The 57671-nt window shown below is 34.0% G+C and carries 53 protein-coding genes, 1 pseudogene and 4 other annotated features (1 of these 58 running past the window's edge); of the genes and pseudogenes, 13 read left to right on the top strand and 41 right to left on the bottom strand.

The annotated features are described in order from the left end of the window. Nucleotides 1-47 precede the first annotated feature (47 nt). The 4 genes and pseudogenes from VK90_RS09830 to asnB all read right to left on the bottom strand — a co-directional run. Nucleotides 48-721: pseudogene (locus VK90_RS09830) on the bottom strand (N-acetylmuramoyl-L-alanine amidase); the annotation flags it as partial. Nucleotides 722-825: 104 nt separating this feature from the next. Continuing rightward, nucleotides 826-1161, bottom strand: coding sequence for a hypothetical protein (locus tag VK90_RS27610; RefSeq protein ID WP_082182996.1), 336 nt, complete (start codon nucleotides 1159-1161; stop codon nucleotides 826-828). 45 nt (nucleotides 1162-1206) lie between these two features. Then, nucleotides 1207-1566, bottom strand: a complete 360-nt coding sequence (locus VK90_RS09835) for a GNAT family N-acetyltransferase (protein ID WP_048372370.1) — start codon at nucleotides 1564-1566, stop codon at nucleotides 1207-1209. Between the two features lie 93 nt (nucleotides 1567-1659). Further along, complete coding sequence (asnB, locus tag VK90_RS09840; protein WP_002171774.1) at nucleotides 1660-3561, bottom strand: asparagine synthase (glutamine-hydrolyzing); 1902 nt, start codon at nucleotides 3559-3561, stop codon at nucleotides 1660-1662. A 217-nt stretch (nucleotides 3562-3778) separates the two neighbouring features. Here asnB and VK90_RS09845 point away from each other — a divergent pair, with 217 nt between their 5' ends. After that, the gene (locus VK90_RS09845) at nucleotides 3779-4243 is read left to right on the top strand and encodes an Hsp20/alpha crystallin family protein (protein WP_002171773.1); all 465 of its coding nucleotides are present in this window, start codon (nucleotides 3779-3781) and stop codon (nucleotides 4241-4243) included. 35 nt (nucleotides 4244-4278) lie between these two features. Here the strand turns inward: VK90_RS09845 and VK90_RS09850 are convergent, their stop codons facing one another. After that, nucleotides 4279-4866 (bottom strand): SCO family protein, encoded by a 588-nt coding sequence (locus tag VK90_RS09850; RefSeq protein ID WP_002171772.1) that lies wholly within the window; start codon nucleotides 4864-4866, stop codon nucleotides 4279-4281. A gap of 406 nt (nucleotides 4867-5272) precedes the next feature. Here VK90_RS09850 and VK90_RS09855 point away from each other — a divergent pair, with 406 nt between their 5' ends. Next, nucleotides 5273-6247 (top strand): MBL fold metallo-hydrolase, encoded by a 975-nt coding sequence (locus VK90_RS09855; RefSeq protein WP_048372372.1) that lies wholly within the window; start codon nucleotides 5273-5275, stop codon nucleotides 6245-6247. 183 nt (nucleotides 6248-6430) lie between these two features. Here the strand turns inward: VK90_RS09855 and VK90_RS09860 are convergent, their stop codons facing one another. From VK90_RS09860 to VK90_RS09875, 4 genes are all read right to left on the bottom strand, one after another. Further along, nucleotides 6431-7273, bottom strand: a complete 843-nt coding sequence (locus tag VK90_RS09860; RefSeq protein ID WP_048372377.1) for a DegV family protein — start codon at nucleotides 7271-7273, stop codon at nucleotides 6431-6433. Between the two features lie 155 nt (nucleotides 7274-7428). After that, nucleotides 7429-7680 (bottom strand): DUF2535 family protein, encoded by a 252-nt coding sequence (locus VK90_RS09865; RefSeq protein ID WP_002171769.1) that lies wholly within the window; start codon nucleotides 7678-7680, stop codon nucleotides 7429-7431. A 412-nt stretch (nucleotides 7681-8092) separates the two neighbouring features. Further along, nucleotides 8093-8836, bottom strand: coding sequence for a twin-arginine translocase subunit TatC (gene tatC / locus VK90_RS09870; protein WP_033718922.1), 744 nt, complete (start codon nucleotides 8834-8836; stop codon nucleotides 8093-8095). Nucleotides 8837-8892: 56 nt separating this feature from the next. After that, nucleotides 8893-9069 carry a twin-arginine translocase TatA/TatE family subunit gene (locus VK90_RS09875; RefSeq protein WP_002141629.1) on the bottom strand — a complete coding sequence of 59 codons (177 nt, stop codon included), beginning with the start codon at nucleotides 9067-9069 and terminating at the stop codon, nucleotides 8893-8895. Between the two features lie 213 nt (nucleotides 9070-9282). Between VK90_RS09875 and trhA the strand changes: the two genes are divergently transcribed. Next, on the top strand, nucleotides 9283-9939 hold the full coding sequence (gene trhA, locus VK90_RS09880; RefSeq protein WP_002171767.1) for a PAQR family membrane homeostasis protein TrhA: 657 nt from the start codon (nucleotides 9283-9285) through the stop codon (nucleotides 9937-9939). Nucleotides 9940-9976: 37 nt separating this feature from the next. Here the strand turns inward: trhA and VK90_RS09885 are convergent, their stop codons facing one another. The 5 genes from VK90_RS09885 to VK90_RS09905 form a co-directional block, all read right to left on the bottom strand. Next, a complete protein-coding gene (locus tag VK90_RS09885; RefSeq protein ID WP_048372380.1) occupies nucleotides 9977-10696 on the bottom strand; it encodes a lysophospholipid acyltransferase family protein in 720 nt (239 codons plus the stop codon). Between the two features lie 112 nt (nucleotides 10697-10808). Next, nucleotides 10809-11444: an FMN-dependent NADH-azoreductase gene (locus tag VK90_RS09890; protein WP_048372383.1), complete on the bottom strand. Its 636-nt coding sequence runs from the start codon at nucleotides 11442-11444 to the stop codon at nucleotides 10809-10811. A 240-nt stretch (nucleotides 11445-11684) separates the two neighbouring features. Beyond that, a complete protein-coding gene (pbpC, locus tag VK90_RS09895; RefSeq protein ID WP_048372385.1) occupies nucleotides 11685-13670 on the bottom strand; it encodes a penicillin-binding protein 3 in 1986 nt (661 codons plus the stop codon). Between the two features lie 155 nt (nucleotides 13671-13825). After that, nucleotides 13826-14314, bottom strand: coding sequence for a dihydrofolate reductase (locus tag VK90_RS09900; protein ID WP_048372387.1), 489 nt, complete (start codon nucleotides 14312-14314; stop codon nucleotides 13826-13828). 19 nt (nucleotides 14315-14333) lie between these two features. Continuing rightward, nucleotides 14334-15290 (bottom strand): thymidylate synthase, encoded by a 957-nt coding sequence (locus VK90_RS09905; protein ID WP_048372388.1) that lies wholly within the window; start codon nucleotides 15288-15290, stop codon nucleotides 14334-14336. A gap of 198 nt (nucleotides 15291-15488) precedes the next feature. On the opposite strand from VK90_RS09905, the gene VK90_RS09910 reads away from it, so the two are divergent. Beyond that, the gene (locus tag VK90_RS09910) at nucleotides 15489-16946 is read left to right on the top strand and encodes a serine hydrolase (RefSeq protein WP_048372391.1); all 1458 of its coding nucleotides are present in this window, start codon (nucleotides 15489-15491) and stop codon (nucleotides 16944-16946) included. 193 nt (nucleotides 16947-17139) lie between these two features. Here VK90_RS09910 and VK90_RS09915 read toward each other — a convergent pair whose 3' ends face one another. From VK90_RS09915 to VK90_RS09950, 8 genes are all read right to left on the bottom strand, one after another. Then, the gene (locus tag VK90_RS09915) at nucleotides 17140-18003 is read right to left on the bottom strand and encodes a phosphatase PAP2 family protein (protein WP_048372392.1); all 864 of its coding nucleotides are present in this window, start codon (nucleotides 18001-18003) and stop codon (nucleotides 17140-17142) included. 8 nt (nucleotides 18004-18011) lie between these two features. Further along, nucleotides 18012-19121: an alpha/beta hydrolase gene (locus VK90_RS09920; RefSeq protein ID WP_048372857.1), complete on the bottom strand. Its 1110-nt coding sequence runs from the start codon at nucleotides 19119-19121 to the stop codon at nucleotides 18012-18014. A gap of 153 nt (nucleotides 19122-19274) precedes the next feature. Next, entirely contained in the window at nucleotides 19275-20135 is an 861-nt protein-coding gene (locus tag VK90_RS09925) for an AraC family transcriptional regulator (RefSeq protein WP_048372395.1), read from the bottom strand. Nucleotides 20136-20181: 46 nt separating this feature from the next. Continuing rightward, nucleotides 20182-20568 carry a VOC family protein gene (locus VK90_RS09930; protein WP_048372398.1) on the bottom strand — a complete coding sequence of 129 codons (387 nt, stop codon included), beginning with the start codon at nucleotides 20566-20568 and terminating at the stop codon, nucleotides 20182-20184. 20 nt (nucleotides 20569-20588) lie between these two features. Continuing rightward, nucleotides 20589-21224, bottom strand: a complete 636-nt coding sequence (locus tag VK90_RS09935; protein ID WP_048372399.1) for an HAD family hydrolase — start codon at nucleotides 21222-21224, stop codon at nucleotides 20589-20591. 262 nt (nucleotides 21225-21486) lie between these two features. After that, nucleotides 21487-22068 carry a YpjP family protein gene (locus VK90_RS09940; protein WP_002171756.1) on the bottom strand — a complete coding sequence of 194 codons (582 nt, stop codon included), beginning with the start codon at nucleotides 22066-22068 and terminating at the stop codon, nucleotides 21487-21489. Between the two features lie 279 nt (nucleotides 22069-22347). Further along, the gene (locus tag VK90_RS09945) at nucleotides 22348-23547 is read right to left on the bottom strand and encodes an ABC transporter permease (RefSeq protein WP_048372402.1); all 1200 of its coding nucleotides are present in this window, start codon (nucleotides 23545-23547) and stop codon (nucleotides 22348-22350) included. Further along, the gene (locus VK90_RS09950) at nucleotides 23540-24250 is read right to left on the bottom strand and encodes an ABC transporter ATP-binding protein (RefSeq protein WP_048372404.1); all 711 of its coding nucleotides are present in this window, start codon (nucleotides 24248-24250) and stop codon (nucleotides 23540-23542) included. The genes VK90_RS09945 and VK90_RS09950 overlap by 8 nt, the downstream gene beginning before the upstream one ends. 166 nt (nucleotides 24251-24416) lie before the next feature. Between VK90_RS09950 and VK90_RS09955 the strand changes: the two genes are divergently transcribed. Next, entirely contained in the window at nucleotides 24417-24848 is a 432-nt protein-coding gene (locus VK90_RS09955; RefSeq protein WP_025149375.1) for a GNAT family N-acetyltransferase, read from the top strand. Nucleotides 24849-24877: 29 nt separating this feature from the next. After that, a complete protein-coding gene (locus VK90_RS09960; RefSeq protein WP_048372408.1) occupies nucleotides 24878-25405 on the top strand; it encodes an HAD-IIIA family hydrolase in 528 nt (175 codons plus the stop codon). A 124-nt stretch (nucleotides 25406-25529) separates the two neighbouring features. Here the strand turns inward: VK90_RS09960 and VK90_RS09965 are convergent, their stop codons facing one another. From VK90_RS09965 to VK90_RS09995, 7 genes are all read right to left on the bottom strand, one after another. After that, entirely contained in the window at nucleotides 25530-25970 is a 441-nt protein-coding gene (locus tag VK90_RS09965; protein ID WP_048372410.1) for a GNAT family N-acetyltransferase, read from the bottom strand. Then, the gene (locus VK90_RS09970; RefSeq protein ID WP_002171749.1) at nucleotides 25967-26440 is read right to left on the bottom strand and encodes an SAM-dependent methyltransferase; all 474 of its coding nucleotides are present in this window, start codon (nucleotides 26438-26440) and stop codon (nucleotides 25967-25969) included. Before VK90_RS09970 ends, VK90_RS09965 begins: the two co-directional genes overlap by 4 nt. Nucleotides 26441-26515: 75 nt before the next feature. Next, the gene (locus VK90_RS09975; protein WP_048372412.1) at nucleotides 26516-27226 is read right to left on the bottom strand and encodes an aspartate/glutamate racemase family protein; all 711 of its coding nucleotides are present in this window, start codon (nucleotides 27224-27226) and stop codon (nucleotides 26516-26518) included. 161 nt (nucleotides 27227-27387) lie between these two features. Continuing rightward, on the bottom strand, nucleotides 27388-28587 hold the full coding sequence (locus tag VK90_RS09980) for an iron-containing alcohol dehydrogenase (protein WP_048372414.1): 1200 nt from the start codon (nucleotides 28585-28587) through the stop codon (nucleotides 27388-27390). Between the two features lie 55 nt (nucleotides 28588-28642). Then, the gene (locus VK90_RS09985) at nucleotides 28643-30082 is read right to left on the bottom strand and encodes a GntP family permease (RefSeq protein WP_048372416.1); all 1440 of its coding nucleotides are present in this window, start codon (nucleotides 30080-30082) and stop codon (nucleotides 28643-28645) included. A gap of 217 nt (nucleotides 30083-30299) precedes the next feature. Then, nucleotides 30300-30965, bottom strand: a complete 666-nt coding sequence (locus VK90_RS09990; RefSeq protein ID WP_048372418.1) for an HAD family hydrolase — start codon at nucleotides 30963-30965, stop codon at nucleotides 30300-30302. 15 nt (nucleotides 30966-30980) lie between these two features. Beyond that, entirely contained in the window at nucleotides 30981-31622 is a 642-nt protein-coding gene (locus VK90_RS09995; RefSeq protein WP_048372420.1) for a class I SAM-dependent methyltransferase, read from the bottom strand. 166 nt (nucleotides 31623-31788) lie between these two features. Here VK90_RS09995 and VK90_RS10000 point away from each other — a divergent pair, with 166 nt between their 5' ends. Together VK90_RS10000 and VK90_RS10005 are read left to right on the top strand one after the other, a co-directional pair. Then, the gene (locus VK90_RS10000) at nucleotides 31789-32586 is read left to right on the top strand and encodes a lipid II flippase Amj family protein (RefSeq protein ID WP_048372421.1); all 798 of its coding nucleotides are present in this window, start codon (nucleotides 31789-31791) and stop codon (nucleotides 32584-32586) included. Nucleotides 32587-32620: 34 nt separating this feature from the next. Next, entirely contained in the window at nucleotides 32621-33196 is a 576-nt protein-coding gene (locus VK90_RS10005) for a nucleotidyltransferase family protein (RefSeq protein ID WP_048372422.1), read from the top strand. Between the two features lie 39 nt (nucleotides 33197-33235). On the opposite strand, the gene VK90_RS10010 is transcribed toward VK90_RS10005, so the two are convergent. After that, nucleotides 33236-34150, bottom strand: a complete 915-nt coding sequence (locus VK90_RS10010) for an alpha/beta fold hydrolase (RefSeq protein ID WP_048372423.1) — start codon at nucleotides 34148-34150, stop codon at nucleotides 33236-33238. A gap of 41 nt (nucleotides 34151-34191) precedes the next feature. After that, nucleotides 34192-35532 (bottom strand): sodium-dependent transporter, encoded by a 1341-nt coding sequence (locus tag VK90_RS10015; protein ID WP_025149363.1) that lies wholly within the window; start codon nucleotides 35530-35532, stop codon nucleotides 34192-34194. A gap of 117 nt (nucleotides 35533-35649) precedes the next feature. Beyond that, nucleotides 35650-35898: a binding site (T-box leader), on the bottom strand. A gap of 153 nt (nucleotides 35899-36051) precedes the next feature. Here VK90_RS10015 and VK90_RS10020 point away from each other — a divergent pair. Both VK90_RS10020 and VK90_RS10025 read left to right on the top strand, forming a co-directional pair. After that, nucleotides 36052-36927: an ABC transporter permease subunit gene (locus VK90_RS10020; protein ID WP_231595853.1), complete on the top strand. Its 876-nt coding sequence runs from the start codon at nucleotides 36052-36054 to the stop codon at nucleotides 36925-36927. Nucleotides 36928-36965: 38 nt separating this feature from the next. Then, nucleotides 36966-37937 carry a peptide ABC transporter permease gene (locus VK90_RS10025; protein ID WP_048372425.1) on the top strand — a complete coding sequence of 324 codons (972 nt, stop codon included), beginning with the start codon at nucleotides 36966-36968 and terminating at the stop codon, nucleotides 37935-37937. Between the two features lie 35 nt (nucleotides 37938-37972). Here VK90_RS10025 and aspS read toward each other — a convergent pair whose 3' ends face one another. After that, nucleotides 37973-39271, bottom strand: a complete 1299-nt coding sequence (aspS, locus tag VK90_RS10030) for an aspartate--tRNA(Asn) ligase (RefSeq protein ID WP_048372426.1) — start codon at nucleotides 39269-39271, stop codon at nucleotides 37973-37975. A gap of 105 nt (nucleotides 39272-39376) precedes the next feature. Further along, nucleotides 39377-39589: a binding site (T-box leader), on the bottom strand. Nucleotides 39590-39657: 68 nt separating this feature from the next. Beyond that, nucleotides 39658-41025 (bottom strand): UDP-N-acetylmuramoyl-tripeptide--D-alanyl-D-alanine ligase, encoded by a 1368-nt coding sequence (locus VK90_RS10035; RefSeq protein ID WP_048372428.1) that lies wholly within the window; start codon nucleotides 41023-41025, stop codon nucleotides 39658-39660. A gap of 80 nt (nucleotides 41026-41105) precedes the next feature. On the opposite strand from VK90_RS10035, the gene VK90_RS10040 reads away from it, so the two are divergent. After that, nucleotides 41106-41585, top strand: coding sequence for a hypothetical protein (locus tag VK90_RS10040; RefSeq protein WP_048372430.1), 480 nt, complete (start codon nucleotides 41106-41108; stop codon nucleotides 41583-41585). 105 nt (nucleotides 41586-41690) lie between these two features. Here the strand turns inward: VK90_RS10040 and VK90_RS10045 are convergent, their stop codons facing one another. Then, nucleotides 41691-43202, bottom strand: a complete 1512-nt coding sequence (locus VK90_RS10045; protein ID WP_048372431.1) for a M36 family metallopeptidase — start codon at nucleotides 43200-43202, stop codon at nucleotides 41691-41693. Nucleotides 43203-43531: 329 nt separating this feature from the next. Between VK90_RS10045 and VK90_RS10050 the strand changes: the two genes are divergently transcribed. After that, nucleotides 43532-44128, top strand: a complete 597-nt coding sequence (locus VK90_RS10050) for a TetR/AcrR family transcriptional regulator (protein ID WP_048372433.1) — start codon at nucleotides 43532-43534, stop codon at nucleotides 44126-44128. Continuing rightward, nucleotides 44118-45206, top strand: a complete 1089-nt coding sequence (locus VK90_RS10055) for a DUF418 domain-containing protein (protein WP_048372435.1) — start codon at nucleotides 44118-44120, stop codon at nucleotides 45204-45206. Before VK90_RS10050 ends, VK90_RS10055 begins: the two co-directional genes overlap by 11 nt. A 54-nt stretch (nucleotides 45207-45260) precedes the next feature. Here VK90_RS10055 and ileS read toward each other — a convergent pair whose 3' ends face one another. The 7 genes from ileS to VK90_RS10085 form a co-directional block, all read right to left on the bottom strand. Further along, nucleotides 45261-48362, bottom strand: a complete 3102-nt coding sequence (gene ileS / locus VK90_RS10060; RefSeq protein WP_048372437.1) for an isoleucine--tRNA ligase — start codon at nucleotides 48360-48362, stop codon at nucleotides 45261-45263. Between the two features lie 54 nt (nucleotides 48363-48416). Further along, nucleotides 48417-48655, bottom strand: a binding site (T-box leader). A 98-nt stretch (nucleotides 48656-48753) separates the two neighbouring features. Continuing rightward, complete coding sequence (locus VK90_RS10065) at nucleotides 48754-52956, bottom strand: bacteriocin-processing peptidase family protein (RefSeq protein WP_048372439.1); 4203 nt, start codon at nucleotides 52954-52956, stop codon at nucleotides 48754-48756. Between the two features lie 506 nt (nucleotides 52957-53462). After that, on the bottom strand, nucleotides 53463-54347 hold the full coding sequence (locus tag VK90_RS10070; RefSeq protein WP_048372441.1) for a class I SAM-dependent methyltransferase: 885 nt from the start codon (nucleotides 54345-54347) through the stop codon (nucleotides 53463-53465). Between the two features lie 225 nt (nucleotides 54348-54572). After that, complete coding sequence (locus VK90_RS10075; RefSeq protein ID WP_002171713.1) at nucleotides 54573-54791, bottom strand: hypothetical protein; 219 nt, start codon at nucleotides 54789-54791, stop codon at nucleotides 54573-54575. A 29-nt stretch (nucleotides 54792-54820) separates the two neighbouring features. Then, entirely contained in the window at nucleotides 54821-55150 is a 330-nt protein-coding gene (locus VK90_RS28395; protein ID WP_082147863.1) for a DUF2085 domain-containing protein, read from the bottom strand. A gap of 241 nt (nucleotides 55151-55391) precedes the next feature. Beyond that, complete coding sequence (argS, locus tag VK90_RS10080; RefSeq protein WP_048372443.1) at nucleotides 55392-57080, bottom strand: arginine--tRNA ligase; 1689 nt, start codon at nucleotides 57078-57080, stop codon at nucleotides 55392-55394. A 45-nt stretch (nucleotides 57081-57125) separates the two neighbouring features. Further along, nucleotides 57126-57339 (bottom strand) — a binding site (T-box leader). Between the two features lie 40 nt (nucleotides 57340-57379). Beyond that, nucleotides 57380-57671, bottom strand: partial view of a class I SAM-dependent methyltransferase gene (locus VK90_RS10085; RefSeq protein ID WP_048372445.1) — the 3' portion only. Its footprint extends 485 nt past the window's final position; 292 of the gene's 777 nt are visible here — the last part of the coding sequence; its start codon lies off the right edge, out of view; its stop codon occupies nucleotides 57380-57382.

Genomic DNA, 57671 nt, shown 5'->3' on the forward strand with positions numbered 1-57671 from the left:
AAACCGAAATTCATCTCCCACCTACCGTTGGACTATTGTCCTTCACAACGCTTGAGGAAGGAGACTTCTTTCGGATAATGCGTTAAATTTACATTTTTCCCAAGGATATAAGCAATCCCCTTCGTTTGTGGTGTCGGCTGTGGATTTGGGGTTGTGGATTTGGAGGATTCGGATTTGGAGCTACTCCCAAAACAGCTGCTATTCCGTTTGCATATGCTTGACTTAGATCTTCAATAAATTGTGAATTTTTCAATATATTCGCATCAAACGTTGTATCAATAAAAGCAGTTTCTGTTAATATTGCATCCATTGCAGTCTCTCTAAGTACTGCATAATTTACTTTTTTGGCTCCTCGATCACGAAGGCCGTATTTTGTTAATACAGGATTAACTGCCACATGAATTTTTTGTTGCTTGGCATATGCCGAACTACTATTAGATAACGCATTGTGTATATAACTTTCAAAACCAGTACCACCACCACTATTAATATGAAATGAGATAAAATAGTCTGCGCCAAAGGAATTAGCAATATTAGCACGTTCTGATAAAGAGATAAACACATCACTATCACGTGTCATTTTAATAGTAATTGGGTAATTTGCAGTTAAAATATCTCGAACACGTCTAGCAATTTGAAGTGTTAACTCTTTTTCCACTAAACCATTACCAACAGCCCCCGAATCATATCCACCGTGCCCTGCATCTATAACCAGCTTCATATAACTTTTTCGTTCCTTTCTTTAATGTAATAAGCTTATATTTCTACTCGTCCTATTTTATGTTACTTGTACAAGTTCCGTTACAAATACAAATAAAAACCGCCTTATGTAAGGCGGTTTTTATCGCTTTGCTTTAACCAATTTAAAATGAATATGTACGATTGATAGTGAATGTAACGTATGCAAAATAAAATAAATAAAAGAACTATCCCAACGCCGCTATATAGCAAACCAAACTTCAAAAAGATGTTCAAAAGAGGTGGAAAATGAGTTATGTTTTGTAATACAAATAGCATACAAAACAAAATTAAAAACACGGGGATAAATTGTAATTCATACGGTCTTCTCTTCTTATACATTCTTTTTCGAATAAACATCTGGCATAGTTCCGCTACTATAAAACACCCTCCAACTAATACAAGCCCAGAAGTCATTGTCATACGTTCACCTGCCTTTTATTCATTTCATCACGTAATAAATATTCGTTACATTTGCTTTATATATACTCCATTTTCCTCAATAAAACCAGATCCCTCTATGAAAGACTTAGCTCGTTCTGTTAATTTCTCTTGTAATACTTTTATCTCTTTCACATTTCTATGTTTCATCATTTCTTCAAATGTAAAATACGTATTCGTTCCATATCCATAACCTTGATAATCAAAATGGATAATTAGCTGAGATAAAATAGCACTCTCTTCTTGGACACTATAATCTATTACACCGATATATGTATCATCAACTTTTACACAGTACTGAACCTTTTCCACACTTAAACTGTGCGAGCGAAACATTTCTTTAACAACGCTTTCATTTTCTATATTTACTTTCTCAAACGTAATCATATGTTGTACATCCTTTTACTATTATTGTATCAATTAAAAGTGCTATTTATGAAAAAAACCTTAAGACCAAATGCGATCTTAAGGTTTTTCTAATTAAACTAAGCTATACGCACGTTTTGTTTCTTCATGGAATTTATTCGTATCGTATTTATGCTCAACATAAATTTGATGCCATACCATAAACGCAAGTACAGTCCAAATTTTACGGCTATAATCGCCTTTATCTGCACAATGTGCTTCCAGTAAGTTTAATACATACTGTTTGTCGATTAAATGCTCAGTTTTGCTTTCGTTAATAATATTTACAGCCCAATCGTGCATTTCATCTTTTAACCAGTGACGAATTGGTACTGGGAATCCAAGCTTTTTACGATCTAACACGTGATCTGGAACAATTCCACGTGCCGCTTCACGTAAAATAGCTTTCGTTGTTCCGTTTGCAATTTTAAATTCTGTCGGAATTTTAGATGCAACATCAAATACTTCTTTATCTAAGAACGGTACACGAAGTTCTAATGAATTTGCCATCGTCATTTTATCAGCTTTTAATAAAATATCGCCGCGTAACCATGTGAACATGTCAATGTACTGCATTTTACTTACATCATCATAATCTTTAATTTCGTTATACAATGGTTTCGTGATATCCATATAGTTAACACTTTCATCGTAATACTTCATTAATTCAGCTTTTTCTTCTTCACGGAAGATTTTCGCATTTCCATAGTAACGCTCTTCAATTGACGTACATCCACGCTCTAAGAAGCTTTTCCCTTTAAATCCTTCTTTAAGGGCACCACTTAGTGCCTTTAGAACGCTCTTTCCTGGACTAGGAATGTAAGAGAACATTTTTAAAGAGTTTGGCTCGCGATAAATGTTATAGCCACCAAACAGCTCGTCCGCACCTTCACCCGAAAGTACAACCGTTACATGTTTACGCGCTTCTTTAGCAACGAAATACAATGGTACAGCTGCTGGATCCGCTAAAGGATCATCCATATGCCAAATAATTTTTGGGAACTCATCCATAAATTCTTGCGCTGAAATGAATACGTTATGGTTTTTAACTCCTAATTTCTCAGCAGTTTCTTTCGCAACATCAACTTCACTGAAACCGCGTTGCTCAAAGCCAACAGAGAACGTTAAAAGATTTGGATTCATTTCTCTTGCGATAGAAGCAATAATCGATGAATCGATACCACCAGATAAGAAAGAACCTACTGGTACATCACTACGCATATGCACTTTTACAGAATCATATAATACATCACGAATCGCTTGGATATGCTCCTCTTTCGTTGCACTTGAAGCATTGAAATAAGGTTTCCAGTAGCGATGAATTTCCATCTCTTTTCCGATTTCTTTTACGAAGTAATGACCAGGCTCAATTTTATTAACATCAATTGTTAATGTTTCTGGCTCTGGACCATATTGGTACGTAAAGTAATGTTGTAATGAAGTTGGGTTTACCCCTTTATCTTCCATTACATGCATAATACTTTTCTTCTCAGATGCGAAGAATGTAGTATCACCTTGTTGTGCGATGTATAAAGGTTTAATACCAAAGTGGTCACGTGCACCGAAAAGTTTCTTTTCTTCACGATCCCAAATCATAAATGCAAACATACCACGAAGGTAGTCTACACATTTTTCTTTCATATGTGCATACAATGCAATGATAACCTCTGTATCAGATTGTGTTGCAAAAGTTGCACCTTTTTCAAGTAACATTTCACGTAATTCTACATAGTTATAAATTTCACCATTAAAAATAATTACATATCGATCATTTTCATAAGTTAGTGGCTGATGTCCTGCCTCTAAGTCAATGATACTTAAACGGCGGAAGCCAAATTGTACATGTTCATCACGAAAATATCCTTCGTCATCTGGACCACGGTGGAAAATCATCGTGTTCATATTTTCAAATTGATGTTTTTCTGTTTCTGAAAACTCTCTAGGGTTTTCACATAAACATCCTACAAAACCACACATACTTCTTACCCTCTTTCGGTTTTCATTCTGTCTCTATACTACTATATCAACCTTATTTATACTAGCATAATCAACTGAATATGGCGACCAAAAACTATAAAAAAATCACTCCATTTCACATTTTTAACAATTTTTTATGAAAACTTGAAAACTAGGCACACACCTTTCTCCGCTTTTGTCATATGATATTGCAAATTGATTTTTAGGAGGTAATACCATGAGTGAAGAAAAAAAAGATTCTTCTCGCCCACCGGTTCGTAATTATTTAAAGCAAATTGATGATTTTTTCGAACAGACACCTCTTCGTAATGTAATTGCTGATTTAAATCATTTTTTCCAAAAAGGAAACCGTTTATTAACATTCCCTGTAGATTTATACGAAGTTGGTGACGAACTCGTCGTTACAGCCGAACTACCAGGTATTCAAAAAGAACAAATTCAAATTGAAATACAAAGCGAATACTTAAAAGTCTCTGTGAAAGAAGATATACTTGAAGAGACAGAAGAACAAACATCTCATAACTATTATCGCCGAGAACGTTCCAGTTCAGAAGCGTCAAGAATTATTAAGTTACCATATTTAATTAATAAAAAAACAGCGAAAGCTTCTTATCAAAACGGTGTGTTAGAAATTCGTGCACCGAAACTTCCGCAACAACATGATATATTATCCATAGACTAAAAGACAAAAAAGAAGGGTGCTAAGCACCCTTCTTTTTAATCCACTAATCTCTTCATATCACGTATAATATCTTCGTATGGCGTATTACTAATACCACTATATTTTTTCATTACTTTTCCATTTTGATCGACTAAGAAAAATGATGTTCCATGAATAACTTGCCCATTCTCTGGTTTATCTACAAGCGATTGGAAATTATCTTTTGAAAACTTTGTAATATCCTCCAAAGAATATCCTGTTAATAAGTTCCAGTTACTTGTATCTTCTGTGAACTTTTGAATGAACGCTTTCAAATTTTCCGGTTTATCTAGGTCAGGATCTACGCTAAACGATACAAACTGAACGTCTAACTTCTCTTCCTTCGCCATCTTCTGTAATTTCGCCATATTAGCAGTCATTGGTGGGCAAACTGTTTGACAGCTTGTAAACATGAAATCTGCAACCCATACTTTTCCTTTTAAATCTTTTGTACCAAACTGCTTTCCTTCTTGGTTTGTGAATTGGAAAGTTTCTAAATCCCAGTTTAATGGTTTACGGAGTTTCGATCCTGAGCCACTGCATCCAGCTAGTACAAAAAGACAAAAAACAACCATAAGACCAATTAACTTTTGATAACGCTTCATTATTAAACCTCTTTTCTCTTTCCTTAATTTATGTAGGTTATGTATATCATAACCTAAGTAAACACTATGAGAAAATTGTTTACTTCATTTGTTCACGAAATCGTACGATTTTACATATGTTACTTCTCATTATTAAGCGAATTACTAGACAAAAGTTCTATTGTTAACTACTATTTTTTCTCTATACCTTATATACAAACAAGAATCCATTTTAAAGTGAAACTTTAATCAGTGGGGTTTTTTCATCCTCCGCTGATTATTAGCCCTCACCAATCGGGTTAAATTTTGTAAAGGTAATTATCAATTTTTTTACAATTCCTTAAACATTAATCCATTTTACACACTGTTTTCCTTTACAACATTTCGGTACAATACAACTACAACGATTTTAAATGAGGTGATGTTCATGGCAAAGCGCTATGAAAATATGGATAATGTGAGTACAAAAAAATCAATTCACTCCTTCTTACGCTGGCGTAAAGAGAGAAAACAAAACAAAAAAGATTTTTCTTTTCTAGTAGAACAATCACCTGTTAAACAAAGTAAATTTCTGCAAAATAACTTTAACAAAACGACTGTCACATGGATCGGTCACTCTACTTTTCTAATTCAAACGAACGGCTTAAACATTTTAACAGATCCAGTATGGGCAAATAAATTAAAGCTAGTTCCAAGACTTACACAGCCCGGTCTCGCTTTAGATGAACTACCTAAAATTGATATTGTGCTTATTTCACACGGCCATTATGACCATTTAGACTTTTCATCTCTTCGTCAACTGAATAATGATGTTTTATACCTTGTGCCAATTGGATTAAAAAAATTATTTACTCGTAAAAAATTCACCAATGTAAAAGAATACAGCTGGTGGGACAGTATAACAATTGATGAAGTCGCTTTTCACTTCGTACCTGCCCAGCACTGGACGAGAAGATCATTATTTGATATGAATACCTCTCACTGGGGGGGATGGATTATCAATAATAAGATTACTTCAGAAACCATTTATTTTTGCGGTGATAGCGGTTATTTCAAAGGTTTTAAAGAAATCGGCAAACGTTTTTCAATTGATATTGCACTCATGCCAATTGGTGCCTATGAACCAGAATGGTTTATGAAAGTATCCCATGTTTCACCGGAAGAAGCTGTGCAAGCCTATTTAGATATAAACGCTACGCATTTTATTCCAATGCATTACGGTACTTTTGCGCTAGCAGATGAAACTCCAAGGGAGGCTGTAACACGACTTCGTAATAACTGGAATTTACGAATGCTACCGTGGGAACAACTACATGTTCTTTTTTTGGGCCAAACTTTCACTTATAGCCCTACTATACTAGAGAAAGAGCCAGAAAAAATTACTGAAACCTCTCATGTATAACAGAACTACTTTTTCGAATAATTTATCATATACTATAGAAAATCGAAAAGGGTGTTTTCTATGAAAAATTATTTACAGACTCGCTATATCATTAGCGGAAGTGCCTGTATTGCCCTTCTCATTTCTTATTTCATATACACATAAAAAAACTACTTGAAAATATATTTCAAGTAGTTTTTTTTATTATTCTGCTAAATACATAAAACCAATTGCTCCTGGTCCTGTATGAGTACTAATGACTGGTGTTGTATAAAAAATCTCTGATTGAGTGAATCCATTTACTTTTTCAACAGTTGATTTTACACTTTCTGCTAAAGGAAGTGCTTTTGCATGTGGAATTGCAACAGCTTTTACAACTTTCCCAGCAGTATCTTGCTCAAATAATTTAGCTAAAGTTTTAACAACTTGCCCTTGACTACGAACTTTTGTCACTGGATTGTATGCTCCACCTTCAAGGTTTGCAATCGGTTTGATGTTCAGTAAAGAACCGATAAACGCTTTCCCTTTACCGATACGTCCACCTTTCACTAAATTCTCTAATGTATCTACGACTACATATAAACGAGTATTCTTCCTCACTTCATCAATACGTTTTAAAATATCTTCTAACGAGCGCTCTTCTTTTGCCATTTTTGCAGCTTCAATTACTTGATATGCTAACGCATGGCTAATGAACTGAGAATCAACGACTGTTACTTTAGTATCTGTCATTGATGCAGCACTATTTGCTGTTGAAACAGTACCACTCATTCCACCTGTCATATGGATGGAAAGTACTTCACTTCCATCTTCTCCTAACTTTTCATACATTTCTACAAATGTACCCATAGCTGGTTGTGATGTTTTTGGTAATTCTTCTGATTTCGCCATTTCCTCAATAAATTCATCTGGTTGTAAATCAACGCGATCTAAGTATGTTTGTCCATTTACAGAAATAGATAATGGTAAAACATGAATATCATACTTCTTAATCACTTCTTGAGATAAATCTGCAGTTGAATCTGTTACAATTTTAATTTTTTGCATATTATACTTCTTCCCTTTCCAATACGCTCTCCTTGTTATTATACTAGCATTCCCATTGCTTTCAACAATTTCAAACAATTTTCACCAAATTAATTATATTTTTATACCTAAAATAAAAAAAGACAGAGCTTACCTAACTCTGTCCCTGCTGTGTATTATGCATTCTTTTCAAGAGTATTTGTTTTATATACATTTGAATAATCATTCCACTTCAAACAACTTTGTAAATATTCACGGAAAGAGTACGAAAATCTTGGGTTTTTATGTTTTTGAATTTTCGCAATAAATAACTGAAGACGAGACTGAATTAGAAACGCTAATGGATGTTGTGCTTGTAGGACAGGGATTTCAAATATTTTAATACAATTCCCTGTTGAATGAGTGAAATAAAAACTTTTCGTAATCACAATATCAATCCTCTTTTTCGTTGGATTTTTGAACTTCCTCCACTTTTCGCCTTGACACGTTATTTAAAGTGAAGGTTTCCTACGAATACTAAAGTATCTATAGGCGAACCCCGTAGTCCCTACGGTTAGAAGCTTTAGGCTCCATTCATCTCCACCTAATCCGGACCCTGTCCTATATATCCCTTGAGACGGGAGTCTTATTATCCGTAAATAGCTAGATAACTCCAGTATAAACTTATAAAAGTGAAAAGTTTGTCTAAATTTTGGAGATTCTATAATTTTTTTCTTCTATATATTGTATACGATTATAGCTAGAGTATAACAAATAAAGTGAAATTTTAATCAATGGGGGTTTTGTCCATACCCTACTGATTTTTAGCCCACACCAATCGGGATAAATAAAAAAGTGCCTTTATAACGAGGCACTTTTCGACTGTATTTCTTCTTCTTTTTTCTGTTTTCGCTTACTAACAATCTTTGATAAAGCGATACTAATTTCATAAATACAAATAAGCGGTACCGCTACTAAACTATGTGATAAAAAATCAGGCGGCGATATACACGATGCAATTATAATCAACACTACATAAGCATATCTTCTTATTTTTTGAAGAAATTCTGCCGTTAGAAGACCTATGCTCGTTAAAAACATAACAACTACAGGTAATTCAAATATAACAGCAAACGGAACTGTTAAATTAAGTACAAAATGAAAATACTTTTCTGTCGTAAACATCGTATTAAACATTTCATTACCAATTGTCGTTAAAAAATGAAATAGAAATGGCATGACGATAAAATAACCGAAAGATAGGCCTGCTATAAATAATATAGACAATACCGGTATATACATTAATGTCATTTTTTGTTCATTTGGATGTAAACCTGGTTTTACAAATAACCAAATTTGTATCGCTGCAAAAGGAATTGTACAAACGATAGCAACTACTGTAGCAATCGAGAAAAAAATCCATAACACATCACTTGGACCGAGAACAGTTAATTTCATTGGTAAATCTTTTACAAGCCAAAAATAAATATCCTTCGTAAAAGTAAATCCGATAATTAAAAATAATACGAATGATATTACTGTATATATTACTCGTTTGCGAAGCTCAACAATATGTTCTACTACGCTCATTTCCCGATCTTCCATCTCGTTCACCACACTTTATTTGTCCATTCCAAGAAAATTTCATCATATTCTTTTATTTACTTCTTTTCCTTCTCTTGAAATGCCTCATCAGTCAATTCTTTTGTTGATTTTTTAAATTCTTTTAACGTTTCCCCTAAAGCTTTCCCAATTTCCGGTAACTTTTTAGGGCCGAATAAAATTAACACTGCTACTAAAATTAAAATTAACCCTGGAAAGCCAATATTTGAAAACATTTCCCCATCCCCTTCATAAGTAGATTCCTTGTCCTACTATTCCATAAGTTCATTTTGTCAAAAAATTTTGTAAACGTCAATGTATCCGCTATCTTTTGTCAAAAAAATTCAAAAATATAATCAATTATACAAATATCATTTTCTAATCCTTTTGTATATGATATGGTTAAGAAAAATATATCTTATCTCATTACAAGGAAAGGGATTTACATTATGACACAAAAAATCACAAGAATGACCCAATTTGTAAAAGAAGAGATTGCTAATGCAGTTACCCATGGTATCGGTGCCATTTTAAGCATCCCTGCCTTAATCATATTAATTATTCACGCTTCCAAACATGGTACAGCATCTGCTGTTGTTGGCTTTACCGTTTATGGCGTAAGCATGTTCCTGCTGTACTTATTTTCTACACTGTTACATAGTATTCATCATCCAAAAGTAGAAAAGTTATTTACCATTTTAGATCACTCCGCCATATATTTATTAATCGCAGGCACGTATACACCATTTCTACTCATTACACTGCGTGGCCCGCTCGGTTGGACGTTACTCGCAATTATTTGGACCCTTGCGATTGGTGGCATTATCTTCAAAATTTTCTTTGTTCGTCGCTTTATTAAAACATCAACATTATGTTATATCATTATGGGTTGGCTCATGATCGTTGCCATTAAACCCCTTTATGAAAATTTAACTGGTCACGGCTTCTCACTACTTTTAATAGGCGGTATTTTATATTCTGTCGGAGCTATATTCTTCCTTTGGGAAAAGCTTCCGTTCAATCATGCCATTTGGCATCTCTTCGTATTAGGTGGTAGTACAATGATGTTTTTCTGCGTACTCTTTTATGTCTTACCCGCAGCATAAAAAAAGTTTCAGCTTGTTTAAGCTGAAACTTTTTTTATTACTTATGTAATTGAGATGCAATTATATCTTTTGTATGCTCTGTTAACTCTTTAGCATCCATACTTGCATATTCTTCAGGTGTAATCGGCTTAGAAATTGTTAATGTCGCATGAGCTGGTTTCATACGGTTTCCATTTGCCTCAAACATCTTATATGTACCATCTAAAGTTACTGGTAAGATAGCTACGCCAGATTTTACAGCAAGGTGGAAACTCCCTGCTTTAAACTCACCGATTTCGCCGCCCTTACTTCTCGTTCCCTCTGGAAAAATCACGATAGAATGCCCGTTCTTTAATAGCTCAATTCCATCTTTAATTGCTTTAAGAGATTGACGACGATCGCTACGGTCCATGAATACACAATTCATTAGTTCCATCCAAGTTGGTACAACCGGAAATTTTTTAATTTCCGCTTTAGAAACGAATCCAATTGGCTTATTTAAGTAACCTAGTAAAACAGGAATATCCATATTACTTTGATGATTACTTACAACAAGTACAGGCTTGTCTTTCGGAACATTTTCAAGTCCCTTTACTTCTACAGTCGACCCAGCAACACGTACCATTTTCTTACCAAACCAGTTTGTTGTTTTATACACAACACTATCTTTTTCTTGCGGTGACATCGTATTTGCTTTTCTTTTAATACGCCACAATCTTGGTGTAATCGCAATTACGATTAAAATTAAATAAAAGATTTTAAAAAACGTTTGAATCATACAGAACCCCCACCTATTATCATTCCGACCTTCATTATACTAGACAAACGAAGGAAAAAGAAGAAAAAATGTCCAAACAGCAAGTGTTTGGACATTTTTGAAGTTTTCTATATTAGAAACGTTTTGCTAATTCACGTGCATTTGCAATCGCTGCTTCTTTAATATCTTGTGCTTTTTCAGGATTTGCATTCATACCTTCAACTGCAATATATTCAGTATCATTTACACCGATGAATCCTAATACTGTTTTCAAGTGATTGCGACCGAAGTCTACAGCTGCGTATGCTCCTTCAGAATACACGCCACCTGTAGCTTGAATGTGAAGCGCTTTTTTGCCTTCTAATAAGCCAACTGGACCATTTTCAGTATATTTGAATGTTTTACCTGCGATTGCTACGTTATCTAAGTACGCTTTTACTACTGGTGGATAGCTAAAGTTCCACATTGGAGTTACGAATACATAACGATCTGCATGCATAAATGTTTCTAAGTTTGTGTTCATTGCTGCAACTTTTTGTTGTTGAACTTCACTTAAAGTTTCGAATCCTTCACCTGCTGCGAATTTACCCCAAGCAGCAAATACGTCTGCATCAATAGCTGGTACTGTTGTATTGAATAAATCAATTGTTACAACTTCGTCTTGTGGATGTTCGTTTTTATATGCTTCGATGAAAGCTTCTCCTACTGCCATACCGAAAGAACCTTCTGCTGAATTTGGATTTGCTGTAATAAATAGTACTTTTGTCATTGTATTCTCTCCCTTTTTCTATTTTATCTTTAATTTGAGATTTATAATCGAAAAGTAAATAACTTACCTTACGTAAGTATAATACAAAAAGTTTTAACTAATGTCAATTAAAAATAGCAACTTTTTTTTCGTAAGTTAATAAGTTATATTGCTTCATATTGTTTTTGTATATAAATATTAAGATTCTGACCAAATAAAAAAACTACCTCCATATTTCATGGAGGTAGTTTTTTTCAAATTTTACTTTTGAAAAACATGTTTCACTTTTTCAGCTGGAATATTACTTCCACCTCTACCTTTTACATCTTCAATCATCATTGTAATGACCATATCAGGTGAATTTAAATCGAACGCAGCGAACCAACCTAGTTCTTTTCCTTCTGCCTCTTTTGAAACTTTTAATTCTGCTGTTCCTGTTTTACCAGCAAGAGTCATACCATCAATTTTCGCGATTTTCCCTGTACCATCTGGATCATTAATTACTTTCGTTAAAGCCGTTTTTAATATATCTTGATTTCCTTTAGAAATCACGTTCTCTTTCCAAGCTTTTGGTTGTTTATCTGTTTTAATAATATACGGTGACGGAATCGTTCCATCATTTACAATTGGCGCATACGTTAAAGCTAAATGAAGAGGAGTCATTAACACTTGTCCTTGTCCATATCCTGTATCTGCCATTTGAATATCATTTTTAATGCCATCATTTGCGATTTTAGAAGCAGGGAATCCGTATTCGATTGGTAATTTCTCATCGAATCCAAATTTTTTCGCTTCAGACATAAATTTATCTTTACCAATTTTCAAAGCTTCTTGTGCGAAATAAATATTATCCGAATACTTCATTGCCTTATCAAAATCAATCGGATTTGCGTCTTTTACACGTGTTACATAATAATTGCCCCAAGAAGAATCTTTCGTCCATTTCAATCCTTCAATTTTCAATTCTTCTTTCGGATCAATCGTTTTTGTTTCAAGACCAATCGCACCTGTAATAGGCTTAAATACAGAACCTGGAACTGATAATTGTGTAAATCGATTCGTCATCGGTTTTTTCGGGTCATTATTCCAAGCTTCACGTTGAGCTTTCGATGTCCCTCTCGCAATAAGGTTAGGATCGTAAGCTGGACTACTTACAAGTGCAATCGTTTCTCCGCTTTTCGGATTAATTGCTGCACTTGATCCAGCCTCTCCTTTCATTTCATTATAAATTTTTTCTTGAACAGCACTATCAATAGTTAAAGTTACATTTTCTCCATCAACAGCATCTGTTTTCGCTAAATTTTTAATTTCCTTACCTTGTGCATCTTCCATGAAGACGCGGCCACCTTTTTTACCACGTAACTTTTCTTCTAATACTTGTTCTAATCCTGCTTTACCCACTGGATCATCTGCTTGATACCCTTTCTTTTGAAGCGTTTTTAAATCTTCCGCATTAACTTTTCCGATATAACCAGTTAAATGCGCTGCCGCTTCTCCTAACGGATATGTACGAACATTTACCGGTCTTGTTGAAACACCTGGTAAATCAATGTACGTATTTTGCGTTGCCCCTTCAGGCAATATCCCAATTGGTACAAGATAATTTGGTTTTACCCATTTAGCAGCTAGCTTTTGATCAATTTCTTCTACAGACATATTTAACAACTTCGCTACTGTTTCTTTCGTTTGTGGAGCAGCATCTCCTAATTTTTCTGGAATCATTCCAATTTCAGAAGCTTTACCATTCGTCGCAAGACCTTTTCCATTACGATCGTAAACTTCACCACGTTTTGGCTGTGTTGTCTGCATACGCACTTTACTATCTTTTGTCATGCCTGGGAAAATAAAATCTGGAGTCCAATCTACTTTCCATGATTCTTTATCTCCATCTTTTTCTTTCACCATTTTTGCTTCATAACCAAAAGAGACATTACCGCCAACTGTATCCATACTTACTTTAAAAGGAACAGGGCCATTCTCTTTTTTATCCTCTTTTACTTCGCCTGTTTCTACTTTCAAGTTTTTCACTTCTATACCTGAATAAATTTTTTCATATTTCTCTATGAAATCTTTTTTCGAGATATTCTTTTTTGCATTTTCTGATAATTGACCGTACATATCTGCAAATTTTTGTTTATTCCACGCTTTTGCATATGTATCAAACGCTTCTTGTGGTTTTTCATCTTTGCCGCATCCGACTAGCATTAATGCTAAGCAAAGAAAAAGAATCCCCCATATTTTTCTCAACCGATTCTCCCCCTTTTATTACATGGCGTACTTCTAAAGATTTATAGCATTATATACATGCTAGCTCTCATTATAGCACTATTGAATCCCATCTATAAAGTTACATTTGATAATATAAATAAAAAGATTGATGTGAATACTCACATCAATCTTTTTTATTGTTGCTTCTCATAAATATGATAATAGTACGTGTATGGATTTTTTTCATCCGTTAAACCCTTCTCCACAAAAACTTCTTTCCAATCGGTCATATCTATTTCTGGGAAGAATGTATCTCCATCAAACGCATGATGAATCTTTGTAATATACAATTTCTCCACATACGGTAAGAATAAATCATAAATTTGCGCTCCTCCAAAAATAAAGATTTCTTCTTCATCCTTGCATAACGCAAACACTTCTTCCACAGAATGAGCAACTTCACACCCTTCAACATGATACTCTTCATTGCGAGTTACGATAATATTACGTCTTCCTGGGAGCGGTCTACCGATCGCTTCATAGTTCTTTCTTCCCATAATAAGCGGGTGACCCATCGTCGTTTTCTTCACGTACTGTAATTCACTTGGCAAATGCCATGGTAGTTTATTATCTTTACCAATCACTCTATTTTCGTCCATTGCCACCATAAATGAAACAATCATCTTTTCATCTCCTCTACAATTACACTGCAACTGGTGCTTTAATTGCTGGATGTGGATCATATCCTCCTAATGTTAAGTCATCCATTTCAAAATCAAACACAGATTTCACATCTGGATTTAATGTAAGTTTAGGGAACGGACGTGGTTCACGTGCCAACTGCTTTTCTACTTGTTCAAAATGATTTGTATAAATATGTGCATCACCAATAGTATGAACAAACTCTCCTACTTCAAGACCACATTCATGTGCAATTAAATGTGTTAGAAGAGAGTAGCTTGCAATGTTAAATGGAATTCCAAGGAAAATATCACCGCTTCTTTGATATAACTGACAAGAAAGCTTTCCATCTGCTACATAAAATTGGAATAGCGTATGACAAGGTGGCAATGCCATGCTTGGTACATCTTCGGGATTCCAAGCAGATACAATCAAACGACGTGAATCTGGTGTTTTCTTAATCATTTCAATTACATCTTTTAGTTGATCAAGTGTCTCACCAGCTGTCGTTTTCCAAGCACGCCACTGCTTTCCGTATACGTCTCCTAAATAACCATATTTCTTCGAAAAATCATCATCTTCTAGAACGTTCTTTTTAAACAATTCCATTTGGTCATCATATTGCTTCTTAAATTCCTCATCTTGTTGAGAGCGAAGACCGAAATCTGTCATATCTGGACCATTATACTCATCACTTTCTACCCAGCTCTTAAACGCCCATTCATTCCAAATATTATTATTATGTTGTAATAAATAACGAATGTTTGTATCACCTTTCATAAACCAAAGCAGTTCACTTGCTACAAGGCGAAATGGGACTCTCTTTGTCGTTAATAAAGGAAATCCTTCACTTAGATCGAAACGCATTTGATATCCAAATACAGATACAGTACCTGTCCCCGTACGATCTTCTTTCTTAGTGCCGTGCTCCATTACATGACGGCATAAATTTAAGTATTCATATTCAGCATGTTTCATATGTAGGAAAACCTTCTTTCAATCTTATATGAGATTTATCATAACATGAAAAACATCGGATTTAATAATCTAAATTAATAAAAATACTTTCAATAATTCTTACAAAATTATTAACTTTCAATATTTAAAAAGGTTTTCACTTTTCTATTACAGAAAGTATAGTGCGGAACATAAAAATTATATTTGGAGGTTAGAAGCATGTCTAAAATCAAAACCCCTGTTTTAAGTACGTTGCAACATACAATTGAGAAAATGATGAAAGATTTACACGTTCCAGGTACCGCTGTAGCTGTTATAAAAGATGGTGAAGTAATTATTTCAGAAGGTTTTGGCTATCGAAACATAGAGAAAAAAGAAGCTGTTACTCCGCAGACACGATTCGCAATTGGTTCTGCAACGAAAGCATTCGGTACATTTTCATTAAGCTTATTAGCACAGCAAAAAAAATTCAATTGGGATACTTCTGTCCAATCTTACGTACCTAACTTTTCTTTATCCGATATACTCGCTAACTCGCAAGCTACAGGACGAGATTTAGCTTCTCATCGTACTGGGGTAAGTCGTCACGATGCTCTTTGGTACAGTTCTTCCTTATCTCGTAAAGATATCGTAGAAAAAATTAAACATTTATCACTTGATGCACCGTTCCGCACTGCATTTTTATATAACAACTTAATGTATGCAACAATTAGTTATATTGTGGAAAACATTACGAATCAAACATGGGAGCAATACGTTACAGAACATATATTAGAACCTTTAAATATGAGGCATACAAACTTCTCTGTTACAGACTCGCAAAATACAGATGATTACGCATTACCTTACGCTGAAGATAATGGTGAAATGAAAGAAATTCCATTCCGAAATATCGATACAGTTGGAGCGGCTGGATGTATTAACTCTACCATTGAAGATATGGCAAAATGGGTTCTGCTTCATTTAAACGAAGGAAAAACAGAAAATCATGATTTGATTTCTACTGAACTACTCCAAGAAATGTATACACCACATACGCCAATCCCGGATCAGCCAATGTTATCAACAAGTGAATCACCATTAAATAGCTATGGACTCGGTTGGTTTATTAGCGCTTATCGCGGTTATAAAATGATTCATCACGGCGGTAATATTGATGGATTCTCTGCACTTGCATCATTCATGCCAAATGAAAACATCGGTATAGTCGTGCTAACAAATTCCGGACAAACTTTACTTCCTACTTATATTACAAAGCATATTTACGACGAACTTCTCGGACTAGAATTTATCGACTGGCATAACCGTTCTGTAGAAGATAGTGAAAAAATGAAAGAAATGATGAAAGAAGCAACTGAATCACTTCCTGAAGTAATAAAAGGAACTAGCCCTTCCCATGCATTAGATGCTTATACTGGAACTTTTGAGCACCCTGCTTATGGAATACTAAAAGTATTCCAACAAGATAATTCCTTACATGTACAATTTATGGATACGGAATTTCAGCTAAAGCACCATCATTACGACATCTTCTCTGCATCAATTAGTTTGTTCCAAATGAAGATGGGGCTTTTATTCGCTTATGAAATGAATGTAAAGGGTGAGTTTCCGACCCTTCAATTACATGTTCCTGCAACTTTAAGTACTCAGCCCCTTACATTCATTAAAATTGAATAGTAAATTTAATAGAGGGAAGCTTTCGCTTCCCTCTATTTTTTCTCAATTAGAAATACCATCTAAAATTATTCATTTTATTATCCGATTAAGTAAATGATTAAAAATAATTCGTATGCTAATTCATCAAATAACAACTTATTACTATTCAAACGATTAATCATTATATAATCCTTCATGGGACATGGCTTTCTCGTTAATATTTTACTGAATATGGAAGAACCTCATGATTATTGGTGCTTTTTATTTTCTTATCCTTCCAAATAAATTTTTTCAAACACATAAACACCGTTACTGAAATTGCAACTCCAACTGTAACATCTGAAGCAAAATGAGCCCCTACCATAATGCGACTAATTGGCACTACTATCATCCACAAAAGAATGAGAATCCAAACACCTATCTTTTTTCTTTTTAATGAAGCGAAATATTCTGGTAACAAGCTAAACCAAATGATTAACGCTGCATTGGCACTATGGCCTGAAGGGAACGACATAAACTCATCACTTTTGGCGATTCCTTGAGGTACAAACCATTTTGAAAATCCTTCAAACGATCCAATAGAAATCATATGACGATAACGTTCTCTACCCCACCCCAATTTTATTAGATTAAATGTAATTAATACAATAACTACACTTAGTAATCCAATTAATGCAATGTCTCTCAATCTTGCATCATCGTATTTACTCCATGATTTAGAAATCATATAACAAACTACAATAAAACAAATCATAAAAATTGGAATTAAAAATTTTGAAATGGTTAAATAGTGTACTAGCATAAATGACGCTATAAAAGCGAATAAAAGAATGATTACTCCATAGCCAGCTCCAGATAAATAATACCCTCTTGAACCTTTATTCTTTCTAGTTTTAAATAAATACATACTAGAAAATAAGGCAATAAGCATCGCTGGAATTTCTCCTATAGCTTGTAAAAAAAGAGCAATCTTATTAGTTGGTTCATATAGACTATTGGATATTTGTAAGTCTGTAAATGCAAAGATACATAGTAAAATAGCGAAGCTGGAAATTAATATCACTTTTCCATTTTTCATCATTTCTCCTACTTTCCACTATGTTTTAATATAAAATTCCCCATCTCAATTGCTAAATCTTCACTTTGAGGATAGACACCTACGTTATCTCCATAAGCGTGCCCCAACCCTCGATAAAGAACTGTTTCAGTATCAACTCCTTTTTTTGTTAATTTAGCTGCATACGCTAAACATTCAATCATTAAAAAGTCATGCTCTCCTACCGTAATAAATGTACTTGGATAGTCTGGGGATACATCAACATATGGACTTAAATACTTAGAATTAATTTCTTGCGTACCAAGTACTTCTGACATACCTCCGACCATTGAATGCATAATATTAAGCATTTTTTCTAATCCTTTTTTATACTTAGGAGCAATTTCATATTTATCTATACTCCAAGAGTAAAATTCATCTTTATAATCACACATATTAATTGTAGGATATAGAAGCAGTTGTCCCTTAACGAGATTTCTACCATCTTCCATGTCTCTAGTAGTACAATACTGTGTTAAGTTACCTCCTGCACTATCACCAGCAACAAAGATATTATTTTTATCACCGCCTAATGTGTCAGCATTATCATAAATCCACTTTAAAGTAGTGTAACAATCTGTATGCCCAGTTGGAAAAGGATTTTCCGGAGCTAATCGATAATCCACAGAAACGGCTAGTATATCTGTTTTCTCTACTATCAATTTCACAAGCTCTTCTACCACATCAGGTGATCCTGCCATGAATCCGCCACCATGAATGAAGTATAAAATTGGTGCATTCTCTCGTTTTGAACTACTGTTATAAATTCTTATCGGAATATCAAATCCATCTTCAGCTTTAACAGTTTTATGCATAATATTAATGTCTTTTGTTACAATAGGAACACTTTTAATACCATTAAATTGTTTTCGCATATTCTTTACTGATTTTTCAGAAGCATCCATTTTCATCATATTTTTAGGCATAAACCTCATTACATTCATTTGAACCTTTGTGTCCTTATAAAGACGTGGATCCATAGCCCCTTTTTCATCACAATCTGGTATGTTTTTTACTAAGACTTTTGCCCCCTGCACGTTAATAGTTTCTTGTTTTTCTTGAATTTTTTCTAAAAGGTCTAAGTCATATTTTCTAGTCATCCAGTATTCATCCTCTCTTGTTTTAAGCGCTTTCATTTATTTGGATTATATAAATCCCCTTTGAATCTTACTTCATCTGCTATAATTAAGTTAAAAACGTTCCATGTACCAAATGTAACATGGAACGTTTTTTTATTGTTGTTCATATTTGATTCAATTATTGTCATTTTTTGATATGATTTTCTTCCTATACTGTAATGGTGTATATCCATATTTGTCTTTAAACTGTGAAATAAACGATTTTACATTTGGAAATCCGTGTTTTACTGCTATATCTTGTATAGAATTTGTACTACTAATAATATCCTTATAAGCTTTATAAAGTCTGTATCTTGTTAAAAAAGAGGTAAAATTTGATCCAAAGGTTTTTTTGAACATACGGGAAAAATGTTCTTCACTTACAAAAAAGTGTTTTGCTACATCTTTCAGTTTAAGTTCTTCATCGTAATGTTCATAAATATATGTAATCATCTCTTTTTGTCTATTTCCAAGTTGAAAATCATTTTCTACATTCTCCACATCTTTACAGTAACGCAATAAAATATAAACAATTTCATACATCAAACTGTTAATTTTTATATAACTTAAATCATCAGATTTTGTGACTAACTCCTTTAATTCATAAAATATTTGTTGGAGTTTTGTTTTCTGAACGACTGATTCTTTTATATTGAATCTATATTTATCAAAATCTTCATTTACCTCTTTAAGAAATTCATAAGAAATAATTAACATTATTACTGCACAACTTGTATTTTCAACTTTTTCAAATTCGTGAACATCTCCACTATTTACAAAAATAAATTCGCCAGCGGATACTTTCTTTTTTTGCCCATTCACACACAAAATAATTTCTCCAAATACTACAAGGCTAATTTCAATACTTCTATGCCAGTGCGGTGGAATATAATAGTGAAAATCAGTTGGAAACATTGTATCCTCTATATATTCAACCATTCCTGGAATTCTATCACGTAACTTTATTTCTTCATATTTTCCTTGCCTGACTTTCAATAGTCCACCCCCTTATTTTATTATAAAATAGACGTCAAGTTTCTCATTACATTCTTGCATTCGGTGTATACGCAACTTCTACAATAAATCCATTCGGGTCGTAAAAATCGATCGTATAGTAACCATCCGAATAATGATTCATTTCAATAGGTCCACGTATAAGCTTCATCTTAGTACTAGCAAGAAACTCTGCTACGTCATCAACTACTCCTCTATTAATAGCTTGATAACAAATATGTCTCGGTCCTAACGATCTTACAATTTCCTCATCTACTTCTTTAAAATATATTTCACTTTCTCCTGTGCTATATGCCACTTCATTTAATTTCCCCCATCCAATTATCGATAACAAAACGTCATAAAAAGAAATAGACTCCTCTAAATTTGCTACCCAAAATTCAATATGATGAATACCTGGTCGAAGTTTATTCATAACTCCCTCACTTCCCCAAATTAAGTATGCGCTGCCTGTACTACTTGCACAATTTCTCCTGGCGTACTAACCATATAATCAGGCGCATCTCCTTTTACCGCTTCAATAACGTCATATCCCCACGAAACCCAAATTACATTCACACCAGCCTTTTTACATGCTGCTACATCTCTCTGTTCATCACCGACATATAACATATCTTGTTCTGCTAACTTTTTCGACTTTAAAAACCTTTTTATCATTTTATCTTTGCCGAACAAATTTTTAGAACAATACACTTCTTGAATCATTTCTATACCATTGTTGTGTAAAAATGCCCTAATATGCTCTTCTGAGTTCGAAGATATAACCGCAATTCCATAACCTTTTTTATATAATTCATCTAACACATCCTTCATCCCATGGAATAAAACGAGATCTTTTATAGCAGGTTGATATAATTTATAAAACTCTAACGCCAATATAGGAAGTTTATACAGTGGTACATCTAATTTTTTACATCTCTCTGACATAGTTAATTTTCGTAAAAGCTCAATTTCTTCCTCACTAATTGTCTTATATCCATGCTTTTCAGCAAGTTGATTATAAATTGGTACAAATATATTTTGTGAATCTACTAATGTGCCGTCAAAGTCAAAAACAATGTATTTTTGCATCCCCCATACTCCCTTTACTTCTTTTTTACTTAAACATATTTTATTCAACAACCTAGCTGTCTTAACCTTTCATAAAGTGAAACTTTAATCAGTGGAGTTTTGTCCATCCCTACTGATTATTAGCCCACACCAATCGGGCGTTTACGGGCAGCCCGACTCCACCTAACTTCCTTGCATTCGCCAAATTTTGAGGTGGGAGTCTTACTGCCCGCAAATAGCGGGATAAGCATAAAAAAAGAACAAGATTTTCTCTTGTTCTTCATTAAGACAGCCATTTCGGCGGCACATTCGTATTCCAATAAATATTTCCTAGTTCATGATGTCCTGAGTATCCATCATCAAAACGATGATAGTGGAAATTAAAATAATATCCATCTTGCGGTGGATGATCTCTCCTCACGTGAAATCGCAGTAAGTCATTTCCTGTTTTCGTATCATATACATGAAAAATCTTTTCATTATTTCCACCAGCTGGTCTTTGGGATATTGCTAATGATTGTAACGATTCTTCTGGCACATCATTTGCAAGTTCCGCGATTGCTTCTTCAATTTTAGGTAATACAACATCTTTAAATTCATCTTCAATTACAGGCCCAATTTTAGAGCCGAATTTTTGCATAGATTGCTTCTCAGCTTCTTGCATCGCATAGTTAACAAAAGTATCGGTGGTTAACCTTTCATTCGTTTCTTCATATGTATAGGACGTTTGCTCCAAATTTTGTTGCCTAGTTGTAGTAGGCTTGTCCGCTTTTGCATTATCAAGCAAAATGGAAGGAGGCGTCACTAAACCAAATGTAAATACGGTAATTAATGCGACTAAGGTTTTTCTAAACCAATTTGGCATTTATATTCCCTCCCCTTTCACTCATTATATCTTATATAACGGTTGTTTCTTCTATTATACAAAATGATTGTAATTTTTGCACTTTACAAATTTGTTAACGTTCACATATTTTTCACTTGAATATGACATTGTAAGATTTCATACACTATATATACAACAACAATGAGGAGGCGATCAGATGACTTTAGATGTCATGTACTCCGCCGTAAGTATTCTCGTTTTAGTATATTTTATTTACCAATGCATCACAGACTAAAAAAGAGCCTATTCGGCTCTTTTTTACGGTAAAAATACAATCCATCCAATTAATAATATGAAAATAACTCCAATGATTACTGCTGACAATAAATAAAACTGAGAAAGTATAACTGTCCCGTATATAATTATCGCTGGAAGTAATAAATAACGATTTATCTTCCATCTTAACAATAGTAATTTTCCTTCGTCACAATATAAATGAAGGAACATTTTCTTCGTGAATTCATTCCAATAATCACGTGCATAGTGAGCAATTGCAAGTAAAGCAAATACAAGAATAATAGCTGTTATCCACCTCGGAGTCACGATAATACTTACACTACTTATTAATACAATTTGAACATAAAACATTAAAGCACTACTTGTACGCAAAAATTCTTTTAAAAAAGATTCAATAATGCGTGAATCAGCTTTTTTACCTAATATTTTTTTAGAATGAGGGAACATCCACGGTTTTTTATTCGAACTACTCGGTTTCGCCGCATGTCCACCAACTTGCATAATCCCTCTCGTCCAGCGCATACTTTCTTCTTTTTCTTTCTCAACTTCTTTAAAAAAGTAATTTTTATAATTCATCTTTTCTTTTACTAAGACTACAGTAAGTAAAGCTGCTAGACCGATAAAGAGTATGGAAAACAGTGGATTTTTATAAATGAAAAATAAACTGATTCCAAAGAAAATTAATCCAAAAGAAAATAGAACATTTTTTATAATCCATAAAACCCATCGTTTCCCTACACGTACATTTATGAATCTCATCAACAACGATAACATAAATCGAAAAACAGTAAAGAAAATCCAAAATAGTACGATTTGTATAATTGTCGCTCCCATACTTTTCATCAATAGCGGTAGCATAATGAATACTACAATTACGTTCGTTATTGCAATCCGAATAAACGTATATATCATGCCGAACTTCATTAATCTTCGCATATGATTTGGGTACGAAATTAAAAATAAACTATCTGCTTGCTCAAAAAATGAGCGAACTCCTCTTGAAAATGTAACAAAGTAAAACGCGAGTAAACCTAATCCAAAATAAACGGTCTCTTCCATAGATAATTCCTTCATCCAAAGTGAACGATAATATATCCCCATAAATATAAGTGCTGGAATAATAATATATAATGCTACTGTCCAATCAGCTACAGAACGAATTGACTTCCATTTTCTTTGCAATTCATGACGTAGCCTTTTATTAAACTGTTGTTTAATCATGCTGCTCCCGCCTTACAATTGCATCGAAACAATCTAACAGTGTGCTTCCTGGCATCTCTGCTAACGATTGTATCGCCTCTAAATGCCCATCTGCTACTAACGTACCTTGCGAAATGAGTAAAAACCTTTCGCAAATTCGTTCAGCTGTATCTAGTACGTGTGTACAAAGTAAAATTCCTGCGCCCCGCTCTTTTTCTTTATATAAATAGTTTAAAAATTCTCGAGTTGCCACTGGATCTAAACCGATAAAAGGCTCATCAATAATATAAAAATCCGGTTCCGTTAAAAACGCGAGTATTAGCATCGATTTTTGTTTCATACCTTTTGAAAACTTCGATATGTATTCATGTATATGTTTTTCCATTCGGAACGTATGTAATAATCCCTTTGCCTTATCCTCCCAGCTTCCTACTTCATTTCCACGTGCAGCCATTAACAATTCAATATGCTCCCATAAAGTTAAATATTCATAATACGTCGGATGCTCTGGTACATATGCATATGGATTTTTCTTTTCACCAAACGAGATTTCACCATCCATATTGACAAGTAAACCGAGTATCGATTTAATTGTCGTACTCTTTCCTGCGCCATTTGCGCCAATAAGAGCAACTAACTCTCCTTTTTCAATTGCAAATGCAATATCATGAACTGTCTTTTCACCAATTTCATATCCGGCTGAGCGGATATTCACTTCTAGCATACATTTCCCTTCTTTCCATTTACAATACAATCAAGGAAAATGATAACATATCCCTCTTAATATAGTATTATAGCATTTCTAAAATATTTGTTTCGGTAGCAGGAAAAAACACATTTTAACAGAATATTTAATGTTTGAAGTTTTTAATTTAAATGGAGTTGATCATATGTCATTTCAAATTCGTGAAGCAGTCATAAATGATATAGATACATTATGTTCTCTTACAAAAGAGTTAAAAGGCTCTTTTATATCACATGAGGATATGAAAAATCGTTTGCAATTTGTGAGAATGAGTCCTTTTGATTTTTTATATGTTTACGAAGAAGACAATACTATTTTCGGATTACTAGGATTTCGTATACGCGAGAACTTAGAGGATGTAACGCGTTATGGCGAGATTTCAATTATTAGCGTAGATTCTACAATACGCCGAAAAGGTATCGGACAAGTTTTAATGGATTATGCAGAACAATTAGCAAAGAAGCATAATTGCATTGGGACGTGGCTAGTTAGTGGTACAAATAGATTAGAAGCTCATCCTTTTTATAAAAAATTAGGATATGAAGTAAATGGATATCGATTTGTAAAACATTTTTAAACTACATACACATAGAAAGGGCTGTAACTATGAAAAACATCGAAGCAATTTTCATTGATCGTGACGGAACAATTGGAGGTGATACTATAATACATTATCCAGGCTCTTTCACATTATTTCCTTTTACTAAGGAATCTTTACAAAAATTAAAAGCTCAAAATATAAAACTTTTCTCTTTTACGAATCAACCGGGTATCGCAGATGGAAAAGCGACTGTAAATGATTTTACGAAAGAGTTAATAGAGTTTGGTTTTGATGATATTTACCTTTGTCCTCATAAACATGATGAAGGATGTGAATGCCGCAAACCAAGCATAGGCATGCTCCTGCAAGCAGCGGAAAAACATGGGCTTAATTTAACAAAATGCGCTATAATTGGTGATCGCTGGACTGATATTGTTGCTGGTGCAAAAGTAAATGCAACGACAATATTAGTTCAAACTGGCGCTGGATATGACGCCTTACATACGTACCGAGATAAATGGGCACATATTGAGCCGAATTACATTGCAGAAAACTTTGAAGATGCTACGAATTGGATATTAAATCAACGATAAGACAAGTTAAATTCTTCCTCATAACTTCCTCCTTTTGACTATTCTTTTCCTATATGTCAAAAGGTATGAAAAATAATAAAAGCCCAGCCTACAAAAAGAGTAGGCCGAGCTTTTATTGCTTAGTTTAAAAAGTTAATTCATAATGGAAATAACGATTATCTCTCAAATATCCATTTTCAGCATATAATCGCTGTGCTGATAAATTATCAATTTCTGTTTGTAGTTTTAAACCTTTTGCACCATTTGCTAATGCGAATGTTTTAGCAGCTTCCAGCAACTTTTTACCCGTTCCTGCCCCGCGTTTCTTCGCTTGTACAAATAAGTCATTTAATATCCATAATTCTTTCATCGAAATAGATGAGAATGATGGATATAATTGTGTGAAACCAATATATTCCCCGCCTTCTACCGCTACAAAAATGACTGATTCTTTTCGCTCAATTCGATTTCGTAAAAATGCTTTTGTTCCTTCAATATCGGAATCTTGTCGATAAAATACGCGATAGTTATTAAAAACAGATGCTAGTCCATCTAAATCTGCAATTGTTGCTTCATATATTCTCATTTTACTCCATTCCCCTTCCAATACTGCTTCATAATATCTGTTGCCCATTCGGGCTGTTTTATTTCTTCTCTCGGTATAAACTCTTTCATAACAGGCTTTATATCCAAAATAGGTGTGCCATCGATTGCGTCTAATCCTTCAACAACAATTGTTTTTCCATCTCTTCTTATCACTTTAACAATTGTCGCTCCTAGTCGATTCGGACGATTTTTTCCACGTTGTGCAAAAATCCCTACCTTTGGAAAATTACTATTATTTCTAGGGTGTCTAGCAGAATACTGAATTTGTTCATCTGTTACTTTATGAAAATAGAAAATAACTTCAATATGAGAAAAATCTTCGATCCCTTGTATACTTTCCTCTGTATACGAATCACTTAAAGTAATAAGTGATCTTATTTCTCCCCACTCATCATCTACTATTTCCTTTCTTTCATTATGTACAAATGCGATTGGTTGAACTGAGAACATCCGCATTCCCCCTTGAATGTAACCACTTACATTATAAAATATTTTCTGAATGTTTTCCACTTACACGGTCATTGTTTACATAATAAAATTATCTTCATCTTCTAAAGACATATTCACAGCTTCAACTGCATGTATGCGGGCTGTGTCAAATAAAGGAACTAATGCATCTTCCTGTTTTACTAATAGTCCTATTTCTGTACACCCTAATATAATGCCTTTTGCTCCTCTTTGCGCCAAATCTTCCATTACATTTTTAAAATACTCCCTTGATTGTGGGGTTATTTTTCCTAGGCATAATTCGTTATATATTATTTTATTTACTCTCTCTCTATCCTCTTCTTTTGGTACAATTACTTTTAAATCATTTTCTTCTATACGTAATTTATAGAAATCCTGCTCCATCGTGTATTTTGTCCCAAGTAGACCAACTGATTGAATTCTATGTTGTTTTATTTCCTTCGCTGTTGCATCAGCAATATGTAATATTGGAATACTGATTCTATTTTTTATATGCTTAATAACTTTATGCATCGTGTTTGTACAAATTACTATAAAAGCAGCGCCACCCTTCTCCAAAGAAGATGCTGCATTTCCTAATACCTCTCCCGCTTTATCCCAATCTCCTTCAGATTGGTATCGTTCAATTTCTTCAAAGTCAACGCTGTAAAGAAGACATTTTGCTGAATGTAATCCACCTAATCTCATTTTTATTTCTTCATTTATCATTTTGTAATACTCAGTAGTTGATTCCCAGCTCATTCCGCCAATAAGACCTATTAACTTCATATATCCTCCTTCAAAATAGCATTTTAAAAACGTGATTTATCATATAATTTATACATAATTAATCACGTTTAAATCCTATAAAAATAATAACCTTCCTCCAATTATACCTATTACATTTATAGTAGTTCTTTTTCATTTCCGCGGAAATAATTATAGAATATTCAGAAAATAATCTTTGTGGTTATCTTATATTGATAATCAAAGCATTTTCGATATAGCTCTTTTATTTCATCATAAGATGGAACTCGTGGATTGTTACTTGGACTACCACTTGCAATAGCATCTTTCGCCATTTTAGAAATAGCATTTTCAAATTCACCTTCATCAATTCCGTATTCTCTTAAATTAGGAATACGAAGATCAAAGCAAAGTTTCTGAATTTCAGCAATCGTGTAGTTCGCCACTTCTTCATCAGAATACGAATACAAATCTTTGTTTAAGCTACGTCCTACTTCAGCTAACCTTTTTACTGCATTCATTTTTGTAAACTCTAGAACTGTAGGTAATAGTATTGCATTCGATATTCCATGTGGCACATGGAATAATGCTCCTACAGGACGAGACATACCATGGACTAATGTAACAGAAGCATTTGAAAAAGCAATTCCAGCTTGCAATGAAGCAATCATCAGTGCTTCTCTTGCTTCCATATTATCCCCATCCTCATATGCAAAACGTAAATATTTCATTATACTTTCAATAGCTGAAAGCGCGAGAACATCTGTTAGTGGTTGTGAAACTTTAGAAATATAAGCTTCAATCGCATGGCATAATGCATCTATTCCTGTTGCTGCAGTAATATGAGGTGGTACTGAACTTGTCAAAATAGGGTCTATTATCGCCAATTGCGGGGTAAAGCTCGGATGCTTTATCATCATTTTCACATCCGTTTTTTTATTCGTAATTACAGCTACACTCGTTACTTCCGATCCAGTACCAGAAGTTGTTGGGATTGCAATAAGAGGTAATGGATCATTTTTTATTTCGATATCCTTTTGGACATATTCTTCAATTTCTCCACCATTTGTGTATAACACTGCTACTGCTTTCGCAGCATCAATACAACTTCCCCCGCCAATACCGATAATAAAATCACATTTTCCTTCTTTACAAATAGATAACGCTTCTAATACGTGTATATTTGTAGGCTCAGCGTTCACTTTATTATACGTAATAACTGTAACCCCTTTCGCATTTAATTGCTTCACACATCTTTCAACATACCCTAATTTCTCCATAATTGTATCACTAACTATAAAAGCCCTTTTCCCTAACTTCTTTGATTGCTCCCCTAGTTTTTCAAGCGAATTTCTCCCATATAATACAGACTTCGGCATACGAAATTCAGCAACTTCTTGCAAGTCCTCCACCCCTTCTATTTCTAATAAATATTTTCTTTTCGTATATTAACTATTATTAATAGATTCCTGTTAAAGTATAGAACGCGATGACTAAAAATACAGCAACCGTTTTCAAAATTGTAATAGCAAATATGTCTTTATATGACTGCTTATGTGTTAATCCTGTTACCGTTAGAATAGTAATAATCGCCCCATTATGTGGTAATGTATCCATTCCACCTGATGCCATTGATACAATGCGATGCATAACTTCTAACGGAATGTTATATTGCGTTGCTGCAGCAATAAATTTATCTCCCATCGCACTTAAAACTATTCCCATTCCTCCTGATGCTGACCCAGTAATCCCAGACAAAATATTAGTTGTTACTGCTCCATTTACTAATGGATTCGTGAACGTTGCAGAGATGCTATCTCTCATAATCGCAAAGCCTGGAAGTGCTGCAATAACACCACCAAATCCAAACTCAGCTCCTGTATTCATTGTTGCAAGTAGTGCTCCCCCAATACTTGTATTCAATCCAGCTTGGAGTTCAGTTACTACTCGTTTCCAATATAATAAAAGCGTTGATAAAATCCCTATAATAAGTGCCAATTCTACAGACCAAATTCCAACTACCGCACTTAATTCAACTTTTCCAAATGCTTTCATACCAATAGCTGAGAAATCAAAGCCATTTGGATACCACTTTGGTATCATGATTGTGAAAACCTTATTCATTACACCTACTAAAATAAGTGGTATAAACGCAATTACTTGCTGTACTCTTGTGATTTCCATACCACTTAGTATCGGCATATCTTTTTGTTCTAATTGCAAAGATGCTGCCATTTCAGATTTTCCATCGTTAAAGCCGAAGTATCCTTCTCCTGCAGCTTTTGCCTTCTTTCGCCTACTCTCTAAATATAGTAAACCTAACGTGAGAACAAAAATTGCTCCTACAATACCAAGTATCGGAGCTGCATAAATATCAGTTCTAAAAAAGGTTGTAGGTATTACATTTTGAATTTGTGGTGATCCAGGTAGTGCATCCATTGTAAAAGTTACTGCTCCAAGAACGATTGTACCGGGAATTAACCGTTTTGGGATATCAGCTTGTCGAAACAATTTTGCTGCAAACGGATATACAGCGAATACAACTACATAAACACTTACACCGCTATATGTTAAAATAGCCCCCATTAAAACAATGGCTAAAATTGTACGCTTTTCCCCAACTAACTCTATAATTGTCTTTGCAATAGAATCAGCAATACCTGACATTTCTACTACTTTACCAAAAATGGCTCCAAGCAAGAAAACAGGAAAATATAGTTTAATAAACCCTACCATTTTCTCCATAAAAATATTAGAAAAGAAAGGTAAAACATAACTAGGCTCTGTCAAAAATACCGCAAATAATGCAAAAATCGGTGCGAATAATATTACAGAAAATCCTCTATATGCTACAAACATGAGTAAACTAAGTGCTAATAAAATAATAACTAGCTCCAATTATACCCCTCCTTTTAAACTGAAAATTCAATCTTTTGATACTAAACTTCTGCTAACATCTCGTATCCTTTTATTTCATGACATTCCTCCTCTTTTTATAACAAATTTTTCATGCTAAAAATGTCTAATTATAACTATTCGATTACATACGAAAAATCCCTTTAAACAAAAACGATTTCATCGTCATACGTTATAAAGGGATTGTTAGTTTCTCTTTTTATAGGTTTACCATACTTTTCTCTAAATAAAAGCTTTGCAACTCTTCGACATCTTTCACTATATAAGTCGCCCTAGCTTCACTCAGTTCTTTCTCACTTCCATAACCGTACAATACACCAATAGAAGCGATTTCATTATTATTAGCCCCTATTATATCGTGCTTTCTATCTCCAATCATTACAATTTCTTCTTTTTTGAGTTCTTCATTTGTTTGTAATATATGATCAATTATTTCTTCCTTTTTTATTCTTGTCCCATCTAAATTGCTCCCGACAATCTCTTCAAAAAATGATGTTAACTGAAAGTGCTCTATTACTTGCTTTGCAAATATAGTAGGCTTTGAAGTTGCTACATACAAACGATTACCTGCATCTTTTAATTCTTGCAATAGAGTCGGAATCCCATCATATATTTTATTTTCTAATAGACCGCTTTTCTTTAAATATTCCCGGAAATAAACGACAGCTTCCTCAACTTCTATTTCACTCATATTATATCTTTCTGCAAACGATTGTTGAATCGGTGGACCAATAAATGAATCTAACTCACTTATTTTCCCTTCTTCTATTCCCATCTTTTCTAACGCATATAGAACAGAGTTTATTATCCCTTCTTTCGGATCCGTTAATGTTCCATCTAAATCAAATAGAAATGTTTTATACATGTTTCATTCCTCCACTTACTTTACTTTATATGTAACCCACCAAAAACACTCACCTATATGAAAATTTAAATCTAATGCAAATGGTTCAAGAATAGATTGCAATTCTTCTTGCGTATAATAGTTTTTAATAATCTCATACCTCTCACCAGTCGAGAGTGTACGAATTTTATATGTATTTATATCTCCATCTTTACGAATAAGCTCTCCGCCAATTCCTTCGTTATACAAATTATCTGCAAAACAAACTATCGCTCCTTTTTCTAATACATGATGAAACTGTATTAAAAAACTAGTAATCTCTTCTTTTTTAATGTGTGAAAACCAAAAGTTTGCATATGCCCCTTGAAAGATGTCTTTCATTTGTTCTAGTTTAAAAGCGTCACCTTTCTGAAAGGTAACCTTTTCCTTAGAAAGCTCTTTCTCCTTTGCTATCGCTAGTACTTCATCAGAATAATCAATCGCTGTTATATGTGCAGCTACATCTGTTACATACTTCGTCCAATACCCTGTTCCGCAAGCAACTTCAAGAACTTTTCTTCCTATACATATATCTTTTAATTTTTGTTCAAGCATCTTTTGTTCCGCTTGCCTTACTGGATCATTCCGATTGTACACCGCTTCATATTCACTCGCACGATTACTATAATATGTATACATAAAAAAGCTCCCCCTCTATTAAACAGATCACATCTTTTCCATAATACCATTTTTATTTTTTTCAGAAAATTACTTTTTCTATTCCTCATACTTTCAGTTACAAAAATACAAAAGATATGATAAAGTGAAAAAGTTACAATTAATTTCATAGAAACTGGTGAAACACATGTCAATTACGTTAATTTTTATTATGGCTTTCACAATTGTTATCCACGCAGTTGAAACAAGCTCTTATAGTATTCGATTAGCTGGTGTACGTTTAAAAAAGATTGCCGTTGCCTTATCTGTCGTAGGAATGGTACTGCTTATTTCAAGAACATCTAACTTACTACAAGCCTTTTTAATTGGTGGTATTGTCGATGAAGCAAAACTAGATTCTTCTATTAATTTAGAGCATATTATACGGCTCGTTCTATTATCTGCCTCTATCGGTACATTGTTGGCAATTATACTCTATCCAACTTTGACAAAGCTATTTGGATATGTCATTCAAAACTTTGAAACAGACGGTTCTTTCATACGAATGATGAAAACAAATAACATTCAAAAATTAAAGCGCACAAAAAAATATGTACGCTTTCCAAAGTTAGAAATGATTCATCGACTAAGGATCGGTGGTATCCCAAAGCGTATTATGCTTATTAACATGTTCGCAACTGCAATTTATACAGCGGGTGTCCTTTCAGCTCTTTACGCTTCTTTTTTAAATCCAGATTACGCAACAAATGCAAGTACAGCATCTGGTCTCGTGAATGGTTTTGCTACTATTTTATTAACAGTATTACTCGATCCACGTATCGCCCTTTTAACAGAGCGCGCTCTTCAATCAGAGGACGGTGCTGAGTCAATGAGTAAAATGTATGGTTGGCTAATGATTTCTAGACTTCTCGGCACCTTATTAGCACAATTTTTATTTGTACCAGGTGCTTACTGGATTTTATGGATTATTGAACTAATGCATTAATCCACTAACTCTATAAATAGAGGGGAATTTATCAATGACTATAAAAACCGAGCAAGATATTATCCATTTCATACAAAATGATCCGTGGATGATGAACGTATTACAAATGGCAAAATCACTACAACTACCTGATTGGTGGGTTTGCGCCGGATTTGTTCGTTCTAAAATTTGGGATACTTTACATAACTACGAAGTACGAACGGCTACACCAGACGTTGATGTTATTTATTATGATTCAATGCAGAAAGATGAGGCATATGAACAATTATTAGAAACGAAGCTGACAAATATGGATGCCACTATCCCTTGGTCAGTAAAAAATCAAGCTCGCATGCATGTAGTGAATAAAATGCTACCTTACTCTTCTTCTGTTGATGCTATTTCTAAATTTCCTGAAACAGCAACTGCTCTTGGGGTTACATTAGACGAGAAAAACAATGTCATATTAACATCGCCTTGCGGAATAGAAGATGTACTTTCGTTACAAGTGAAACCCACACCTCATTTTCTTGAAACGAAAGAACGTATACATTTGTACAAGAAAAGAGTTATTAAAAAGAATTGGCAAAGCAAATGGCCTAACATTACGATCACTTATCCAGAAATTTAAAAAGGGTACTTCTCATTATTAGAAGCACCCTTTCTTTTTTTATTTCAAAAAATGAATGACTGTTTCAGCGAATCGGTCTGCTTCCTCATAATGTGGTGTATGACCACTCTCTTCAAACACGATATACTTACCATTTTGAGTATCTTGATTAAATGTTAGAATTTGCTTTTCACAAGTTACTGCATCATGTTGCCCTACAAGTAAAAGCATTGGACTCTTTACCTCTTTTAGTTTTGATAACAATGACTTATAAATTTCTCCCTCTTCTTTTAATCTTACAAAATGGATCTGCGAACGACTAGAAAATTCTTCCCACTCTTCGTAACTATATAAACTATCGTCTGTTTTATCTTCCTTATAACTGTAAATTTCCATTCTATTTTCCGCTAGCTCACCACTTAATCTTATATAAGCTTCTAACAACTCTTCTGAACTAGCATTACTAGCTACTAAATCAAGGCACTCTTTTGCATGTTCTTCTTTTCCATACTTTATTAATAAAGTTCCTGTCTTTTGTAACAAAGCTCTACTTGTTAGAGCAAAATCGAAAGTCGGCCCTTCAAATATTATTTTCGCTATTGAATTTGGATACGTCACCGCATATAACAACGCTAAAAAGCCACCGAAAGAATGCCCAATTACAGACCATTTTTCAATTTGTAATACTTTTCTTAGTTCCTCACAGTCTTCAATTAAATCACTTAATCTAAACGGTTCTTCTTCAGTAATTACTTCTGAACGACAAACTCCTCTTTGATCTAACGAAATTAAATACAATGAATCTTTTAATCTTTCCGCTTGATGAAATGAAAAATCATAACAGCTTTCACCCGGTCCCCCGTGTAAGTATAAAATCGGTTTATTTTCAGGAGATCCATGTGTTTCGACATATAGTTTTTTCCCTCTAATATTTATTAATTTTCCTTTTGCAGCAAAATCATATTTTAATTTCATCCTCGCCCTCCTTTTTTCACTGAATATTATAACATTTAAGCTTAAATAATCCCTATTACATTTAAAAATACGATGACTATCGCAAGGGGAGCTACAAATCGAAGTAAAAATACCCAACAAGTAAATACTTTCTTTCCATAATTTCCACCTACATAAAATTCTGCTTCTAATACCTTTTTCTCCATTTTAAACGATACGAAAATACTGATAAACAATGCTCCAAGTGGCATTAATATATTACTAGATAAGAAGTCTACTGCATCAAAAATATTCTTACCAAAAATCGTAATATCACTCCATACTCCAAATGATAACGCGGATGGTATACCTACTAGGAAAATGCAGAAACCGATGATCCATGATAGTTTATTTCTTCTTTCTTGCTCACCATTTGCTAATGCTGAAACGACCGTTTCTAGTAGAGAAAATGCCGATGTTAATGTCGCAAATGTAAACAACGCAAGAAATACTGTTAAGAATACTCCACCGAATGGAATTTGACTAAATACAGATGGTAATACGATAAATAGTAATCCAGGTCCTTCTGTTGGCTCCATTCCTAATGAAAATACTGCTGGGAAAATAGCAAGTCCTGCAAATAAAGAAACGAATAAATTCAATCCAACAATTGTAATTGCCGATTTTGGTAAACTTTCTTTTTTATTTAAATACGAACTATACGTAACCATAATCGAAATCCCTATACTAATCGCAAAGAATGATTGTCCCATTGCGAACAAAATACTTTCTGAAGTAATCTTTGAGAAATCTGGTTGTAAGAAAAACTTCACACCTTTCATCGCATCATCAAGTGTTAATGAACGAATAATAAGAGCTACAAATAAAACGAACAACGCTGGTAACATGTATTTACTTGCTTTTTCAATCCCATTTTGTACACCTTTTGATACAACCCATATCGTAATAAACATAAAAGCAAAATGACCAAGAATAGCCCAAATTGGATTTCCAATTGTTTCAGTGAATAATGTACTGTAATTTTGTCCCGGAGTAATAAGCTGTCCTGTTACTCCCCTGAATAAATAGATTAATACCCAGCCACCTACAACACTATAAAACGAAAGTAATATAAAACAAGTTCCAACGCCAAGACGTCCAATCCAGTGCCATCCTGTATTTGGTGCAATACTTTTAAATGCTCCAACTGCTTGTTTCTGTGTACTGCGTCCAATCATAAATTCAGCTATAAGTAGCGGTAGTCCAATTAATACAGTAAATAATATAAAAATTAAAAAGAATGCTCCTCCCCCGCTCTTCCCAGCGATATAAGGAAACTTCCATATTGCGCCAAGTCCAATTGCTGATCCTGCTGCTGCCATTATAAAACCTAATTTCGAAGTCCATTGCTCCGTCTGTTTCATCCCATTTTCCTCCTAATTAAATCTTTTTATATAAATAATTAAATTTAATATACCAATCCAAATAAACCCTCCATTTCTTCCTCTATATAATAAAAAATGGCTTAGCATCTCTTTATATAAAGAGACGCTAAGCCATTTACTTAACGCGGTACCACCCTTATTGATTCCATTATGAATCCACCTTAGTAGTAATCGTTTGATTACAAACCTAATATCGAAGGTTAACCGTTAAGATTTACTAAGAATGTGATTCCGTTCCACCTTATTGCTCCTAGGCGAGTTCAGGATGTCATTTGACTATGTCGCACCAACCCATAGCTCTCTGCACAAATACATGACCTTACTACTCCTATTCAACACATTTTAATATTTAGAATATATTTTCTTTTGAAATTAATATGAAGTATATCGTTTATATTTGTTACTGTCAAGATATATATTACTTTTTTGTCGAAAAGGATTTTTATAAATTCTTATAGAAAATATTTACAAATATAAATTGTAAGGAGAAAATACATTATGTCATATTTAAAGAATGGATGTTTTTTTATTATCCGCTCATTTTTCATCATCTTTGGTATTATTGCGATTTGTTCTTTGCCACAATTGTTTTTTGGTAAATCTCCAAATTCAGCAAATTCACTAGCAATGCAACCAACACCAACTTTACAATTTAATTTGAGTAACTATTTAGATTCGATATTAAATGTAATCTCTTCTTTATTTCACCCTACAACAATTACTTACAAAATCAGCAATGCAGGGATTCAATCACCGGATCGAGACCTATTTCCATACTTACTAGAATCATATAACCATACATTAATTATTATGATTTGCGCTTTTCTTATTGCCGTACTCCTCTCTACTACTTTTACAATTCTTACATTTTACTTTCCAATACACATTCAAACTATTATTCTTAAAATTTTGCATGTACTAGAGGCGTTGCCAGACTTATTTTTCGTCGCTTGTGTACAGCTATTTGTCATTTGGATTTATAAAAATACAAATTTTCTCGTTACGGTACCTTTTTCTACAATGCAAGAAAAAACATATTTGTTACCCATATTAACATTAAGCATTTTACCGATTATTTTCTTATACAAAATCAGTCTACTAAATCATAAAGATGAGCTACAAAAGGATTATGTTAATGTTGCAGTCGCAAAAGGATTAAAACCGTTTTACATTTTATATAAACACGTACTCATCAACGCTCTATTATCTATTTTTTATAATGCTAAATCTATTTTTTTATTTATGATTTCCAATATGATTGTACTTGAGTATTTATTTAACTCATATGGATTGTTTAAATTTTTAATTATGCATCAAATACCGGAAATTGTTACAATCAGCATTTTAAACGATTCCATTTTATCTCTCCTTTGAACTATTAAAACGCATTTTACCAGGAAGAAGGAATTTACATGTTTAAAAAGGTAGTTTTTAATATACGATTTTTAATCGGTCTTCTTATTTTAGTAACTATTATTGTTGCAAGTTATATTACTAAAGAAAAAATGGACTCAGGAAAAATCCAACCTGTTCCTGCTTTTCAATACATTGACGATAAACTAGTTAGTACTGCTCCAGCACCGCCCTCTTTTTCTCATCCTCTCGGTGTTGATAAAGAGGGGAATGACGTTTTAATCTGGACTCTTTATGATGCAAAAACGCCCATATTTTATGCAGTGATTATTAGTCTTTTCCGGATCGTCTTTTCACTTATATTCGGTGTTCTTCATGCATACTTTTATCGATACGTACGCTTTTTGGATATTCTATTTGAAACATTCCAATACGTCCCTACTACCTTATTAGCAATTTTTTTATTATCACCTGTAATGTTTGTATCTCCAGATGAAGAACACCTTTGGCTTTCTTATATGATTTCAGTTTTGATTTTTATTAGTGTACCTAATTTAGTACAACTTTTCAGTAATGAAATTCGTTTATTGCTACAAAATGAATTTGTGACAAGTTCTAAAACATTAGGAGGTGGGGTTTTTCACATTTGTAAGATCCGTTTAAAACCCTTTCTTACGCCAAAAATTTTCATTTGGATTAATCAACAAATGCTGCAAACTTTAGTTTTATTACTGCATTTAGCACTATTTCAAACCATTTCATTTAACGTTGCTGGTACACTTGTTTTACTTGGTCACAATCATCAGTTTTTAAATGTTTTACCTTGGGTAGCATTCGGTCCCATTTTATTTTTCACTATCGTTATTTTAGCTGTATACATGATGTTATCCGGAATGCAAAATGCACTAAAAAATGAAATGGTTCATATCGATAACTCACTTTTATTAAGTGTATTATCAAAAGACAAAAGAGAAAGAAAGAGAAAATATCTTTCCATCTTCAAACAAAATGTAAAAATGAAAGAACAGTAAAAAAGAATCTTCGCGATAATCGCGAAGATTCTTTTTTATGGTGTAAGGCGCGTACAATCTCTCGGAAAAGCGCTCGCCTCTCGTACGTTTGTTAATTCTAAAAATTTATACACAACTCTTTCTAATCCAATTCCGAATCCGCCATGCGGTGGACATCCGTATCGAAACGTATTTAAATAAGATTGGAATTGCTCTGGATGCAATCCTTTTTCTTTAAAAGAAGCAAGTAACATATCATAATGATGAATTCTCTGTGCCCCTGATGTTATTTCTAATCCTTTATATAATAAGTCAAATGAATCAGTAATAGATGGATTCTCTTTATTCGGCATCGTATACATTGGTCTCGCTTCTTTCGGATAATGCGTAATGAAAACAAATTCACTATTATATGTTTCCTTTACATATTTCCCTAGTAACTTTTCACCTTCTGTATCTAAATCCCCTACAGGAGATTCTTTTCGATACTTCCTTTTCAAAATTTCTTGTGCTTCTGATAATGTGATTTTAGGAATTTCTGCAATGACAGGTACTGTTATTTGTAATAGTTGTAATTCCTTCTCACATGTTTCTCCTACTTGTTGAAACATGTATCGTAAAACATCTGTTTCTAATTGCATCACTTCATGAAAATCATTTATAAACCCAACCTCTACGTCTAACGATATATATTCATTTAAATGTCGTGAAGAGTTATGATGTTCAGCCCGGTACACAGGAGCAATTTCAAAAACACGTTCGAGTCCTCCCGCTACCATCATTTGTTTATAAAACTGTGGTGATTGAGCTAAATACGCTTCTCTTTGGAAATATGGAAGCTTAAAAACATTCGCTCCTCCTTCTGCCCCTTGTGAGACAATTTTCGGAGTAAATATACGTGTGAAATCGTTCTCTACTAGAAATTCACTAAAGCTTTGGACGAGTGTAGATTTCACTTTAAAAATCGCCGCGATTCGTTCATGTCTTAATGATAATACCCGCTCATTCAACAGTTGATCTAAGCCGACTTGTAGCTTCTTTTTATTTATTTCAAATGGAAGTGATTCTGCACCATTTAATACTTTTACTTCATGTGCAAGTAGTTCAACACCTAATTCTGTTTTCGTTGTCTCTACTATTTCACCAACAACTTGGACGACACTTTCAACATCAACTTTATATCCAGCTAACTCGTTTTCTAATACACATTGAATAACTCCCGTACGGTCCCTTAATAATAAAAAACTAACATTCCCTAAATGACGAATCTTTTTTACCCATCCTTGTAGTAATACAACCTTCCCGCTACGCTCTGTACATTCTCGCGTGAGTGAACGCTTCATTATTTGATCCATTATATTTCCCTCCAATAGTTTTATGTTTATTTACATTATTGTTGTCATCGTCATCATCCACGGTCACTCACCCCCTTTCAAAGAATACAAAAATCCGCCCCTATAAATAGGGACGGATTTTTTCCGCGGTACCACCCAAATTGTCATACTGACCATCTTAGTCCTGATAACGGTAGGTACCGTTTGCTTTTACTAATTATCACGTTCAAAGCAACACTCACAAGTGTCTTTCCATCATGCGGTATCGCAATCTTCCCAGCAACCGATTGCTCTCTGTAGACCCTTGCATCATGTACTTTTCCTGATCATCACTTTTTATATTTACAGAGTATTCTATCTCTTTGTTTTATAAAACACAAGCCTTTTTTTCAATATGTTCTGATTTTTCACATCCATTTTTGCACAATCTCCTCTAAAGCCATTCCTCGAGAGCCTTTCAATAATACAATATCCTTTTCATTTATTATTTCTAAAATCTTCGCTACTACTTCATCTTTATTTTGAAATGATTGCACTTGATTTTTAGGATAGTTCTTCTTTGCTTCTTCCGCTATCATCATTGAAAGCTTACCATACGTAAAAACGTATTGAATTTTCTCTGGACTTAACATTCTTCCGATTTCTCTATGATATACCTCAGCTTCATTTCCTAACTCCAACATATCCCCAATTACAATGATTTTTTTCTCATAAGTATTTAACTTCTCTAATGTTTCAATTGCTGCTGTCATTGAAGATGGACTCGCATTCCATGCATCATTAATAATCGTAAAGCCTGATTTTGCAGATAAAAATTGAAAGCGCATATCTGTAATGTTTATTTGTCTTAAAGCCCGCTTTATTTTCTCTGTGGGCACATTATAAAATTGACCTATAGCTATTCCGATGATTGCATTTAATATATTATGCTTCCCATGCAAAGAGACGTCATACTGTACTTTTTTTGATTCATTTAATTTGAAATGACTACCATATTCATTTAATCGTACATTCGTAGGATAAAGATCATTTGTATCCTTTTCACCAAATGACTTATATTCTATACCTAGCATTTTATTATTTTGAGAAAGTAATGGCTCATCACCATTATATAAAAATAAACATTTTTCTTTGAATCCGTCTATAATTTCTAATTTAGCATTCGCAATTCCTTCTCTTGATCCAAGCGTTTCTAAGTGAGACTGTCCAATCATTGTAATTATCGCTACATCCGGCTGCGCTATATTTGATAACTTTCGAATTTGCCCTTCTTCACTCATTCCCATTTCTAGTATTAAAAACTCCGTATCTCGTTTCATTTCTAAAATCGTTAACGGCAATCCAATTTGACTATTTAAATTACCTTTCGTTTTATGTACGTTATAAGTTGTACTTAAAATCGTCCCTATTATATCTTTTACTGTTGTCTTTCCATTACTACCAGTAATTCCGATTACTTTCACATTAAGTTCATTTCGGTAAAATCGTGCTAATTGTTGTAGCGCGAATAGCGTGTCATCTACAAATATAATCGGTATTCCTTTTGGTGGATCACCGTGAGATTTTTTCCATAAGCACGCAACTGCTCCATTCCTCATTGCCTCTTGTACGTAATCATGCCCATCTTTTACACGTATAATTGGTACAAACAAATTTTCCTCTTGAGTTTTTTTAGAATCAATTGACACTCCCACTGCAACTAATTTATAAAACAACTCATGTAGCCCTTCACCATCTACTACTTCTTCAAGTTCTTTCAAACTAATTTGAATCATACTATCACCTTTTCCATTTTATTACATAAATTTAAGTTTTTTACACATATTAATATAAATTTTATAGCGGAGGTGTGCATATGAGAAAAACGATTAGTTTCTTTTTCCTATTGTTATGCATAGTTGCAGTTAATGAAACGTATGCTTATTCCCCAAACTCTTTACCAGTCTCTCAAAACTCTAATCAATGGCAAGTGAATATTGATGAAGTGAAAAAAACGGGTGAAAAATTGTTGCAACCTAAAAAAGGTGTATTTCAAACATATCATTTCTCTGTAAAAAATCTTGGGAAAAGCGAAGTATATAACGTACAAGTTGAAGTCTTCCGCAATGAACCAAATACGAAAACAAAATATGAACTCTTTTCCCTAAAAGAAAGTCGTCTAGCAAGCGGAAAAACTGGATTTGAACACGCTAATTTCCCTGTTGCTACAAAAGCCTATAAAGTTGACGTTATCATTACGTGGCAAGAACATCCTTTCCGCTCTATGAGAAACGGTCAAAAAGTTGAAGCTAGAAAGTTTAAAGAGCATTTTGTTTTTAAAGAAGCGACAAAGTAAACTTGTTGATATATTTACATTATCGCCGATATAAATAAATTTTCTAGTACCGGTCCTTAAACAAATCAAAAACGTCGTGGCTTATAAATGCCACGACGTTTTATATTAATTCGTACTAATTCCTCTCGCAGTCCAAATACGATCAATTTCAGCTGCGTGTTGTCCGCCGTATAAAAGAGCATCTGCTTGCTTAATCGCTTTTGCTCCATCACGGAATTTCGCATTTGGTGTTAATGACCAATGTGATTGTAAAATAATTTTTGTTGCTACATCACGTCCAAAAGCTTGTGCCATTTCGTATTGACCTTGAGCCCAAATTTCCCCATCATCGTGTACTTCATTTGTTATATCTTTTGGATATACTTTATTATTATCTAATCGGCGTAAGCACGTTGGATCTGAACTAGAGTAAGCAGTCGCATCCCATTCTCCAATGCATGCTTTTCCGTAACCCGTCGTTGATACCGCATCTTCATACGTTGCGCCTAAGAAATCACCAAATCCTTCTCCCATCGCTCCGCCTTCTGCTGAACTTCCGAATCCAGGTACTTGGTTATCTTGAATCGAATGCCCGTATTCATGTGCGATAATGCCAGCATCTTCTGCATCATCTACTCCGCCAGTACCGAAAGTTAAAGCTTTCGTTGATGGAGAATAGAATGAATTATCATCAGTTGTACCATTTACATTCACTTTAATGGAACGATTATTAATATTTTTAAAGCCTAATCCTTGAATGTAACGCTGTAATGTATCGATATGATAATATGACATAACATCTTCAAAACTATCATTTGCACGTGTATAGTTAAATTGTAGATTTGTAGATTTCGTCTTCGCTTTTGAAGAAATCGTGACATACTCCCCAATTAAAAATCCTGTACCATCTAGACCTTTTAAAGTAACTGTTTTTAGTTGATTATTTAACGCTGTAGAATCTGCATCATTATTATCCTTTAACCCTGCTAAACTACCACTTGATACGACAGGGTTAGGTAAAAATACTTTCCCAGTTCCTTCTGCTTTTCGGTTTATATCAACCTTTTTAATTAACTTTCCGTTTTCCGCATCAATAAATGTTTCCCATGCACCAAATGGATTATTAGAATGGACTACAACTTTGTATACTGGGATAGCGATTCCATCTTCAATAATATATCCGAAGTCTTTCTCTGTAGGAGCCCATAGATTTTGCTCACTTTCTCCTCCAACATACGCCATTGATTTTTGTTCCGCATCTTTTTCACTAATCTTGTTCGTTACTTCCTTCACACCTTTAACAGACTGATAATCAGAAACTGCCAGCACTCCTTTTCCCTCTCCATTAAGGGTAACTGTTATTTGTTTTGAAAATACAGGAGCACCATTGACTACTTGCTGAAACCTAACGTATGAAGCTACTGACGTTTCTGTTGTAGAAATATATTGTAAGTCTGAAAGGTCTGGCTTTAATCCATACTGATCAGCATTCCCTTTTAAATATTCAATCGCTTTTTTCTGTGGTGAATAAGCTTCTAACTTTACTTGCTGTTGTTTTTCAAGTGCTGAAACAGTAGAAATTGTCCCCATTACTAATGGCACAGTCATTGCCATTGCCACCATTTTTTTGTTTAACATAAAACCACTCCCCCTAATAAATTGAAACCTTTACCCCATTCCTATAAGGCTATTACTGTCCACAAGTAACGAAATAAAGTGAATCTACGAGTAATTCTATATGAGCAAATATATTACCTTTACATTTAGGGTGAGTGAAATTTTCTCAATATTTATGTGTAAAACGAGAAAAATAATGTAGAAATATATTTCTTTATTATTTCCCTTAACCATATAATTTTTAAATTAATGTATTAAAAAACAGGCTATTTTTTTACCTAACGGTAGGTTGAAAATATTATTAATGAATGATACGATTTATGTAACCTTTTTTATTAGGAGGATTTATTATGAGCAAAAGTGAAGAAACACTCTCTTCGATAATTGGGGCGAGTTACCGCTTATTCGCTGAGAATGGTATCGCTAAAACAACTTACACGATGATTGCTGAAGAAGTTGGTATCGCCAAACCATCTATTTATTACTACTTTAAATCTAAAGATGCATTAATCGAAGGTATTTTTAATGAATTATGCAAAGCAATGCAATTCTCTTCTTTTTTCCATACAGAAGAGTTTGCGCATGAAAATTTTATTGAGAAATGTATTGAAATTGGATTCAAAATGATTGATGAACAACGTAACGATCCTTATTTTAATCGTGTGTTGCAAGAATATGTTTTACTTTCTTCTAGAAACGATATGTACAAAAATCGATTACTAACTGTGCAAACAGAATATTTAAACGGATTTGAATCACTCCTCATAAAAGCAAATGAACTTCAACTCATTCAAAATAAAAATCTAGTTTCAAAAGCTCATATGTTAGCGTTAGTACTTGATAATATCGGAAGTTATATGATGTTTGATATAAATATGAATTATAAACAAATATGGATTGAAGCTGTTAACAGCATATTTGAAAGAAGTGATTCTTATGAAAAGTAAAAAACAAATTATCGGCTTAGATTTTGCTAGAGCTTGGGCGATGTTTGGAATGTTGCTAGTTAATTTCATGGTGATAACAGGGGCGGAAGGAAATGGCCCTCCTCTGTTAAAAACCTTTATGTCACTTTTTGAAGGTAGAGCTTCTGCCTTGTTTGTTATACTTGCTGGGATTGGCATAACTTTAATGACTAAGTCATCTGTTGCTAGCCACGAGAAAATAAAAGTTAGTAATAGCCGAAAAATGATATGGAAACGATCACTATTCTTATTTATTTTAGGACTATTATTGTACGTAATGGAATGGACGGGGGATATATTACACTACTATGGCGTTTATCTTTTCATTGCTGCATTACTAATTACTGTACGAAGAACTATATTAATATGGCTTTCTATCATTATTCTACTCACTGCACAATATCTCCAACTTACTTTCAATGCCTTCGAAGGATGGGGAGGCTCTACTCCATTTATAAACTATATAGACTTTTGGACAGTAAAAGGATTCCTTCGCAACTTATTCTTTAATGGCTATCACCCTATTTCCCCATGGTTTTCATTCTTCTTAATCGGTATGATAATTGGCAGGTTAGATCTTCATAATAGAAAACTTAGACATTGGTTGTTCTTACTCGGTATAACAACAACAACCGTAATTATAGAGCTATTATCAAAAGTATTAACACAGCTATTTATCCCATACATTGGTGAAAAAGCATCTACATTTTTGTTTAACACAGGACCCATTTTACCCAATATATTATACGTCGCATCAGCTACAGGATCTGCTATTGCTATATTAATAATTTGCCTCCATCTTGCTGAAAAATATGAAAAGAATTGGTTTATTACGGCCATTGTACAAACAGGCCAACTCACATTAACTCATTATGTAAGCCATGTATTTATCGGTATTGGGACATTGATTCTATTAAATAAGATGGAACATCAAACACTACTTTTCGTTTTATTATTTGCTACTGGATTTTTCATTTTCAGTGTATTATTTAGCACTTTATGGAGAAAGAAATTTTCTAGAGGCCCTATCGAATGGATTATGAGAAAATTAGCCGGATAATTTCTCTTCATACAAAAAGGAAGTTGGAATCGTTCATTCCAACTTCCTTTTTATTTAATTAGCTGGGCTCAGTTTGATTCGAACTTTTGTCTCACCTAATGAAAGTTCATCATCTTCTTTCGTTAATGCACGAAACGTAAATTGTTTTACGAGTAAATTTTCTTCTAATAGCCCTTTATGGTTCGTTAATGTATGCTCCAATTCATCTTCTGTATCAAGAACAACATCAACTCGTAAGTTAACCGGTAAATTCAATTGTTTACGATATTCTTGCACTGCTCGAATGAATTCACGAGCCACTCCTTCTTGTAACAATTCCTCCGTTACATTCGTGTCTAACATAACTGTATACTGTCCATTAGTCGTATTTGAGAATCCTGATTTCGCTACTTTTTCTACTAATACATCTTCAGACGTTACAACTACTTCTTCCCCTGATGCTGCTTGATATGCTGCTCTTTCAGTTGAAACAAAGTTCTGTACTTCTTCTTGCGATAATTGTTTTAGCCACCCGTTTACTGCATTCACATTCTTACCGAACTTCGGTCCCGCTGTTTTAAAATTCAACTTTAATTGATATGATGTGTATTTCGTTTCATCCAGTTCAACATGGAACGCTTTAACATTTAGCTCATCCATTACGATATCACGATAAGATTCCCAATCGATATCATTTTCCTTATGCTCAAGTAATACAAGCTCTGCTAACGGCTGTTTTACTTTCAATGAATGTTGATTGCGATTACTTCTCCCAAGTTCAACAACTTGTAAAACAGCGTCCATTTCTGCTTCTAACTTTGACTGAATAAGTGATTCGTTTACAACCGGATAATCTGCTAAATGAATACTGCTTCCTTCTAAATTTAGATGAATATCCTCAGCTACAAACGGTGTAAATGGTGCGATTAGTTTACTAATTGTAACAAGTACTTCATGTAGAGTTGCATAAGCAGCTGCTTTTTCAGGATTCATTCCTGACTCCCAAAAACGATTGCGTGAACGTCTTACATACCAGTTACTCACTTCATCTACGAGCGCAGCAATTTCACGAGCTGCATTCGTAAATTGATAATCATCTAGTGCAGTTCTTACCTTTCTCGTTGTGCTATGCAATCTTGATAACACCCATTCATCTAATTTCGTACGTTTAACTTCATACTTTTCTTTCGGATTATATCCATCTAAATTTGCATATAAAACATAGAAGCTATACACATTGACTAACGTATCTACAAATTTAGATTTCGCTTCTTGTACTGTTCTTTCAGAAAATCGTTTCGCATTCCACGGAGCACTGTCAACAAGTAAAGCCCACCTTAGTGCGTCGGCACCAAACTTCTCTACTAAATCCATAGGATCAAGTGCGTTACCTTTACTTTTAGACATTTTCTGTCCTTCTTCATCTAATACATGCCCTAATGATAATACTCGTTTATATGGTACTTTCCCTGTATATAGCGCTGATACTGCTAATAAACTATAAAACCAGCCGCGTGTTTGATCAATTCCCTCTGCAATTACATCTGCTGGAAACTGTTCTTCAAACAACTCTTTATTTTCAAACGGGTAATGATATTGCGCAAAAGGCATGGAACCACTATCAAACCAAACATCAATTACTTCTGGTGTTCGATTCATTGTACTTCCACATTTCTCACAGCATACTTGTACTTCATCCACATATGGCTTATGCAATTCTAAATCTTCAGGTGTTTCTTTTGTACTATGCTTTCTTAATTCATCAATACTTTTCGGTGCGAATTGATGATCGCAGCTTTCACATTCCCATACGTTTAACGGTGTTCCCCAATATCTATTTCGGCTAATATTCCAGTCCACCATATTTTCTAAAAACTTCCCAAAGCGTCCATGCTTCATATGATCTGGATACCATGTGACAGTATCATTATTTTGTAAAAACGTCTCTTTAATCTCAGTTGTTCGAATTAACCAACTTTCTCCTGCATAATAAAGTAACGGCGAATCACAGCGCCAACAATGTGGGTAGCTATGTTCATATTTTTCTTTATGATATAACAAACCTTCTTTAGCTAAATAACGGACAATATCAACGTCACATTCTTTTACAAACTTACCTTTTAGAAATGGTACTGCTTCTGTATACTCACCCTTCTCATCTACAACATGTAAAAATGATAACCCTTCATTTTGAACGACTCTATAATCGTCCTCCCCATATGCTGGAGCGATATGAACGAGTCCCGTACCACTATCTGCAGTAACAAAGTCTGCCGCAATAACACGATATCCATTTGTAACTTCTTTCATCGGAAACGGTGCTGTATATGAAATATTTAATAATTCTTCTCCTTTATGAACAGACATTACTTCATAATCTTCTTTTAGCACTTCTTGCACACGGTCTTTAGCAACAATATACACTGATTCTTCTTGTTTTGCTTTTACGTATTCCATATTCGGATGTACGGCAAGTGCAACATTCGCTGGGAGCGTCCACGGTGTTGTCGTCCATCCAAGGAAATATTCATTTTCACTATCTTTCACTTTAAACTTAACCGTTGCGCTTAAATCTTTAACCGTTTTGTATCCTTGTGCAACTTCATGTGAACTAAGCGATGTTTGACAGCTTGGACAGTATGGTGAAACTCTATGCCCTTTATATAACAAGCCTTTTTCATGAATTGTTCCTAAAATATGCCATACACTTTCGATATATGGATTCTCTAAAGTAACGTACGGATCATCCATATCTACCCAATATCCAATGCTCTCCGTAAATTCACGCCACTGCTTCTCATATGTGAATACACTCTCTTTACACTTTTGAATAAACGGTTCAATTCCGTATGCTTCGATTTCATGTTTACCTGAAATGCCCAGTTGTTTTTCAACGCCTAATTCTACAGGTAATCCATGTGTATCCCATCCGGCTTTTCTTAATACTTTATATCCAGCCATCGTTTTATATCTCGCTACTAAATCTTTAATCGCCCGCCCAAGTGCATGGCCGACGTGTGGTAATCCGTTCGCTGTTGGTGGCCCTTCATAAAACACAAAAGATTGTGCGCCTTCTCGATTCTGAATTGATTGCTCGAAAATACTTTGTTCATTCCACTGCTTACGAATACGTGTTTCTCTCCCTACAGCTGACTCTTTTACATCTACTTTCTTCATCTACAATCACTCCTTTGAATTTTTTAAAAGCACACAAAAAACCCGTCCCTATGAAGTAGGGACGGGTTTATCCGCGTTACCACCCTAATTCTATTAGCTTTTCACTAATAGCACTTAGCAACGTACTAACATACGCGTTCTTTGTAACGGTAGACATCCGTCCGAGCTTACTTTATTCAGCCACGGCTCCTCGGAGATGATTTTCAAATAACGTCTGCACACCGGCTTTCAGCAATACACCGGCTCTCTGGGGAACAGCTCACTATTTTACTCTTTCTCGTCTTCAGATTTGTATACTTTATTAAAAGTTATTTTATGCCATTTAACAATTAATTGTCAACTAATTCAAAATATATTTTTATTTATATCCTTTTTCTCTATTCGTATACATTTATTTTTCAAATTCTCGCAATCCCGATAAATCTTCATCTTCCTCTGCAAGTTCAGCAAAAAATCCGGTTTCATCTTCACGAAGTACAATTCCAAGTTCTTCTCTTGCCTCTTCATTTCTGCTTAATACAGCTAAGTAACAAGCATGATCATATCTTGCTAACAAGTTAGTAACATCAATATCTAATATTTCACTTGTTATCTTTTCTGCCTTTATCGTTTGTCCAGCTCTATGATATGAAGATGCTAAAGTAAGAAGAATTGCCGTTTCATTTGGATGATGTATAGTAGCGCCTTCTAATAAATGAATCGCATCCTCAAACCTCTCTTGACTTTGGTACATTTCTCCTAAAGCAAGGAATCCTCTACTTACGAATGGCGTTTTCTCAATTAATTGTAAGCAAATTTTTTCTGCTTTTCTTTCTTCTCTAGTCTTACATAATACATTCGCTTGTAAAAGAAGCGTATCATAATCATCCGGTAGCTCTCGAACCATTTGTTTCGTTAATTCGAAAGCATCTCGTAACATATCTTCTTCCTCACACTCAATGAAAAGACTTACAAGTTGCTTCGCTACATCATAATCCCACTTATTTTCTAACGACGTTTGTAATACCTCTATCGCTTCTTTATTCATCGCTGCATTCTCGTAAAATATCGCGAAACGCTGCGCTGCCATACTATTTTTCGGGTTTAACTTTAAGGAAATCTCAAATAAATCAATAATAACTGTAATCATTGAAATTTCCTTCGCACGATTTTTCATGCGATAAAAGGCTCTTGTAAATATAGATTTTTTCGGCTGTTCATTTTGCTGCCTTTCTACTAATCTTTCGGCAACCGCAGTAGCTGCATAAACAAATGCTGTACTTCTTTCTGCTTTTCTCACCTTTAACGTATGAAGTGCGTCTCTTATTTGGGATAATTTTTTATGTTGCTCCATTGCTTTTACGTACACACCAAATATACGTTCACTTTCCAAATCTTTATGCATTACTTTCAACGCAACTTCGATTGCTTCTGCATTCTGTTTTTTAACAAGTACTTTCGCATAATGATATAGTACTTCCACATGCTCTTCATCTATCTTCATTGCGTATTCGATATATTCTTTTTCTTTATCTATGTCATTCATCGCACCAAACACGTATGCAATCGCATCTAAACGCCATATTTCAGAAACTTCTTCCGCTAATTTTTCTAATTCAATTAGCAATTCTTCTTGAAGATTCATTTCTACGGAAAGCTGCGCCAAATATTCCATATTAATATGCAATGGCTCTTCTTTCATCGCCTGTACCATATGACTTTGTTCTTTGAAACGATTCTCTTCTTTTTCATATATTTCAGCAAGCTGTAAATGTACACCTATGAAATTCTCATCCATTTCTAAACATGTTTCATATGCATGCTTCGCTTCTTGAAATTGCCCTAGCGCCATGAATGTTTCACCAATACGGAAATACGGCAATGAATCCTGTTTTTTCTTAAGTGCATCATTATATCGTTTTATCGCCTGATCATACTGTCCAATAGATTCATATAAAACACCAGCGTAACAACCGTATTCAATTACTTCCGTTTTTTCTTTTTCTAACGTTCTTAAAAACGCTATGCCTCGTTGCACAAAAGCTGTGTCTTTTATTCGACTTACATACTCATCTAACACACTGGATATATTAGCGTATACTCTTCGTATACCGTTCTCTAATTTAGAAAGTGCAAGTTTTAATTCTTTTTCATCCCCGCCTAATGCAATTTCAGCATCCCATAGCACCATGCCAGCATTCATAAGGAAATCTTGATTGTCTTCAAATTGCTTATTGATACTAACAAGATAGTTTTTGGCATCCTCATATTGTTCTTTTGCCATATAAACTTGAATTAAACCGAAATGAGAATATACATCTTCATTATTTTCTTCTAAAGAACGCTTATAAATAGTTTCTGCTTCTTCAAGTTCATCATTTTGAAAATGAACATCTCCTAAACGAACATATAAAGACGCCTGATCTTCACAATTTTGAATTCCTTGTAATAAAATTTCCTTCGCACTATTCCCATCATCCAAATCTGATTCATAGATTTCCGAAAGCTTCGTATATACATACGCTGCCGTTTTATCTAATTGAATCGCCACTTTAAGTCCTTTTACCGCCAAATACACTTTTCCTAAATACTGAGCACATCTTGCACGTTCATACCATATGTGCGCTTCATATTTATATTCTTTTAATAAATCATTAAAGAATCCATATGCCTCTTCATATCGTTCTAAATCTATTAATATTAAACCGTGATTTACAAGCGTAAACCTTTCTGGACTACGTTCTATAGCTATTAGAGAATACACTAGCCCCTTTTCAGATTGATCCATATACATGTATGATAAAGCTAAGAAACTCCACGCAACTGGTTGGTCTGCATCCAATTGTAATGATGAACGAAAACTAGCAATCGCTTCTGCATAATTATCTTGTTCAAAAGAATAACGTCCATTTATAAAATGATATAACGCTTGATTGTTTTTCTTCTCCACACTTTGAAGCATTTGTCCTGCTTTCTTCATATCTTGCAGGCGAATAAAACACTGTGCACTATGCAATTTCACAAAGTCAGAGCTCGGAAACTTCTCCATTAACTTTTCTATACAAAACTGAATAAACTCTTTATCTACTTCAGCATCTAAATGTTTAATTGTATATAACCAAGTGTTTGGATTTTCACTTGTTTCTTTTAAAAATAGTATCAACTTTTCAATTCCCTCTTTATCTTGCTCATCTAAATGATCTGTAAGAGAAAAAATTGATTTAAAATAATTATGTTCTTCCACACTTAAAAAGGAAAGCTGTCCTATTCTATCTTTTGGCGTAAACGTAATAGCTAAACAATCGGTATAACGATATTTCTCTTGCAACTTATCATATTCCACAAGAATCGGTTCTAAGAAATTCGGATCTTGAATATAAAAAGCTTGTAACACATCGTCATAACCAGAAAGTACTTGTACATGAGAAGCGTGTTCAATATCTATACTTAATAAAACGGGAATACCTTCATCAAGTAACCTCTTATACTTCTCCTCATTCCCTTTAAAATAACGATACTCATAACCTAATTCTTCTAAATACGTAACTGTATCTGAAAACTTGGAACCTGTTACATCAAAAATATGCTTTGCAATTTCGTCTTGCGTGCGGTTTTCTCCCCATAATCCTAACATCATTTCCAAACTCGTCGGAACACAATAGTTATCCTTTTGTACAATTGGAACTAACGGTAACCGGACCTTTTTTCCATCTGGATTTTTTTCTATATGATGATATAAAGAATTTTTCAAACTCGATTCTACTTTCAATAGTGCTTGTAACTCTTTAATCTCATTCATTTTATACAATGCTTCTGCACGTAAATGTATGAAATAAGTTGTGTAAGCGTGATACGAAAGCATTTGATTCATATTATCTATTACCGCTAACATTTCTTCAAAACGCTCTAAATCTAATAAATATTTCACCTTTTCAAAATGGAAGTATGGTATTTGTGGAAACTTTGCAATCGCATCGTTAATGAGTTGTAATGCTCGCTGCTGTTCTCCTTTATATGCATATAATTGTGCTAGTAAATATGTAGCTAACTCTTCACAATCTTTATGCTGCTGTCCAGCTAAAAGTTGTTCCTCTGCTTTCTCCCACTCACCGGTCTGTATATATAAGTAACCCCATTTATCAAAAACTGCATGCGTGCTATACTTTTCTGCCTTTTGCATATAAGTATATGCCTCTTCATTTCGCTTCATATCTAACAAACATCTAACTAACGTAAAATATGCTTTCGCTAAAACATCAGCATCAGTTTCTTCTTCATTTACCTCTTCCAAATAATTTTTTAACAATTGTTCTGCATCAAGGATTTTACGCTCATCAATTAACTCATCACAATACAAAGAGAGCGTTCTCATATTGGGGAACTTTTTATAAGTGTAACGAATTAAAAAGGAGCTATATTGATGCATTAACCCTTCATCAGCAAGGCGAATTAATATATCAAACTCTTTAGGTGATGAAACGTTAGAAAGCCAGTTCTTCACGTATGATAATTTATTCGTTTCTTTTATATGTGCAATTTCATTATTTATCTCCTGTAATCCATCTATAACTCTCTTTTCCTTCAAACAAATTTCTAATTGCTTAAAATCTAGCATGCATTCACCTCAAATAATTATTTATACTGCCATTTGCAAGCAGTATTCTAACCTACTTGCTTAGATTTTACACATCATATAGTATGCATTCAACTAAAACCTCATATAATGAACAATATTATTTAATATTATTCAAGTTTGTAACTAAATATCTTAAAAACGATGATTTCTCTCGGCATTTTGTTTAATTTGATGAAATATCGTATAACCTTAAAAAGAGGATTTTGTCTCCTTTTTTGTAGAACCTTATTTCAGTAAATGAAATTATACCGGCGATTCGACAAGGAATATCGATTCACCTGCAAACTTTGACAATAATAGCTACTTCTATTTCATACGTTAAAGAGAGATTGTCCTGTAGGACAATCTCTCTTTTGTTTCACTTATCAAATTTTAAATCTACAAAAACACCGTAATGATCACTTTGAACTACGCATGATTAAGTTAATGTTGAATTTTCAAATATTTAAAGTAGCAATTCTCATTATATCCCTACTTTTCTAAAATTAGATTCTTCTCCTTATTTCACCATATGTAATCCTCATACTTGGAGCGTAAACTATAGAAGAGTGTATATGACACGTTTCAAAAAATCGTAGTTCTGCTTCATATTGAGCTAGCGCTTCATCATATGTTAAGCCCCGACTCATTAAACGGTCTATAAATGGTTGTTTTTCACCTGGATTACTAGCAATCCCCTCTTCTTTTAGAGAATTATATAAACCTTGTTTATCATTTTGATTTATATTAGAATCTAAAAAATTCACTTTATCACTTACTCTACATTCAATATTTTTAACACCTAATTCACTTAAATAAATCGGTATTTTCATACCAATATTGCCATCTTTACCACTTGTTTGCACGTCTCGTTCGAATAACCTCTGTAAAACACCAAGCTGGATGATTTCCGATTGGTTTACTCCACCGAGTACATTTGAAGACATATTAGAAATCCAATGTGGTTCAAAACATATTATTTTCCCAACATCCTTAATTGAATTAATCATTTTTTGTAACATCGTTTTAGGTGAATTCATATGTAATAAGAAAGCATGACAGACCGCTATATCGTATTTATTTTTCAATTCATTTTCTGTAGCATCCCCCTCAATAAATTCTGTTTCATATGGGAGCGCACGAAACAAATCTCTCGCTTCAGCTATTAACGTTTCCCCTCTATCAATCCCTGTATACTTTGATCCAACTGGAAGTAAAGGCAACAAGGCCAAACCTATATAACCATATCCACAACCATAATCAACAATATGTACTGGCCCAGAAATCTTCCAAACTGAATTAACTAGAAAGCTTAAATAATCATCGTTATAATATAAATCTCTCGTATTTCTTAAATACGCTAACTTACTATTCCAATCATACTCTTCCAAGTCTAGCACCCCCTATTATTTACAAAACTATAGTTCTCCATTTAATATATGTATTCCTATGTTTCTAAAAATTTTAGAGATGTTTAGTTCTAATTAAAGCGTTAAATTGTACATGTTCTTTACTCTCCACCTATTTGACAAACTAATTTTGAGAAAAACAAAAAAGATTACATACCTGAAACGATATATAATCCTTTTTATAAAAATATCGAAATAAATAGAAGTTTAGTTAGTACAATCACAATCTGAGCAATCGGTACAATCTATTACGTCACAATCTAAATTTCTCTTTTTTTTGCTTCTTTTTAGATAAAAATATAGTAGTATCATAAATAATAAGCAAATAACAAAAGCTATTGTTGCTTCTATATATTTTTCATGAATGATAAAACCAATTCCACTTCCTCCTGATATAAAAATTAGAATTATGTAAATCCAAAACATTTAAGTAGCTACCTCCATTGTTATATGGATTATGAAAGAATCCATATAATATTAGATGCAATAAATAGTCCTATACCATTACCGCTTAATAAGCCGGTAGTTACTCTTAGCAAGTTTGTACTGCTTCGCAATCTCCACTTTTGGGTGAATCCATCGATTAATAATGGAATTTGAGCAAAAAAGGATAGCATTAATGAGAGACTAAACGAAGGCGTTATTAAAAAGTAAATTGGGAACATACAGAAACCAATAAGCATACCTGTGCATCGTGCACATAAAGGTATGTATTTTTGTAGTTTAAGGAAACTCCTTTCCGGTATTCTATGACAAGGAATATGTAAAATGAAACCTCGAATCAATACGAACCATCCTCTCTAAAAATATTTTAATTGATTTCACAACAAAATTATAGAGTTCTTACACTTCGTAGCATATAACTCCTTATAGTTAAGAGTTTTATTCAAGAAAATACAAAAAGACAAATCAGGTTAATGGTCGCCCGATTTGTCTTTTTGTTACTATATTTAGCTTGAATTTGATCTGCAGTTCATTACTAAAGTACTGTGAATATTTGTCACTGCACATAAACACATTTTTATTTTACATCTCCTCAGGAGCCCCAACACCAAGTAAACGTAAGCCTTCTTTTAATACAACCGTCACAGCATAAACTAATGCGAGTCTGCTGTCTTTTTCTTCACTTTCTTCCAATATACGAATATTACCGTAATATTTATTAAATGATTGTGCTACGTCTAATACGTATTTCGAAATGTTTGATGGTTCATTTTTATGAAAGGCTGTTTCAATTACTTGTGGGAATTTGTTGAGTAATTTTACTACGCTCCAGCTGTAATCGTCTTTTAATTCAAAATTACACGTTTCAAATTCCACATTTTCTTTTCTTAAAATCGAACAAGCACGCGCGTGTGTGTATTGTACGTACGGTCCTGTTTCTCCTTCAAATTTCAACATATTTTCTAATGAGAATTCGATATTATGCATACGCTCATTTTTTAAATCGTGGAAGATGACCGCTCCAACACCGACTTGTTTTGCTACTTCTTCTTTTTGTTTTAAATTAGGGTTTTTCTCTTCAATATTTTGTTTGGCAAGCTCAACTGCTTCTTCAAGTACTTCTTCTAGTAATATAATTCTGCCCTTACGTGTGGACATTTTCTTACCGTCTTTTAAAATGAATCCGAACGGTATATGCTCCATACCATCAACCCAGTTGTAGCCCAGTTTTTTTAATACAGTGAAAAATTGATTGAAATGCAAACTTTGTTCTGGGCCTACAACATATAGCGCTTTATCAAATCCATATGTGTTTTGACGATATAAAGCTGCCGTTAAGTCACGTGTTGCATAAATAGTCGCACCATCAGATTTTCTAATTAAGCAAGGCGGCATACCTTCTTCTTCTAAATTAACGACTAATGCGCCTTCTGATTCTTCAAGTAAATTGTGGTCCTCTAAAATCCCAACGAAGTCTTCCATCTTATCGTTATAAAAAGCTTCTCCCTGAAAATTTGTAAATTCCACACCGAGAAGTTCATAAATACGAGAGAACTCCTTTAAAGACTCGTGACGGAACCAATTCCAAAGTTCGACTGCTTCTTCATCACCTTCTTCTAATTTTTTAAACCACGCACGTCCTTCTTCTTCTAGTTCTGGGCTCTCTTTTACTTCTTCATGAAACTGAACATATAGCTTAAATAATTCGCGAATTGGATCTTCTTTAACAACTGCTTCATTGCCCCATTTTTTATATGCAGTAATTAACTTTCCAAACTGCGTTCCCCAATCTCCAATATAATTAATTCCTACAACTTCATATCCACATTTTTCGGCGATATGCTTTAACGAGTTACCAATCATTGTAGAACGTAAATGCCCCATTGAAAAAGGCTTCGCAATATTTGGTGAGGAGTAGTCGATAACTACCGTTTTTTCATGTCCAAAATGATTTTGGCCGTATTCTTCTTTTTCTGCTAAAATCGTTTTTAATACCTCATCGCTTACTGTTTGACGATTAAAAAATACGTTTACATAAGGACCAACAGCCTCTACTTTCGTTAAGAACCGATCATTTAATTTCTCTGCGATCTCCTTTGCAATAATAGCTGGTGCTTTCTTATATTGCTTCGCAAGTGAAAAACACGGGAACGCTGCATCTCCGAAGTCATCTTGCTTTGGCGTTTCAATTAAGTCTAAAATTTGATTTTGCGTAAATGCATTCGTAATAATACTTGATAGGCTTTTCGCAAACTGCGTTTTATACTCCATACTACAACCTCCTTATTTTTTGAAACACAAAAAACTCGTCTCTAAAAAAGAGACGAGTTTTAACCCGTGGTACCACCCTTGTTGTTCATTTCGAACCACTTTCCCGTTTGTAACGAGGACAGGGGGCCCCGGCTTACTCTACTATTCATTCAAGAAGCATCTCCGAAGTGCGCTTCATCTTTTTCTCCGCACCAGGCTCCCACCATCCCTAGCTCGCTTTCCTTCTGAAAAAGATTACTCTCTTCATCACAGACAGTATATTTAATTAATTATTGCTTATTATACATCTTTTCAAACAATTAGCAAGGGTCAATTACACCAAAATGAAACTTTGCACTTTTTCTTTTGTATACATGAAAATTGTGTTTTTCAAATCTAGAACTACGGAAATGATCTTTCAGAACGACACGTTTTCTCGCCACACGCTTCGCTTCCGCAATTGTTTCGTCAGTAATATCATGATACAAAGCGAAGTGTTTTAATCCTCTAATTCCATCTGATTCGATGACAGTTTCTTCGAACATCGGATCAATATATACGACATCATAACTATTATCTTCACATTGTTTTAAAAATGCGAAATGCTCCGTT

Origin of the sequence: Bacillus sp. LK2, from assembly GCF_001043575.1 — a bacterium.
Classification (GTDB): domain Bacteria; phylum Bacillota; class Bacilli; order Bacillales; family Bacillaceae_G; genus Bacillus_A; species Bacillus_A paramycoides.

Coding starts and splice junctions, on each gene's coding strand:
- VK90_RS27610 (WP_082182996.1), bottom strand. CDS start 1,161: ATGACAATGACTTCTGGGCTTGTATTAGTTGGAGGGTGTTTTATAGTA.
- VK90_RS09835 (WP_048372370.1), bottom strand. CDS start 1,566: ATGATTACGTTTGAGAAAGTAAATATAGAAAATGAAAGCGTTGTTAAA.
- asnB (WP_002171774.1), bottom strand. CDS start 3,561: ATGTGTGGTTTTGTAGGATGTTTATGTGAAAACCCTAGAGAGTTTTCA.
- VK90_RS09845 (WP_002171773.1), top strand. CDS start 3,779: ATGAGTGAAGAAAAAAAAGATTCTTCTCGCCCACCGGTTCGTAATTAT.
- VK90_RS09850 (WP_002171772.1), bottom strand. CDS start 4,866: ATGAAGCGTTATCAAAAGTTAATTGGTCTTATGGTTGTTTTTTGTCTT.
- VK90_RS09855 (WP_048372372.1), top strand. CDS start 5,273: ATGGCAAAGCGCTATGAAAATATGGATAATGTGAGTACAAAAAAATCA.
- VK90_RS09860 (WP_048372377.1), bottom strand. CDS start 7,273: ATGCAAAAAATTAAAATTGTAACAGATTCAACTGCAGATTTATCTCAA.
- tatC (WP_033718922.1), bottom strand. CDS start 8,836: ATGGAAGATCGGGAAATGAGCGTAGTAGAACATATTGTTGAGCTTCGC.
- VK90_RS09875 (WP_002141629.1), bottom strand. CDS start 9,069: ATGTTTTCAAATATTGGCTTTCCAGGGTTAATTTTAATTTTAGTAGCA.
- trhA (WP_002171767.1), top strand. CDS start 9,283: ATGACACAAAAAATCACAAGAATGACCCAATTTGTAAAAGAAGAGATT.
- VK90_RS09885 (WP_048372380.1), bottom strand. CDS start 10,696: ATGATTCAAACGTTTTTTAAAATCTTTTATTTAATTTTAATCGTAATT.
- VK90_RS09890 (WP_048372383.1), bottom strand. CDS start 11,444: ATGACAAAAGTACTATTTATTACAGCAAATCCAAATTCAGCAGAAGGT.
- VK90_RS09900 (WP_048372387.1), bottom strand. CDS start 14,314: ATGATTGTTTCATTTATGGTGGCAATGGACGAAAATAGAGTGATTGGT.
- VK90_RS09905 (WP_048372388.1), bottom strand. CDS start 15,290: ATGAAACATGCTGAATATGAATACTTAAATTTATGCCGTCATGTAATG.
- VK90_RS09910 (WP_048372391.1), top strand. CDS start 15,489: ATGTCTAAAATCAAAACCCCTGTTTTAAGTACGTTGCAACATACAATT.
- VK90_RS09915 (WP_048372392.1), bottom strand. CDS start 18,003: ATGAAAAATGGAAAAGTGATATTAATTTCCAGCTTCGCTATTTTACTA.
- VK90_RS09920 (WP_048372857.1), bottom strand. CDS start 19,121: ATGACTAGAAAATATGACTTAGACCTTTTAGAAAAAATTCAAGAAAAA.
- VK90_RS09930 (WP_048372398.1), bottom strand. CDS start 20,568: ATGAATAAACTTCGACCAGGTATTCATCATATTGAATTTTGGGTAGCA.
- VK90_RS09935 (WP_048372399.1), bottom strand. CDS start 21,224: ATGCAAAAATACATTGTTTTTGACTTTGACGGCACATTAGTAGATTCA.
- VK90_RS09940 (WP_002171756.1), bottom strand. CDS start 22,068: ATGCCAAATTGGTTTAGAAAAACCTTAGTCGCATTAATTACCGTATTT.
- VK90_RS09945 (WP_048372402.1), bottom strand. CDS start 23,547: ATGATTAAACAACAGTTTAATAAAAGGCTACGTCATGAATTGCAAAGA.
- VK90_RS09950 (WP_048372404.1), bottom strand. CDS start 24,250: ATGCTAGAAGTGAATATCCGCTCAGCCGGATATGAAATTGGTGAAAAG.
- VK90_RS09955 (WP_025149375.1), top strand. CDS start 24,417: ATGTCATTTCAAATTCGTGAAGCAGTCATAAATGATATAGATACATTA.
- VK90_RS09960 (WP_048372408.1), top strand. CDS start 24,878: ATGAAAAACATCGAAGCAATTTTCATTGATCGTGACGGAACAATTGGA.
- VK90_RS09965 (WP_048372410.1), bottom strand. CDS start 25,970: ATGAGAATATATGAAGCAACAATTGCAGATTTAGATGGACTAGCATCT.
- VK90_RS09970 (WP_002171749.1), bottom strand. CDS start 26,440: ATGTTCTCAGTTCAACCAATCGCATTTGTACATAATGAAAGAAAGGAA.
- VK90_RS09975 (WP_048372412.1), bottom strand. CDS start 27,226: ATGAAGTTAATAGGTCTTATTGGCGGAATGAGCTGGGAATCAACTACT.
- VK90_RS09990 (WP_048372418.1), bottom strand. CDS start 30,965: ATGTATAAAACATTTCTATTTGATTTAGATGGAACATTAACGGATCCG.
- VK90_RS09995 (WP_048372420.1), bottom strand. CDS start 31,622: ATGTATACATATTATAGTAATCGTGCGAGTGAATATGAAGCGGTGTAC.
- VK90_RS10000 (WP_048372421.1), top strand. CDS start 31,789: ATGTCAATTACGTTAATTTTTATTATGGCTTTCACAATTGTTATCCAC.
- VK90_RS10005 (WP_048372422.1), top strand. CDS start 32,621: ATGACTATAAAAACCGAGCAAGATATTATCCATTTCATACAAAATGAT.
- VK90_RS10010 (WP_048372423.1), bottom strand. CDS start 34,150: ATGAAATTAAAATATGATTTTGCTGCAAAAGGAAAATTAATAAATATT.
- VK90_RS10015 (WP_025149363.1), bottom strand. CDS start 35,532: ATGAAACAGACGGAGCAATGGACTTCGAAATTAGGTTTTATAATGGCA.
- VK90_RS10020 (WP_231595853.1), top strand. CDS start 36,052: ATGTCATATTTAAAGAATGGATGTTTTTTTATTATCCGCTCATTTTTC.
- VK90_RS10025 (WP_048372425.1), top strand. CDS start 36,966: ATGTTTAAAAAGGTAGTTTTTAATATACGATTTTTAATCGGTCTTCTT.
- aspS (WP_048372426.1), bottom strand. CDS start 39,271: ATGGATCAAATAATGAAGCGTTCACTCACGCGAGAATGTACAGAGCGT.
- VK90_RS10035 (WP_048372428.1), bottom strand. CDS start 41,025: ATGATTCAAATTAGTTTGAAAGAACTTGAAGAAGTAGTAGATGGTGAA.
- VK90_RS10040 (WP_048372430.1), top strand. CDS start 41,106: ATGAGAAAAACGATTAGTTTCTTTTTCCTATTGTTATGCATAGTTGCA.
- VK90_RS10045 (WP_048372431.1), bottom strand. CDS start 43,202: ATGTTAAACAAAAAAATGGTGGCAATGGCAATGACTGTGCCATTAGTA.
- VK90_RS10050 (WP_048372433.1), top strand. CDS start 43,532: ATGAGCAAAAGTGAAGAAACACTCTCTTCGATAATTGGGGCGAGTTAC.
- VK90_RS10055 (WP_048372435.1), top strand. CDS start 44,118: ATGAAAAGTAAAAAACAAATTATCGGCTTAGATTTTGCTAGAGCTTGG.
- ileS (WP_048372437.1), bottom strand. CDS start 48,362: ATGAAGAAAGTAGATGTAAAAGAGTCAGCTGTAGGGAGAGAAACACGT.
- VK90_RS10065 (WP_048372439.1), bottom strand. CDS start 52,956: ATGCTAGATTTTAAGCAATTAGAAATTTGTTTGAAGGAAAAGAGAGTT.
- VK90_RS10075 (WP_002171713.1), bottom strand. CDS start 54,791: ATGTTTTGGATTTACATAATTCTAATTTTTATATCAGGAGGAAGTGGA.
- argS (WP_048372443.1), bottom strand. CDS start 57,080: ATGGAGTATAAAACGCAGTTTGCGAAAAGCCTATCAAGTATTATTACG.